General features: G+C 61.0%; 50 protein-coding genes (1 of these 50 running past the window's edge). 35 read left to right on the forward strand and 15 right to left on the reverse strand.

What is annotated here, in order from left to right; translation table 11 throughout:
• Window positions 1-145 precede the first annotated feature (145 nt).
• Complete coding sequence (gene argC / locus V6767_RS18845) at window positions 146-1,072, reverse strand: N-acetyl-gamma-glutamyl-phosphate reductase (protein WP_448474868.1); 927 nt, start codon at window positions 1,070-1,072, stop codon at window positions 146-148.
• 94 nt (window positions 1,073-1,166) lie between these two features.
• Complete coding sequence (locus V6767_RS18850) at window positions 1,167-2,423, reverse strand: AGE family epimerase/isomerase (RefSeq protein WP_448474869.1); 1,257 nt, start codon at window positions 2,421-2,423, stop codon at window positions 1,167-1,169.
• A gap of 262 nt (window positions 2,424-2,685) precedes the next feature.
• Between V6767_RS18850 and metH the strand changes: the two genes are divergently transcribed.
• The gene (gene metH, locus V6767_RS18855; RefSeq protein ID WP_448474870.1) at window positions 2,686-6,456 is read left to right on the forward strand and encodes a methionine synthase; all 3,771 of its coding nucleotides are present in this window, start codon (window positions 2,686-2,688) and stop codon (window positions 6,454-6,456) included.
• 28 nt (window positions 6,457-6,484) lie between these two features.
• On the opposite strand, the gene V6767_RS18860 is transcribed toward metH, so the two are convergent.
• The 5 genes from V6767_RS18860 to V6767_RS18880 all read right to left on the reverse strand — a co-directional run bounded on the left by V6767_RS18860 (window position 6,485) and on the right by V6767_RS18880 (window position 11,930).
• Window positions 6,485-7,102 (reverse strand): glutathione S-transferase family protein, encoded by a 618-nt coding sequence (locus V6767_RS18860; RefSeq protein WP_448474912.1) that lies wholly within the window; start codon window positions 7,100-7,102, stop codon window positions 6,485-6,487.
• A gap of 123 nt (window positions 7,103-7,225) precedes the next feature.
• Window positions 7,226-7,660 (reverse strand): DUF779 domain-containing protein, encoded by a 435-nt coding sequence (locus tag V6767_RS18865; RefSeq protein WP_448474871.1) that lies wholly within the window; start codon window positions 7,658-7,660, stop codon window positions 7,226-7,228.
• Window positions 7,661-7,737: 77 nt separating this feature from the next.
• Window positions 7,738-9,249 carry an aldehyde dehydrogenase gene (gene adh, locus V6767_RS18870; RefSeq protein ID WP_448474913.1) on the reverse strand — a complete coding sequence of 504 codons (1,512 nt, stop codon included), beginning with the start codon at window positions 9,247-9,249 and terminating at the stop codon, window positions 7,738-7,740.
• 209 nt (window positions 9,250-9,458) lie between these two features.
• The gene (locus V6767_RS18875) at window positions 9,459-10,472 is read right to left on the reverse strand and encodes a GAF domain-containing protein (RefSeq protein ID WP_448474872.1); all 1,014 of its coding nucleotides are present in this window, start codon (window positions 10,470-10,472) and stop codon (window positions 9,459-9,461) included.
• Between the two features lie 243 nt (window positions 10,473-10,715).
• Window positions 10,716-11,930: an NADP-dependent isocitrate dehydrogenase gene (locus V6767_RS18880; protein WP_448428374.1), complete on the reverse strand. Its 1,215-nt coding sequence runs from the start codon at window positions 11,928-11,930 to the stop codon at window positions 10,716-10,718.
• Between the two features lie 233 nt (window positions 11,931-12,163).
• Here V6767_RS18880 and V6767_RS18885 point away from each other — a divergent pair, with 233 nt between their 5' ends.
• From V6767_RS18885 to V6767_RS18995, 23 genes are all read left to right on the forward strand, one after another.
• A complete protein-coding gene (locus tag V6767_RS18885; RefSeq protein WP_448474873.1) occupies window positions 12,164-13,294 on the forward strand; it encodes a carbohydrate kinase in 1,131 nt (376 codons plus the stop codon).
• Window positions 13,287-14,210, forward strand: a complete 924-nt coding sequence (locus V6767_RS18890; RefSeq protein WP_448474874.1) for a pseudouridine-5'-phosphate glycosidase — start codon at window positions 13,287-13,289, stop codon at window positions 14,208-14,210. Before V6767_RS18885 ends, V6767_RS18890 begins: the two co-directional genes overlap by 8 nt.
• Before the next feature lie 69 nt (window positions 14,211-14,279).
• Window positions 14,280-15,272, forward strand: coding sequence for an MDR family oxidoreductase (locus tag V6767_RS18895; RefSeq protein WP_448474875.1), 993 nt, complete (start codon window positions 14,280-14,282; stop codon window positions 15,270-15,272).
• An 808-nt stretch (window positions 15,273-16,080) separates the two neighbouring features.
• Window positions 16,081-16,356 (forward strand): hypothetical protein, encoded by a 276-nt coding sequence (locus tag V6767_RS18900; RefSeq protein ID WP_448474876.1) that lies wholly within the window; start codon window positions 16,081-16,083, stop codon window positions 16,354-16,356.
• A gap of 25 nt (window positions 16,357-16,381) precedes the next feature.
• A complete protein-coding gene (locus V6767_RS18905; protein WP_448474877.1) occupies window positions 16,382-18,619 on the forward strand; it encodes a hypothetical protein in 2,238 nt (745 codons plus the stop codon).
• Window positions 18,620-18,631: 12 nt separating this feature from the next.
• Window positions 18,632-20,824, forward strand: a complete 2,193-nt coding sequence (locus tag V6767_RS18910) for a glycosyl transferase family protein (RefSeq protein WP_448474878.1) — start codon at window positions 18,632-18,634, stop codon at window positions 20,822-20,824.
• Window positions 20,821-23,733 carry an NfrA family protein gene (locus tag V6767_RS18915; RefSeq protein ID WP_448474879.1) on the forward strand — a complete coding sequence of 971 codons (2,913 nt, stop codon included), beginning with the start codon at window positions 20,821-20,823 and terminating at the stop codon, window positions 23,731-23,733. The genes V6767_RS18910 and V6767_RS18915 overlap by 4 nt, the downstream gene beginning before the upstream one ends.
• A gap of 35 nt (window positions 23,734-23,768) precedes the next feature.
• Window positions 23,769-24,626, forward strand: a complete 858-nt coding sequence (locus V6767_RS18920) for a hypothetical protein (RefSeq protein WP_448474880.1) — start codon at window positions 23,769-23,771, stop codon at window positions 24,624-24,626.
• A 360-nt stretch (window positions 24,627-24,986) separates the two neighbouring features.
• Window positions 24,987-25,346: a MarR family EPS-associated transcriptional regulator gene (locus V6767_RS18925; RefSeq protein WP_448474881.1), complete on the forward strand. Its 360-nt coding sequence runs from the start codon at window positions 24,987-24,989 to the stop codon at window positions 25,344-25,346.
• Window positions 25,347-25,467: 121 nt separating this feature from the next.
• Window positions 25,468-26,595 (forward strand): non-hydrolyzing UDP-N-acetylglucosamine 2-epimerase, encoded by a 1,128-nt coding sequence (wecB, locus tag V6767_RS18930; protein WP_448474914.1) that lies wholly within the window; start codon window positions 25,468-25,470, stop codon window positions 26,593-26,595.
• On the forward strand, window positions 26,595-27,857 hold the full coding sequence (gene wecC, locus V6767_RS18935; RefSeq protein WP_448474882.1) for a UDP-N-acetyl-D-mannosamine dehydrogenase: 1,263 nt from the start codon (window positions 26,595-26,597) through the stop codon (window positions 27,855-27,857). The genes wecB and wecC overlap by 1 nt, the downstream gene beginning before the upstream one ends.
• 123 nt (window positions 27,858-27,980) lie before the next feature.
• Window positions 27,981-29,174, forward strand: coding sequence for a lipopolysaccharide biosynthesis protein (locus tag V6767_RS18940; protein WP_448474883.1), 1,194 nt, complete (start codon window positions 27,981-27,983; stop codon window positions 29,172-29,174).
• Window position 29,175: 1 nt separating this feature from the next.
• The gene (locus V6767_RS18945) at window positions 29,176-29,700 is read left to right on the forward strand and encodes an acyltransferase (RefSeq protein ID WP_448474884.1); all 525 of its coding nucleotides are present in this window, start codon (window positions 29,176-29,178) and stop codon (window positions 29,698-29,700) included.
• Window positions 29,697-30,851, forward strand: a complete 1,155-nt coding sequence (locus tag V6767_RS18950; RefSeq protein ID WP_448474885.1) for a polysaccharide pyruvyl transferase family protein — start codon at window positions 29,697-29,699, stop codon at window positions 30,849-30,851. The genes V6767_RS18945 and V6767_RS18950 overlap by 4 nt, the downstream gene beginning before the upstream one ends.
• The gene (locus V6767_RS18955) at window positions 30,848-31,786 is read left to right on the forward strand and encodes a glycosyltransferase (protein ID WP_448474886.1); all 939 of its coding nucleotides are present in this window, start codon (window positions 30,848-30,850) and stop codon (window positions 31,784-31,786) included. Before V6767_RS18950 ends, V6767_RS18955 begins: the two co-directional genes overlap by 4 nt.
• Entirely contained in the window at window positions 31,786-33,234 is a 1,449-nt protein-coding gene (locus tag V6767_RS18960) for a hypothetical protein (protein ID WP_448474887.1), read from the forward strand. Before V6767_RS18955 ends, V6767_RS18960 begins: the two co-directional genes overlap by 1 nt.
• A gap of 95 nt (window positions 33,235-33,329) precedes the next feature.
• Window positions 33,330-34,394: a hypothetical protein gene (locus V6767_RS18965; RefSeq protein WP_448474888.1), complete on the forward strand. Its 1,065-nt coding sequence runs from the start codon at window positions 33,330-33,332 to the stop codon at window positions 34,392-34,394.
• A gap of 127 nt (window positions 34,395-34,521) precedes the next feature.
• Window positions 34,522-36,642, forward strand: coding sequence for a bi-domain-containing oxidoreductase (locus V6767_RS18970; RefSeq protein WP_448474889.1), 2,121 nt, complete (start codon window positions 34,522-34,524; stop codon window positions 36,640-36,642).
• Entirely contained in the window at window positions 36,639-38,444 is a 1,806-nt protein-coding gene (locus V6767_RS18975; protein ID WP_448474890.1) for an alginate lyase family protein, read from the forward strand. Before V6767_RS18970 ends, V6767_RS18975 begins: the two co-directional genes overlap by 4 nt.
• 1 nt (window position 38,445) lies before the next feature.
• Window positions 38,446-39,666 carry a glycosyltransferase family 4 protein gene (locus tag V6767_RS18980; protein WP_448474891.1) on the forward strand — a complete coding sequence of 407 codons (1,221 nt, stop codon included), beginning with the start codon at window positions 38,446-38,448 and terminating at the stop codon, window positions 39,664-39,666.
• Between the two features lie 116 nt (window positions 39,667-39,782).
• Window positions 39,783-40,376: a sugar transferase gene (locus V6767_RS18985; RefSeq protein ID WP_448474892.1), complete on the forward strand. Its 594-nt coding sequence runs from the start codon at window positions 39,783-39,785 to the stop codon at window positions 40,374-40,376.
• Window positions 40,373-40,999, forward strand: a complete 627-nt coding sequence (locus tag V6767_RS18990) for an acetyltransferase (RefSeq protein ID WP_448474893.1) — start codon at window positions 40,373-40,375, stop codon at window positions 40,997-40,999. Before V6767_RS18985 ends, V6767_RS18990 begins: the two co-directional genes overlap by 4 nt.
• 29 nt (window positions 41,000-41,028) lie before the next feature.
• Window positions 41,029-42,129, forward strand: a complete 1,101-nt coding sequence (locus V6767_RS18995; RefSeq protein ID WP_448474915.1) for a DegT/DnrJ/EryC1/StrS family aminotransferase — start codon at window positions 41,029-41,031, stop codon at window positions 42,127-42,129.
• Window positions 42,130-42,299: 170 nt separating this feature from the next.
• Here V6767_RS18995 and rpmG read toward each other — a convergent pair whose 3' ends face one another.
• A complete protein-coding gene (gene rpmG / locus V6767_RS19000; protein ID WP_018066542.1) occupies window positions 42,300-42,467 on the reverse strand; it encodes a 50S ribosomal protein L33 in 168 nt (55 codons plus the stop codon).
• A gap of 297 nt (window positions 42,468-42,764) precedes the next feature.
• Between rpmG and V6767_RS19005 the strand changes: the two genes are divergently transcribed.
• Entirely contained in the window at window positions 42,765-43,442 is a 678-nt protein-coding gene (locus V6767_RS19005; protein WP_448474894.1) for a spermidine synthase, read from the forward strand.
• Window positions 43,443-43,544: 102 nt separating this feature from the next.
• Window positions 43,545-44,462, forward strand: a complete 918-nt coding sequence (locus V6767_RS19010) for a sensor domain-containing diguanylate cyclase (RefSeq protein ID WP_448474895.1) — start codon at window positions 43,545-43,547, stop codon at window positions 44,460-44,462.
• Window positions 44,463-44,498: 36 nt separating this feature from the next.
• Here V6767_RS19010 and V6767_RS19015 read toward each other — a convergent pair whose 3' ends face one another.
• The 4 genes from V6767_RS19015 to fabI form a co-directional block, all read right to left on the reverse strand.
• Window positions 44,499-44,924, reverse strand: coding sequence for a DUF983 domain-containing protein (locus tag V6767_RS19015; RefSeq protein WP_448429513.1), 426 nt, complete (start codon window positions 44,922-44,924; stop codon window positions 44,499-44,501).
• 57 nt (window positions 44,925-44,981) lie between these two features.
• The gene (gene aroC, locus V6767_RS19020; RefSeq protein WP_448474896.1) at window positions 44,982-46,079 is read right to left on the reverse strand and encodes a chorismate synthase; all 1,098 of its coding nucleotides are present in this window, start codon (window positions 46,077-46,079) and stop codon (window positions 44,982-44,984) included.
• Window positions 46,080-46,154: 75 nt separating this feature from the next.
• The gene (locus tag V6767_RS19025) at window positions 46,155-46,748 is read right to left on the reverse strand and encodes a histidine phosphatase family protein (protein WP_448474897.1); all 594 of its coding nucleotides are present in this window, start codon (window positions 46,746-46,748) and stop codon (window positions 46,155-46,157) included.
• 170 nt (window positions 46,749-46,918) lie between these two features.
• Window positions 46,919-47,737 carry an enoyl-ACP reductase FabI gene (gene fabI / locus V6767_RS19030; protein ID WP_230718819.1) on the reverse strand — a complete coding sequence of 273 codons (819 nt, stop codon included), beginning with the start codon at window positions 47,735-47,737 and terminating at the stop codon, window positions 46,919-46,921.
• A gap of 238 nt (window positions 47,738-47,975) precedes the next feature.
• Between fabI and pdxH the strand changes: the two genes are divergently transcribed.
• Together pdxH and V6767_RS19040 are read left to right on the forward strand one after the other, a co-directional pair.
• Window positions 47,976-48,593 (forward strand): pyridoxamine 5'-phosphate oxidase, encoded by a 618-nt coding sequence (gene pdxH / locus V6767_RS19035; protein ID WP_448470781.1) that lies wholly within the window; start codon window positions 47,976-47,978, stop codon window positions 48,591-48,593.
• Window positions 48,594-48,604: 11 nt separating this feature from the next.
• On the forward strand, window positions 48,605-49,075 hold the full coding sequence (locus V6767_RS19040) for a heme-degrading domain-containing protein (protein WP_448474898.1): 471 nt from the start codon (window positions 48,605-48,607) through the stop codon (window positions 49,073-49,075).
• 20 nt (window positions 49,076-49,095) lie between these two features.
• Here the strand turns inward: V6767_RS19040 and V6767_RS19045 are convergent, their stop codons facing one another.
• The 3 genes from V6767_RS19045 to V6767_RS19055 form a co-directional block, all read right to left on the reverse strand.
• Window positions 49,096-49,536 (reverse strand): GNAT family N-acetyltransferase, encoded by a 441-nt coding sequence (locus tag V6767_RS19045; RefSeq protein WP_448474899.1) that lies wholly within the window; start codon window positions 49,534-49,536, stop codon window positions 49,096-49,098.
• Between the two features lie 125 nt (window positions 49,537-49,661).
• Entirely contained in the window at window positions 49,662-51,080 is a 1,419-nt protein-coding gene (gene tldD, locus V6767_RS19050; RefSeq protein ID WP_448474900.1) for a metalloprotease TldD, read from the reverse strand.
• 60 nt (window positions 51,081-51,140) lie between these two features.
• Window positions 51,141-51,761, reverse strand: coding sequence for an invasion associated locus B family protein (locus tag V6767_RS19055; RefSeq protein WP_448474901.1), 621 nt, complete (start codon window positions 51,759-51,761; stop codon window positions 51,141-51,143).
• A gap of 362 nt (window positions 51,762-52,123) precedes the next feature.
• Here V6767_RS19055 and coxB point away from each other — a divergent pair, with 362 nt between their 5' ends.
• The 7 genes from coxB to V6767_RS19090 form a co-directional block, all read left to right on the forward strand.
• Window positions 52,124-53,017 carry a cytochrome c oxidase subunit II gene (coxB, locus tag V6767_RS19060; protein ID WP_448429494.1) on the forward strand — a complete coding sequence of 298 codons (894 nt, stop codon included), beginning with the start codon at window positions 52,124-52,126 and terminating at the stop codon, window positions 53,015-53,017.
• A 10-nt stretch (window positions 53,018-53,027) separates the two neighbouring features.
• Window positions 53,028-54,677, forward strand: coding sequence for a cytochrome c oxidase subunit I (gene ctaD, locus V6767_RS19065; RefSeq protein ID WP_448474902.1), 1,650 nt, complete (start codon window positions 53,028-53,030; stop codon window positions 54,675-54,677).
• Window positions 54,678-54,749: 72 nt separating this feature from the next.
• Entirely contained in the window at window positions 54,750-55,676 is a 927-nt protein-coding gene (locus V6767_RS19070; protein ID WP_448474903.1) for a heme o synthase, read from the forward strand.
• A gap of 4 nt (window positions 55,677-55,680) precedes the next feature.
• Window positions 55,681-55,815, forward strand: a complete 135-nt coding sequence (locus tag V6767_RS19075; RefSeq protein WP_018066523.1) for a hypothetical protein — start codon at window positions 55,681-55,683, stop codon at window positions 55,813-55,815.
• A 9-nt stretch (window positions 55,816-55,824) separates the two neighbouring features.
• Window positions 55,825-56,409 carry a cytochrome c oxidase assembly protein gene (locus V6767_RS19080; RefSeq protein WP_448429488.1) on the forward strand — a complete coding sequence of 195 codons (585 nt, stop codon included), beginning with the start codon at window positions 55,825-55,827 and terminating at the stop codon, window positions 56,407-56,409.
• A 185-nt stretch (window positions 56,410-56,594) separates the two neighbouring features.
• Window positions 56,595-57,479 carry a cytochrome c oxidase subunit 3 gene (locus V6767_RS19085; protein ID WP_448429486.1) on the forward strand — a complete coding sequence of 295 codons (885 nt, stop codon included), beginning with the start codon at window positions 56,595-56,597 and terminating at the stop codon, window positions 57,477-57,479.
• 60 nt (window positions 57,480-57,539) lie between these two features.
• Window positions 57,540-57,671, forward strand: the start of a protein-coding gene (locus V6767_RS19090; RefSeq protein ID WP_448474904.1) for a GNAT family N-acetyltransferase. The gene runs 150 nt beyond the window's last position; only the first 132 of its 282 coding nucleotides appear in the window; the start codon lies at window positions 57,540-57,542; the stop codon falls past the right edge of the window.

Below are 57,671 nucleotides of genomic sequence, written 5' to 3' on the forward strand. Positions count from 1 at the left end.
ATCGATTTGCGTCAAATATTCAATAGCTTAAAAGCCATACGCGATTCCCCTGCCCTCAAGGGGGGAGATTGTGGGCTGAGAGCTCGGTGGACGTCGTTAGGCGGAACGCGGCTGCCCGCTATCAAGCCAAAGCGGCTCCGCAACCTCACGCCGACAGCATCAGATCCATGTTCTGCACCGCAGCACCCGACGCGCCCTTGCCGAGATTGTCGAGCTGGGCCACCAGGTTGACGTGATCGCTGCTGCCGAAGACATAAAGCTTCATGATGTCCTGGCCGGCGAGTTCTTCGGCGTTGACGCGGGCAAGCGCGCCGCTCTTGTCGAGCGGCACGACCTGCACGATGTCCTGGCCGGCGTAGTATTCGGCAAGCGTCGCGTGGATGCTTTCCGACGTCTGGCTGCCTTCGAGGTCTTCCAGATAGAGCGGCACCTGGACCAGCATGCCCTGCGCGAAGCGGCCGACGGAGGGGGAGAAGATCGGCGGGCGGGCCAGCAGACCGTGGGTCGTCATCTCCGGCACGTGCTTGTGCTTGAGGCTGAGCCCGTAGAGGAAATACGGCGCGTCGATATGGTCGTCGCGGCTCGCATCCTCCATCTGCGCGATCATGTTCTTGCCGCCGCCGGTATAGCCGGAGACCGCGTTGATCGTGACCGGGTAGCTGTCGGGCAGAATGCCGGCGGCCCTCAGCGGGCGGATCAGGCCGATCGCGCCGGTCGGATAGCAGCCGGGGTTTGCCACATGGCGGGCGGCGCGGATGCGCTCGGCCTGCGCCTTGTCCATCTCGGCAAAGCCATAGGCCCAGTCGGGATCGGTGCGGTAGGCGGTGGAGGTGTCGATAACGCGCACCTTGTTGTTTCCCGAAAGCATGGCGACGGCCTCCCGCGAGGCGTCATCCGGCAGGCACAGGATCGCGATATCGGCGCTGTTCAACATATCCTCGCGCATGGCGGCATTGCGCCGTTCCTCATGCGGGATCGACAGCATTTCGACATCGCGGCGGCTTTCCATGCGGCTGCGGATTTGCAGGCCGGTGGTTCCGTGTTCGCCGTCGATGAAGATTTTCGCTGCCATGGTCTCGTCCTTCGATGGGATTTATGCAGCGTTATATAGAGCGGGCCGGCCAGACCCGCAATCATTCTGTCCCGCAATCATTCAGATGACGATGTCAGGGCTGCTTGACGTCGCGGAAGATCATCTCCGGCAGGCTGCCGACGGCGGGGTAGAGCGGGATCAGGCAGGCCTGAAGGGCGTGATAGATGTCGCTCTTGCCGGGAAACAGCGTTGCCTGCGGCACCAGGTCTTCCGACAGTTCCTCATGCCAGCCGCCGTTTTCGTGGTCGAGCAGGTGGTTGGCGATGAAGCTCCACTGCTTGCGATAGGCATACATGTGCATGTCCTCGCCGAAATGGGCGGTGAGGAAGTGGGTGGCGCCGATGCCCTCGGCATGCGGCCACCACAGCTTCGCCCGGTTCTTCGGCTGGTTGTTCCAGTCTAGCGTGTAGAACATGCCGCGCTTTTCGAAGTCCCAGCCGAACTTGAAGGCGGAGACGAACAGCTCGCGCGCCGCTTTCGGCATCCACTCGTGCGAGCGGCCGGTGAGCGTGTAAAGCTGGAGCAGAAGGCGGGTCCATTCCAGCCAGTGGCCGGGCGTGGTGCCGGAGGGGCGGAACATCTCGTTGCCGGAATAATTGTAATCGACCTTCCAGTCCTCGGTGAAATGCTCGGCGACGCGATATTCGCACGCGGTCGCATGCTTCTTGATGATCAGCTCGGCGATGCGCTTGGCCTTGGTGAGGTATTCGACGTCGCCGGTCACCTCATAGGCTTCCATCAGCGCCTCGGTCATGTGCATGTTGCAGTTCTGACCACGATAGCCGGGCACCGGCGTCCAGTCGGTCTCGAATTCCTCGGCGACTGCGCCGTGTTTTTCTTCCCAGAAGCGGGTGTTGATCACCTCGGTCACGTCCGCGATCATGGCGTCGGCCAGCGGATGGCCGGCGAATTTGGCGGAGGAGGCGGCCAGCAGCACGAAGGCGTGGCCATAGGCCTGCTTGGTGGGTTCGCCGCGCGGGCCGTCATTGTCGACCTGCCAGAAATAGCCGCCATGCTTCTTGTCGCGATGGTGCTCCCACAGGTAGTTCATGCCGTGGTCCATCAGGTCGTCGCAGCCGGGCCGGCCGAGAAGATGGCCGATCGCCATGCAGTGGACCATGCGCGTGGTGGTGTGGATGCCGCGCACCGGATTGTCGCCGCCCGTCGGCTTGCCGTGCTTGTCGAATTCGTAGAAGCCGCCCTTGGGGTTGACCGAGCGATACTGGAAATAATCGAAGAGGTTGTTTGCCTGCTGCATCAGCCATTCGCGGTGATAGGGCCTCTTGATCCAGCGCGGCGGTGCAACCAGCGTGTTGATCTTCGGCTTCATGGCAAATCCTCCAATTTGTGCGGCCGGAGCCGGCCATGCTATGCGGATGCGCCGGAAAATGCGGCGTGGGTCGATTGATTAAGGTATATCGCGCTCAGGCCATCATCACAATTCTGATTTGCATCGTCCTTGATCATGCGCAAACAATGAAGCACATAGGTGACAGCTGCGGCGCGCGCTGAAAGACTCGAATTCGGCCGCTATATATTGACATAAAGATATCTTTATGTGATCTCGCAGCTTCAAATTCTGGAGATGAGTGATGTTTGACGACCTGTTCGGGGAAGAAGCGCCCAAACGCGACGGCAAGGAAATCCGGGCCGCGCTGGAAAAGGCCGCGCGCGAGCGCATTCTGGTTCTCGACGGCGCCATGGGCACGCAGATCCAGGGGCTGGGTTTCGACGAGGACCACTTCCGCGGCGACCGCTTCATCGGCTGCGCCTGTCACCAGAAGGGCAATAACGACCTTCTGATCCTGTCCCAGCCCAAGGCGGTGGAGGATATCCACTTCGCCTATGCCATGGCCGGCGCGGATATCATCGAGACCAACACGTTTTCTGGCACGCGGATCGCCCAGGCCGACTACCAAATGGAAAACATTGTCTACGACCTGAACCGGGATGGCGCGCGGGTTGCCCGCCGCGCCGCGATCCGCGCCGAGAAGGAAGATGGCCGCCGCCGTTTCGTGGCCGGCGCCGTCGGCCCCACCAACCGCACGGCCTCGATCTCGCCGGACGTGAACAATCCCGGTTATCGCGCTGTTTCCTTTGATCAATTGAAGGATGCTTACCGCGAGCAGATCAACGGGTTGATCGATGGCGGTTCCGACCTGATCCTGATCGAGACGATCTTCGACACGCTGAACGCCAAGGCCGCCGTGTTTGCCGCCCGCCAGGCTTTCCGCGAAAAGGGCATCGCGCTGCCGCTTATGATTTCCGGCACGATCACCGATCTTTCCGGTCGCACGCTTTCCGGCCAGACGCCGACGGCGTTCTGGAATTCGCTGTCGCATGCCGATGCCTTCACCATCGGACTCAACTGTGCCTTGGGCGCGGATGCCATGCTGCCGCATCTGCAGGAACTGTCCGGCGTCGCCGACACCTTCATCTGCGCCTATCCCAATGCCGGTCTTCCCAATGAGTTCGGCCAGTATGATCAGGACCCCGACGAGATGGCGGCGCTGATCCGGCCGTTTGCCGAGCAGGGGCTGGTGAACGTCATCGGCGGCTGCTGCGGCTCCACGCCGGAGCATATTTCGAAGATCCGCGACACGGTTTCCGCATTCGCCCCGCGCGAAGTGCCGGAGCATCGCGCGATCATGTCGCTGTCGGGCCTCGAGCCGTTCACGCTGACCAAGGACATTCCCTTCGTCAATGTCGGCGAGCGCACCAATGTCACCGGCTCGGCCAAGTTCCGCAAGCTGATCACCAATGCCGATTACGCCGCCGCCCTCGATGTGGCGCGCGATCAGGTGGAAGCCGGCGCGCAGATCATCGACATCAACATGGATGAGGGCCTGATCGACTCGCAGAAGGCGATGGTCGAGTACCTGAACCTGATTGCCGCCGAGCCGGATATCGCCCGCGTGCCGCTGATGATCGACTCCTCGAAATGGGAGATCATCGAGGCCGGGCTGAAATGCGCGCAGGGCAAGTCGCTGGTGAACTCGATCTCGCTGAAGGAAGGCGAGGAGCAGTTCATCGAGAAGGCCCAGCTGATCCGCGATTATGGCGCGGCGACCGTGGTGATGGCCTTCGACGAGACCGGCCAGGCGGACACCTATGAGCGCAAGGTCGAGATCTGCACGCGCGCCTATAATATCCTGACGCAGAAGGTTGGTTTCCCGCCGGAAGATATTGTTTTCGATCCGAATATCTTTGCCGTTGCCACCGGCATCGAGGAGCATGACAATTACGGCGTCGACTTTCTGGAGGCGACGAAGACCATCCGCGAAACGCTGCCGGGCGCACATATTTCCGGCGGGGTTTCGAACCTTTCCTTCTCCTTCCGCGGCAACGAGCCGGTGCGGCAGGCGATGCATGCCGTGTTCCTCTACCACGCCATCCAGGCGGGCATGGATATGGGCATCGTCAATGCCGGCCAGTTGATCGTCTATGAGAGCATCGATCCGGAATTGCGCGAGGCCTGCGAGGACGTGGTGCTGAACCGCCGTTCCGATGCGACCGAGCGTTTGCTCGATATCGCCGAGCGTTTCCGGGGCTCGGGCAAGACCGAGGAGCGCAAGCAGGACCTCGCCTGGCGCGATTGGCCTGTGGAAAAGCGGCTCGAACACGCGCTGGTCAACGGCATCACCGAATATATCGAGGCCGATGTCGAGGAAGCCCGGCAGGCCGCAGAGCGACCGCTGCACGTGATCGAGGGGCCGCTGATGGCCGGCATGAATGTCGTCGGCGACTTGTTCGGCGCCGGCAAGATGTTCCTGCCGCAGGTGGTGAAATCCGCCCGCGTGATGAAGCAGGGCGTGGCCGTGCTGCTGCCTTACATGGAGGAGGAAAAGCGCCAGAACGGCGGCGAAGAGGGGCAGTCCGCCGGCAAGGTGATCATGGCGACGGTCAAGGGCGACGTCCATGACATCGGCAAGAACATCGTCGGCGTCGTGCTCGCCTGCAACAATTACGAGATCATCGATCTCGGCGTGATGGTGCCGTCGGAGAAGATCCTCGCCGCCGCCAAGGAGCACAAGGCGGACATCATCGGACTTTCCGGCCTGATCACGCCCTCGCTGGACGAGATGGTGCATGTCGCCGCCGAAATGGAGCGGCAGGGTTTTGACATTCCGCTCTTGATCGGCGGCGCGACGACCAGCCGGGTTCATACGGCAGTGAAGATCCACCCTGCCTATGAGAAGGGCCAGGCGATCTATGTGACCGACGCCAGCCGCGCCGTCGGCGTGGTCTCCTCGCTGCTGACGCCGGAGGCGCGCGACGGCTATATTGGCAATATCCGCGCGGAATACGCCAAGGTCGCCGATGCCCACCGCAAGGCCGAGGCCGCCAAGAACCGTCTGCCGCTGCCGGCCGCCCGCGCCAATGCGGTCAAGATCGACTGGAACGCCTACGAGCCGACGCGGCCGTCCTTCCTCGGCACCAAGACCTTCGAGGATTACGACCTCGAGACGCTGGCGCGTTATATCGACTGGACGCCGTTCTTCCAGACCTGGGAGCTGAAGGGCCGCTATCCCGATATCCTCAAGGACGAGAAGCAGGGCGAAACCGCGCGTCAACTGTTTGACGATGCTCAGGCGATGCTGAAGAAGATCATCGACGAGAAGTGGTTCCGACCGCGCGCCGTGATCGGCTTCTGGCCGGCCAATGCCGTCGGCGACGATATCCGCCTCTACAAGGATGAAGGCCGCACGGAAGAGCTTGCCACCTTCTTCACGCTCCGCCAGCAGCTTTCCAAGCGCGGCGATCGCCCGAATGTTGCGATGTCCGATTTCGTGGCACCGGAGACAAGCGGCAAGCAGGACTATGTCGGCGGTTTCGTGGTCACGGCGGGCTTTGAGGAAATCGCGATCGCCGAGCGCTTCGAACGCGCCAATGACGATTATTCCTCGATCATGGTCAAGGCGCTCGCCGACCGCTTCGCCGAGGCCTTCGCCGAATGCATGCATGAGCAGGTGCGCCGGGAATACTGGGGCTACGCGCCGGATGAAGCGCTTTCGAACGCCGAGCTGATTGGCGAAGGCTATGGCGGCATCCGGCCTGCGCCCGGCTACCCGGCCCAGCCGGACCACACCGAGAAGAAGACGCTTTTCAATCTTCTTGACGCTACCAACGCCACCGGCGTGGAACTGACGGAAAGCTATGCGATGTGGCCGGGCTCTTCGGTCTCCGGCATCTATATCGGCCATCCCGACAGCTATTATTTCGGCGTCGCCAAGGTCGAGCGCGATCAGGTGGAAGACTACGCGAAGCGCAAAGGCATGAGCATCGAGGAGACCGAACGCTGGCTCTCCCCGATCCTCAACTACATTCCGGCCGACGCCAAGCCGGTGGATGACGCCGCCTGACGGGCGGCGTCATTTCTCTTCAGCGCGATCAGCCTGCTGCCGCAGCCTCGTCATCCAGCTTGCTGGCGCGAATGAAGGCCGGGCGGGCGGCAATGCGTTCGGCATAGGCCGCAAACGAATCCCGCTTGTCGATCGTGCCGAATTGAAGGCCCCAGCCGACCTGAGCGCCGACATAGACATCGGCGGCGGTGAACTTGTCGCCGGCAACGAAGCGATTTTCCGACAGCAATTTGTCGAGCGTATCCATGATATGCTCGAAGTTGCCGTAGCCGACCGAGCGTTCCCGTTCCGCCGGAACGACAAAGCCGAAACTGTTGTTGACGATGGCTGCTTCGAACGGGCCTGCGGCGAAGAACAGCCAGCGGTAGTAGGAAGCGCGCTCGGAAGGCGGCGGCGCAAGCCCGGCTTCCGGAAAGGCGTCGGCGAGATAGGCGCAGATCGCCGCGCATTCCGTCACCACATTGCCATCATGGACAATCGCCGGCACCTTGCCCATCGGGTTGATGGCCAGATATGCCGGTTCCTTCATCGTGCCGTTATAGGTCAGGATGCGGGGCTCATAATCGGCCCCGACCTCCTCCAGCATCCAGCGGGCGATCCGCGCGCGCGATAGCGGGTTTGTGTAGAATGTGATCTTGCTCATCAGTCCCCCTTGATGTTCTCTTTATGTTCTATATGGGTGGTGGCGGAAAATCAAGACCTAAATGATGAGCGGCCGCTCGGGCAAAGCGGAGCTTGGCCGAGCTTCGGCTCGGACGTCGGTACAGCGTCAGGAGCCGCTCCTGCCGCCGGCCTCTCCCAGTGCCGCCTGCTCGTCGTCACTCAGAACCCGCGAGCGGGTCAGAAACCGCTTTTCCCGGCCGTTATCAAGGCTGAACATGCCGCCGCGACCGGGCACCACATCGAGGATCAACTGGGTGTGCTTCCAGGCGGCAAATTGCGGGCCGGATATCCAGACTTCCGCTCCTTCCACTTCGCCAAGCAGGACATCGCTGGTGCCGAGGTGAAACTCGGCTTTGGGGTAGCACATCGGTGACGAGCCATCGCAGCAGCCGCCGGACTGATGGAACATGATCTCGCCGTGGTCGTCCTTGATCTCGCGGATGAGCTCCCGCGCGGCAAGCGTCGCGGTTACGCGGCTGCCTTTTTCGGCGCCCGCCGGCAGGTCGGCATCGGTGACGCAGTGGATGTCAGGCTTTTCCATATCCGTCTCCCTGTTGAACCGAAAGCGAACGGGCGAAGCCGAAGCTCCGCCCGCCACCTGGGAGGATTCCCCTGGCCTCAGAAGAAGCCGACTTTTTCAGTGCTGTAGCTGACCAGCAGGTTCTTGGTCTGCTGATAGTGGTCGAGCATCATCTTGTGGGTCTCGCGCCCGATGCCCGACTGCTTGTAGCCGCCAAAGGCCGCGTGCGCCGGATAGGCGTGGTAGTTGTTGACCCAGACGCGTCCGGCCTGAATGTGGCGGCCGAAGCGGTAGCAGGTGTTGGCATCGCGCGACCACACGCCGGCGCCAAGGCCGTAAAGCGTGTCGTTGGCGATCTCCAGCGCTTCCGCCTCATCCTTGAAGGTGGTGACGGAAACGACCGGCCCGAAGATTTCCTCCTGGAACACCCGCATCTTGTTGTGTCCCTTCAGGATCGTCGGCTCGATATAGTAGCCGCCCGAAAGCTCGCCGCCGAGATCGGCCGCCTTGCCGCCCAGCAGAACCTCCGCGCCTTCCTGGCGGCCGATATCGAAATAGCTCAGAATCTTCTCCTTCTGCTCGCTCGATGCCTGCGCGCCGATCATGGTGTTGTCGGCCCGAGGGTCTCCCTGGATGATCGCTTCGGTGCGGGCAATCGCCTTTTCCATGAAGGCGTCATAGATATCCTCCTGGATCAGCGCGCGGGACGGGCAGGTGCAGACCTCGCCCTGGTTGAGCGCGAAGAACACGAAGCCTTCGACCGCCTTGTCGAGGAAGCCGTCATCCTCGCGCATAACATCCTTGAAGAAGATGTTGGGCGATTTGCCGCCAAGCTCCAGCGTCACCGGAATGAGGTTTTCGGTGGCATATTGCATGATCAGCCGGCCGGTCGTGGTCTCGCCGGTAAACGCGATCTTGGAGATGCGCGGGCTCTGCGCCAGCGGCTTGCCGGCTTCAAGGCCGAAGCCGTTGACGATGTTGAGCACGCCGGGCGGCAGGATGTCGGCGATCAGCTCCGCCAGCACCAGGATCGAGGCGGGCGTCTGCTCGGCGGGCTTCAGCACCACGCAATTGCCGGCGGCAATCGCCGGGGCCAGCTTCCAGGCCGCCATCAGGATCGGGAAGTTCCAGGGAATGATCTGGCCGACCACGCCGAGCGGCTCGTGGAAGTGATAGGCGACGGTGTCGTCGTCGATCTCGCTCATCGTGCCTTCCTGGGCGCGCAGCGCGGAGGCGAAATAGCGGAAATGGTCGGCTGCGAGCGGAATATCGGCATTCATCGTCTCGCGGATCGGCTTGCCATTGTCCCAGGTCTCGCAGGTGGCGATCAGGGCCAGGTTGGCCTCGATCACATCCGCGATCTTCAGCAGCGCGCGGGCGCGTTCGGCCGGTGCCGTCGCACCCCATTTCGCCTTGGCCGCGTGGGCCGCATCCAGCGCCAGCTCGATATCGGCGGCGTCGGAACGGGCGATCTCGTTGATCGCGGCCCCGGTGATCGGCGTGGTATTGGTGAAATAGCGACCGTTTTTCGGCGGTACGAACTTACCGCCGATGAAGTTGTCGTAGCGGTCCTTGAAGGGGGATTTCAGAAGCCCTTCGGGTTTGCTCATCTCGTTCATAACAGTTCCTCCCAGAAATCATGCTGAACTTTGGTGATGAGCCAGTTTCGATCGGTGATCGTTGTTTGTCATCGGTCGCAAACCGGCAGAGACCGGACTCTGTCTCGCAATTGAGACAGTTTTCCGCGCCAAAGATGTCGATCTGGTGAGGAGATTGCGACGAAACGGAACGAGCGCGGCCGAAGCCGCGTCGCATTCGGCTAGTTCTGGTCGAATCGCGATTGCAGGCCGAGGCGCTTCATGCGGCGATAGAGCGTGGCGCGGCCGATGCCCAGATCCTCCGCGGCCCGACTTGCATTGCCGTGCCGGCGCGCGAGCGCCTTCAGGATGGCGGAGCGTTCCGCCGAGGCGAGGCCGTTCTCCGGAGCCCCTTTCGCCAGCAAGTCGTCAGCCGGAACCGGGGAGAACCGGCCCGCGGGCACAAGGCCCAGCGCCAGCCGCGCAGCGCGGGTTGCGCCGATCACGAGGTCGTTCTCATCGACGGCGACAAGCGCAGCGGCATCGCCGCCGGTGGATTCCCTGTCATCGTCATCATCCACGAGAATGATTCTTTGACCGCTATGGTCGTGGCGGAAGCAGTCCGCCTCGATCTGCCGCGCCGCCTGGCGAACGAGCGCGGCGATGAGCTGGTTGGCGGAAGCGGTCTGGTCGCTGCGGGCCGAGGAAATGTCGAGCGCGCCGATCAGCCCACCGTCCGCGCCGTAAATCGGCGCGTCGATGCAGCTCATGGCGATGTTGCGGTCGAGAAAATGCTCGTCGCGATGAATTATGAGCGGCCGTTCCTCCGCAAGGCAGGTGCCGATGCCGTTCGTGCCGACAGCGGACTCCGACCAGCTTCGGCCCGGCCGCAGGCCCCAGCTTTCAAAGCTCGACTGGTCGCCGCTGCGCCAGCGGGCGTCGAGAACCACGCCATCGGCATCGCTCAGGAAAACGCCGCAGGCAGACAGCGAGACGCATTTGTAGAGATGGTCGAGCCGAGCGCGGGCGACATGCATCAGAAGGTCGGATTTCTCGATCCGCTGCCGCAGTTCCAGCTCGGACAGCGTCTCGGCGCGGCGCGTTCTGGCGCTGGCCGGATCGAGCCCGTGCTGAACGAGCGAGCGCCACCATGATGCGGCGACGGGCGAGCGCGCCGGCCCGTTGGCCGACAGCGCCGTCGCGGTCACAATGTCGGCATGCGCACGGCTTGCCGCCGGCCTTGGCATATAAGCCATCGCTCTCTCCTCCCGCTTACGGCGCGCACAACTGCGGTGCTGCTTCCGGTCTCCTCGGCGGTTTAGACGGATATTGTGATCCAAAATGAAGCGAGAGTGAAGGAATTTCGGCGCGAACGCATATCAGACTTTGGTGAAGCGGCGGGTTTTCCGCCACCGGCCCGCGGGTGAAGCGCCCCGTCTGGCAAGCAAAAACCCGGCGCGAGGGCCGGGTTTTCGGTCATTATCGCAAAGGCGTCGGCCTCAGGCGGCCATGGCCTTCTGGAGGTTTTCGTCGATCTTGTCGAGGAAAGCGGTGGTGGAGAGCCAGGGCTGGTCGGGGCCGATCAGGAGCGCCAGGTCCTTGGTCATGTGGCCGCTTTCGACGGTGTCGACGCAGACCTTTTCCAGCGTTTCGGCAAAGTGGATCAGGTCCTGGTTATCGTCCAGCTTGCCGCGATGGGCGAGACCGCGCGTCCAGGCGAAGATCGAGGCGATCGAGTTGGTCGAGGTCTCCTGGCCCTTCTGGTGCTGGCGGTAGTGGCGGGTCACCGTGCCGTGGGCGGCTTCGGCTTCAACTGTCTTGCCATCCGGCGTCATCAGAACCGAGGTCATCAGGCCGAGCGAGCCGAAGCCCTGGGCGACGATGTCGGACTGAACGTCGCCGTCATAGTTCTTGCAGGCCCAGACGTAACCGCCGGACCACTTCAGGGCGGCCGCGACCATGTCGTCGATCAGGCGGTGCTCGTACCAGATCTTCTTCTTTTCGTATTCGGCCTTGAACTCGTTCTCATAGACTTCCTGGAACAGGTCCTTGAAGCGGCCGTCATAGGCCTTGAGGATGGTGTTCTTGGTCGAGAGGTAGCAGGGCACGCCGCGCATCAGGGCGTAGTTCAGCGAGGCGCGGGCGAAGTCGCGGATCGAATCGTCGAGGTTGTACATCGCCATGGCAACACCGGAGGAGGGGGCGTCGAACACTTCGTGCTCGATTTCCTTGCCGTCCTCGCCGACGAACTTGATCGAAAGCTTGCCCTTGCCCGGGAACTTGAAGTCGGTCGCGCGGTACTGGTCGCCGAAGGCGTGACGGCCGACGATGATCGGCTGGGTCCAGCCCGGCACCAGACGCGGCACGTTCTGCATGATGATCGGCTCGCGGAAGATCACGCCGCCGAGAATGTTGCGGATCGTGCCATTGGGCGAACGCCACATCTTCTTCAGGCCGAATTCCTCGACGCGGGCTTCATCGGGCGTGATGGTCGCGCATTTGATGCCGACGCCGTGCTTCTTGATGGCGTTGGCGGCATCGACGGTGACCTGATCGTCGGTGGCATCGCGGTTCTGGACCGACAGGTCGTAATATTCGATCGGCAGGTCGAGATAGGGCAGGATCAGCTTGTCCTTGATGAACTGCCAGATGATGCGCGTCATTTCATCGCCGTCGAGATCGACAACCGGGTTAGCCACCTTGATCTTCGTCATGCTTCTTCCTCGTCTGCGGGGCCTGAAGGCCCGTGTTTTAACGTTTCCCGAGGGCTATAGCATTGCGGTCGCGGGGAAAAAAGGCATGGCGCGTCGAAACTTTGCGAAAAGTGCGTATGGGCAGGCTCCGCCTCTGGATTGGCGTAGTAACAAGTGTTATATATGTAACTATTGTTATGGGGACTCTTTCGCGCGATGAAGCGCCCCGCATTCCTGCAGCAAGGGAAGGTGACATGTCCGATCTGAACGAAGCCGAGCAGGCGCTGCTTGCGCTGATCCGGGAGAACCCGTTTGCCGGTCAGCAGCAGATGGCCGACCAGCTCGGCCTGTCGCGTTCCGCCGTGGCAGCCCATGTCGTGCGGCTTACCGAAAAGGGTCATATTCTCGGGCGGGGCTATCTGCTGCCGCAAGAGGGGCGGGTGGCCGTTGTCGGCGGGGCGGTGATCGACCGCAAATACCTCGCCAGCGCGCCGCTGATCGCCGGCACCTCCAATCCGGTCGAGGGCATGCGCAGCTTTGGCGGCGTGGCGCGCAATGTCGCCGAAAACCTGGCCGCGCTCGGTGCCGGCGTCAGCTTCGTCTCTGCCGTCGGCGCGGATGAAAGCGGGCGCGATCTCGCCCGGCATCTCGGCGCCCGCGGCATCGATGTCGCCAATCTCTTTCAGTTGCCCGATGAACGGACGGCGGAATATGCGGCCATTCTGGAGCCCGGCGGCGACCTTGCCTATGGCATTGCCGACATGGCGATCTTCGACCGCATGACGCCGGCGCTTCTCGCCAACGCCGCGCCATCGCTTGCCGCCGCAAGGCTCGTCTTCGCCGATTGCAACCTGCCGGCGGCAACCCTTGCCGCGCTGATCGAGCAGAGGCACGCCGGACGGTTTGAACTCGCGATCGACGCGGTGTCGACGCCGAAAGTGATGAAGCTGCCGAGGGACCTTTCCGGCGTCGACCTGCTGTTTTTAAATCTGGACGAGGCTTCCGCCTATCTTGGATCAACTTATTCCAAAGATATCAATGGTATGGAGAAGGCTGCGAAAGCACTGATCGAAGCCGGTGCGTCCGCGGTCATCTTGACGTCCGGCGCGCGCGGCGCGGTGGTTGCCAATGGCGACGGGGTGAATCTCGTCCCGGTGGTCGAAGCCCGGCCCGTCGATATGACCGGGGCCGGCGATGCGATGATTGCCGGAACCCTGCATCATTACCTGCACAGCGGCGCGCTGCACGAGGCCGTGCGGCGCGGTGCGTTGATCGCGGCGCTGACAACCGAGAGCGCCGCGAGCGTCCATCCGCAAATGTCCCCACACTTTGTCGAGGCCAATCTTCATCGCCTCGCACCAATCCAAGGAGAAGCACGTGTCTGACATCGAAATCATACTCGGCACGGAGGTCAAGGAAGCGCTGGCACAGGGCAAACCCGTCGTGGCGCTGGAATCCACCATCATCACCCATGGCATGCCCTATCCCGCCAACCTCGAAACCGCGCTCGGCGTTGAAGCCGTGGTGCGCGAAAACGGCGCGGTGCCGGCGACCATCGCCGTGATCGACGGCAGGCTGCATGCCGGTCTCGACCGCGACGTCATCGAGCGGCTGGCGAAGGTCGAGGACGGCGTGGTCAAGGCGTCCGGCCGCGATCTCGCGGTGGCGATCGTCAAGCGCCAGACGGCGGGCACCACGGTTTCCGCGACCATGAAGATCGCCGAACTGGCCGGCATCCCGATCTTCGCCACCGGCGGCGTCGGCGGCGTGCATCGCGGCGCGGAGCAGACTTTCGATATCTCCGCCGATCTGACCGAGCTCGGCCGCACGCCGGTGACGGTGATCTGCGCCGGTGTGAAGTCGATCCTCGATATTCCCAAGACGCTGGAATATCTGGAAACCCAGCGCGTGCCGGTGATCGCCTATCGCAGCGATGACTTCCCGGCTTTCTTCACCCGCTCCAGCGGCCACAAGGCCGACCATCGGCTGTATAGCGCCGAGGAGATCGCCGCCGCCATGATCGCCCATGACGGGCTCTCCACCGGAACCGGCATGCTGATCGCCAATCCGGTGCCGGAAGCCGATGCGCTGACGCCGGAATTCATCGACGGCACCATCGACGATGCGGTTCGCGAGGCCGATGAGCGGGGCATTGCCCGCAAGGAACTGACACCCTTCCTGCTGGCACGGATTAACGTGCTGTCGGAAGGCCGCAGCCTGAAGGCCAACATCGCGCTGGTAAAGAACAACGCCGCGCTCGCTGCGCGGATCGCGGTGGCACGGGTTGCTGCGCTCGCCTGAAGGCGGATTGCGTTTCGCGCGGGCCTCGTTACTCTCCGGTGCAAAATCGCAGAACCCGAGGAGACCGCGATGACCGAGACCTTTCCCGCGCTGTTGATCCGCGACAAGGACCATCCCGCCGCCGTGCCGACGGAACTGACCCGCGACGACCTGCCCGATCTGCCGGTGCTGGTGCGGGTCGATTATTCCAGCCTGAACTACAAGGACGGGCTTGCGGTCACGGGCAAGGGGCGGATCGCGCGGCGCTTTCCTATGGTGCCGGGCATCGATATCGCCGGCACGGTGGTCGAATCGGCGAGCGATTCGTTTCAGCCCGGCGACCGCGTGATCGCCACCGGCTCCGGTCTGTCGGAGACCGAGTGGGGGGCTTTCTCGGCCTATCAGCGGCTGAAGCCGGAATGGCTGATGAAGCAGCCGGACGGCTTCGACCAGCGTCAGGCAATGGCGATCGGCACGGCGGGCGTCACGGCGGCGCTCTGCGTCAACCAGCTTCTCGCCTGGGGCAATCTTTCAGAAAATGGCGGCAGCGTGCTGGTCACGGGGGCGGCCGGCGGCGTCGGCTCCTATGCGGTGGCGCTGCTTTCAGCGCTCGGTTTTCACGTGACCGCCTCCACAGGCCGGCCGGAAACCCACGACTATCTCCGCCGGCTCGGCGCGAGGGACTTCATCGACCGCAAGACACTTTCGGAAGCCGGCAGGCCGTTGCAGGAGGAGCGCTGGATGGGCGCCGTCGACAGCGTCGGCTCGACCACGCTCGCCAATGTTCTGGCGCAGACGGTGCGCGACGGCGCGGTGGCCGCCTGCGGCCTTGCCGGCGGGCCCGATCTTCCCGCAACCGTGATGCCGCATATCCTGCGCGCGGTCACGCTGATCGGCGTCGATTCCGTGTTCGCGCCGCCAAAGCGCCGCGAGGCCGCATGGCGGCTGTTGCAGAACAATCTGACGCCGGAGCACATCGACCTCGTCACCGCCGGCGAAATCGATCTCCAGGGCCTGCCCCAGGCCGCCGAAGACATTCTGGCCGGCAAGGTGCGCGGACGGCTGATCGTGAAGGTGGCTTAGCGCCGCCGTGCATTGCCGCAGCTCCATTGGTCACGTTCCTGTCAGGCAAAGATTGCAAGCCAGCAAGCCTGGCGCTTTCGGCTGGATAAAATGGGGTTCTGCCGACATGCAACTGAGCAATAAGGTTGATGTCTATAGCTTGTCACACCCGGATTTCGGACATTGGAACTCGGTGGAAAGGGTAGGCGATATTTTGCTATAGAGCTTTGTCGGCGCTGCTGACATTGACGCTGTTGAATCACTTAAAGTGAACTGTGAGGTCGTTAACGAAATTTCATAGTGTGTCAGGTTTAAGTCATTGTATTTATATAGAAAATGCATTTCTACAGGGTGCGTTAAGCTTCATGACAGCGTAGAAGTCGTGACTGCGCACCCCTTGGGTACGGCTTCGGCAAGGTTGCGACGAGAGCAGCTTTGCGGGGGGGGCTGTGGTGACGTGATGGCCTGAGGCCATTTTTCGCGGGTGGCCTGAAAGCTCGAAATATCGCTCCGATGCACTGCTACCCTCGCACGGCTATCGTGATCTCAACGGTTTCGATTTTTCAGTGGCCAGTTCGACGAGGCGCTTCTCCAGCGCATTGCATCTTTGCGTGTTCCTCGGCGTTGCCAACGGCCATGAATGGAAGCTTCCGCAATTATGCTTCCGTAACCGATAATTAACCATGTCCAACTAAACATTTTTCACACGGTCAATACTCGGAATGTCTGTATTGGCCGCTCTCGATCTGGCTGCAGGTCATGCGGATCGGCAGCGTGGGATAGCAATTCGCCGGTTCTCGGGCGTGCACGTTTGGGAAGGAAAGTTGGTTTGAGCGTTCTTTCCGTGTTCGGCAAAAAGACGGTGGCGATAATGATGGCGCCGGTTGTGAACCCAGCGGTAAGCGAAAGCGTTATCGACGCCTTCATCCGTGTCTCCGATCGGCATTTGGAAATGCTGGGTCAGGCTCTCGATGTCTTCGGTAGTGTTCCGGATTACGACCTGTCCGGCATGGTCCCGAACGCGTCCCGACGCGTTGCCGACACGCTCGCCTGGCGAAAGGCCGCCGCCTTCGACCCGAACCTGGAAACGCTGCAGCGAGGTTGATGCCCTCCGCCGGAAAGATAATGATATGAATGCGCCAAGATACGTTTCCGTCAGAAAGAAAACGCTCTGCGTCACGGTTTCGGCCCTCGTCTTAGTCGGCCTTCAGGCGGCCCATGCAGGAGAGGTATCCGATGCGCTGACGTCGCTGGCTGAGGATGATATCGTGACGCGTTCTGTTTCGCTTTCCGATATCGGCATCACGGCACCCCTGGCATTTTCGTCTTCGTTCGTCACGCGCGATATCTATTTTCCCGTGCCCGCGGGCGTTCCGCTTATCCAGCCGAGCCTCGCTTTCGACGCAACCTATCTGCGCGGCGATGGCGGCACGACGACCTACGTCCTGTCGCTTGATGGCTACGCCGTTGCCGCCCGCTCCCCTGAGGCCGAAAGGGGCGAGATCGGTTTGGATATCGGCGTCGACGGCGCGCCGCGCGACAACGGCTTCGTGCGCCTCGGCATTGAGTGGCAAGCTTCGGTCGGGAAGTTCTATTGTTACGATACCGTTCCGAACGGCAATCAGCTGATCGTCCATACCGATACCGCACTTGAATACAGCTACGATGCTGCGGATATCATCACCGTTGCCAGCGCCTTTTCCGCACTGCCTCAGGATGTGACGCTCCTGGTGGCCGGCGGATGGCTCGACGCGGAAAGCTACGATGCCGCCTGGCGACTCGGGGTCGCGCTGAGGCGGGCGGGCAAGACGGTTCATCTGCGGGCGCTGCCAGCCAAAGGCGATACCGTCGATGCCTCCGCGATCGAGGTGCCTGAAGCGCTGCGGCCGATCCCGGCCTTTGCAGCGCTTGCGAATGGCGGAACGGCCACACTGGAAAACGACGCTCAAGCCGGCGCCTACCTACTTCTCGGCGCAGCGCAAGCGGATGTCGCGGTTGCCGGCGACAGTCTTCGCGCTTCCATCAACGCCGCAATCCGGGCGCTCGCGCAGGAAATCACGGCCGCCGAAGCCGAGGCGCAAGGGGCCCTGCAGGCGCTTGCGGACAAACAGTTCACGCTTGGCAGGCCGGCCGAGGCCAGTTCCTTCAGCGTGCGCCTTCTGGGCGGCAAACCCGTAATCGCGGTGCAGCCGGAAGGCGGAAAGGAGGCCGCCGGGCTGTTCAGCGCGCTATGGCGCCGTTCGGCCGTCTCCGGCGATATGATCGTGCATACGGCAAAGCCGCCGGCGCCAGATATCAATGCCGTTCCGCTGTTGCCGCTGGGCGCGCCCGCCGGCACGCTCGATGTGCTGGCGCTTGGCGAATGGTCGACGACATCCGATCTCGGCAGCGACATTCCGCCCGGCAGAGTGCCAACGAGCATTCATGTCAGCGTTGCGGCAGCACCTGGCGCCACGCCCACCCGGCCGGTGGCTTCGCTCTTCCTCAACGACATGCTGCTGGGCGCAAAGCAGCTTGAAGCCAATGGCGCGCCGGAGACGATTTCGGCGGATGTGCCGGCCTATATGCTGTTGCCGAGCAACCGCATCGTGGTGCGCTTCCAGCGTCAGCCGGCCTCCGACGCCTGCCGCGAACAACCGCAGGCCTTCCCCGTTTCGGTTCTTCCAGACAGCTATCTTCAGCTCGGCCCAGCACCGCGGACAGAGGATTTCGCCTCGGTGACCGCCAGCCTCAGCGGCGATAGTCTCGTCGCCGTCAATTCAGGCTGGCTGGAACATCCGCTTGCAACCCTGCCGAATGTGATCGCCCTGGCGTATGCAAGCGGGATTTCGCCCGATCGCGCTGACTTCCGGCCTGCCGATCGTCCCGCCATGCCTGAGCCTTCAAGACCCTTCCTGTTTCTCGGCGTCGCCGTTGAGGGCGAGAGCCAGCGCGCCTCGGTCTCCGGCAGCACGGTCTCGATCACCACCACAAGCGGAACGACCTTGTTCGATGCCTCCGGCCTTTCGGGCGTCGCTCTGTTGCAGGCCGAGACCGATGGCCAGCAGCCGGGTCTATCCTATCTGGCCGATGGCGCAGGGCCGCTGATCGAAGAGCCGCTCATGCTCCGTCATGGCGATGTCGCGGTCATTGGCAGCGCCGGCGTTCTCGCGCAGGTCAGAACCAGCGGCAAACCGCTGGCGGAAAATGGCGTGCCCGATCGTCTGACGGAAAAAGGGGTTGGCTTTACCCTGCGCCGGCTCGCCGACACCGATTTCTGGTTCCGCCAGGTGCCGGTAACGCTGACTGTCTCCATTCTTGGCGGCTTCGCCCTGCTTATCCTGCTTGCCCGCCTCGCAAAGCGGCGCAAACGCGACGACAAGAGTTGACCGGGGCGGACCATGGAGCTCTACTGGCCCTACCTCCTCGCCGACTACTACCGTTTTCTGGAATATCTGACGGCGGCGGTCGCGGTCATCATCCTCGTCTCCAGCATCGATGACCTTTTTATCGACGCGGTGTTCTACGCCCGCTCCATTGTGCGGCGGCTTACCGTAGAGCGCCGCTACAAGCCGCTGACGCCGGACCAGCTTCACGGCCGGCCAGAGCAGCATATCGCCATCATGGTGCCGGCATGGCTGGAAAGCGATGTAATCGCGGCGATGATCGAGGGCATGGTCGGCACGCTCGACTATCGCAACTATACGGTTTTCGTCGGCACCTATCGCAATGACGCGGCGACCATCAACGAGGTCGAACGCATGCGCCGGCGCTATCGCCAACTGGTGCGCGTCGAGGTGCCGCATGACGGGCCGACCTGCAAGGCCGACTGCCTGAACTGGGTCGTCCAGGCCATCTTCGCCCATGAAGAGCGGCACAATATCAACTTTGCCGGCACAATCCTGCATGACAGCGAGGATGTGCTGCATCCCCTGGAGCTGCGCTTCTTCAACTATCTCCTGCCGCGCATCGATCTGATCCAGATCCCGGTCAACTCGCTCGAGCGAAACTGGTACGACCTCGTCGCCGGCGTCTATATGGATGAATTCGCCGAGTGGCACGGCAAGGACATCGTCGTGCGCGAGACGCTGTCCGGCATGGTGCCGTCTGCCGGCGTCGGCACCTGTTTTTCGCGCAAGGCGCTGCTGACGCTCTCGGCCGAAAGCAGCAATCAGGCCTTCAATACCCAGACTCTGACCGAAGATTACGACATCGGCATGCGGCTTGCCGAGCACGGGATGCGCTCCATCCTCGCGCGCTTTCCGGTGGACTACAAGGTCAAGCGCAAGACCTGGTTCGGTTTCGGCCCCGAAAAGGAAAAGACGCTGCGGATGGCGCTTTGCGTGCAGGAATATTTTCCCAACACCTTCCGAACCTCCTATCGCCAGAAAGCCCGCTGGTCGCTTGGCATCTGCTTTCAGGGTTGGGCCTATTTCGGCTGGCATGGTTCCTTGATCGACCGCTACTTCATGCTGCGCGACCGCAAAGGCGTGGTCACCGTCTACGTGACCATGTTCGCCTATGTACTGGCGCTGCAATATATTCTTTTCCAGCTCGGATTTTCGCTGGGCCTTCTTCCGGGCGGTTATCCGCCATTGCTGTCCGTCCAGGGCTGGATTGGCGACGTGCTGATCCTGAACGCTGTGGCCCTTCTGCTGCGCGTGATCCAGCGCTTCTATTTCACCGCGCGCACATTCGGCTGGGAGCATGGTCTTCTCGCCATCCCCCGGATGATCATCGGCAATTTCGTGAACTTCATGGCCATGTCGCGGGCATGGAACCAGTATCTCAATCACCTTTTCACCGGAAAACGGTTGGTCTGGGACAAGACCATGCATGACTTTCCCACCGGCGACGGACTGGTGGACCGGCAGACGAAACTCGGTGAACTTCTGCTCTCCTGGCATGCCATCAACGCCACCCAGCTGGAGTCGTCTCTCGATGCACAAAAGGCACGGCGCGTGCCGCTCGGCCGCATCATGCTGGATGAAGGCTGGCTTGAAGAGGATGTGCTCGCCGAGGCCGTCGCCTATCAGTCGGGTCTCGATCTGATCTCGGTGACGGAGGAAGACCTGGTTGCCGCGCGTGACCGGTTCAGGCCGGATTTCTGCTTCGCCTATCGGGTTCTGCCACTCGTTGACAAGGAAGACGCCGATCGGCTGGCGCTGGCCTCGTCCCTTCCGCTGTCGGAGGCGGAGCTTGATGCCGTTACGGCGCGGCTCGGCTACCAGCCGCAGCGTTTCATCGTGCGCGACCGGGAGCTTTCCGGCGGCCTGCGTTTGCTTGCGGCAAGAGGACGGTCTGCCGAGCCATTCGGACCGGAGGCCTTTGAGGCCCATATTCCTCTACTGGGCGATATCCTGGTCGAGAACGGCGCGATCTCGAATGAAGCGCTGCAGAAGGCGCTTGTCCATTACGAGCCGGAGCGGGACGGCCTGATCGGCGCCTATCTGATAAGCCACGACCTCGTTTTCAGGGACGCCATTGAAAGCGCCCTTGAAGAGCAGCGGGCGCGGATCGCAAGGGCGCGCGGAACTGACGATGAAAGTCAAAATCAGGACGACGCGCCAAACGAACGGGAGGCCGATGCATGAGGCCGTTCCGCCGCACAACCCTGCTTGCTGCAACTGCGATATTTCTGCAGGCCGTGGCGCCGGCCGCAGCCTATGACATGGCCAGAGATGCCGCCGCGGTCCGCATCGAATATCTGCCGCTCTCCGGTCCGCCGCTTCGCCTGTACCAGAACGCCAAAAAGGCGCTTGCCGCCGGCAATCCGCAAAAGGCGATCACGGATCTCAACGAGGCGATTCGGCAAAGACCCGATTCCGGCGAGCTCAGGACAGCGCTCGTGGAAGCGCTTCAGGCCGCCGGCCGCAACGATGAGGCGCAAAGGATCGCACGCGCGGCCGCAAACGACATGCGCATCGACGCTGCGACCCGGCGCTGGCTTGCGGCCAAGTCTGTTTCCGGGAACATCGCTGACAGGGAGGTCGCGGAGACGAGGAAGGCCTCAAAGCCGCCGGCTGCCACAAAGACGAACAGCAACGGCGAAGAGGCTCCGGCCGCACAGGCAAAAGACGAAGGGCTTGACGATGATGCCCTCAGCCGACTTTCCGCACTTGCCGACAGGATCCGGCGGGAACGCGCCGACGAGGCTGCCGCCGAAGGCGCGGCAAAGCCGAGCGTTGCCGCAAAACCCGATAGCGAAACCTTAGAGGATCCAGCCGGAAAAGCGGAAGAAGCCGCGCTTGACGACGACGCCATCCGCCGGCTTTCCGAGCTCGCTGCGAGGCTCCGGCAAGAGGGCGCGGAAAAGGCCGACAGCGGCGAAAGCGCGGAAGAGCCCGGGAAACCGGAAACCGCGCCCCTGACGACGAATGACCCGGCCTACAAGGCTGCCGACGCGGCTTATCGCGCCTATGAACGCGGCGATTATGAAAAGGCGGTTGCGGATGCCGAGGAGGCGGTGAGGAAAGCGCCGGATAACGGCGACTATCAAAAGCTTCTCGACAATGCCCGGGCTGCGCTCGTCCAAGCGTCGGGCAAGGATATGGCCCGGCAGAGTGGTCAGGCTTCGACGAGCGGCACTGGGCTTGACGATGAAACCCGCCGCCTGCTCTCGGAGCGCGCCGCCGCGATAAGGCAGGAGCAGGCCGCTGAAAGCGAAGCCAAAAAACTGCCCACAACGGTGCCGGCCACCGATGACCCGGCTTACAAGGCCGCCGACGCCGCCTATCGTGCCTATGAACGCGGCGCCTATTGGCAAGCCGTTGCCGATGCGAAAGAGGCCGTCCGGCTTGCGCCGGCCCATAGCGATTATCAGGCGCTGCTGGAAAACGCCGAAAAGGCGCTTGCGCAAACCAATGCGAAACCGGCTGTTTCCTCGCCCGCGGCAACGGCTGCTCAGGAGGCCTATACGGCGCTAAGGCGTAACGATGGCGAGTCTGCCCTGCGTTATGCACGGGAGGCCGCGCGCAATGCGCCCGATAACCAGACCTACCAGGTTCTGCTGATCGATGTTCTCAACCGCAATGATATGCTCGAGGACGCGCTGCGCGTCGCCGACGCGGCAATCGCGCGGTTCGGCCCGGACCGTACCCTGCTCGGTCAGCGCGGCGTCATCCGGCAGCAACTTGGCGACCAGGCGGGGGCCAGGTCGGATTTCGAACAGGCGCTGGCTATGCCGGGACCGGCGGGCGATGACGCAAAGCTCAGGCTCAATCTTGCCGCCGCCGCGATGGCGACGGAGGCGCCCGAACTTGCCTATGAGGCGCTGCAGCCGCTTGGCGACAGCGATGATGCCGAAGTGTGGCTGGCGCGTACAAAGGCGCTGACGGCCATGGAAGCATACACGGCCGCCGCGACGGCGCTCGCACAGGCCGAGGCAAAGGCCGCCACGGACCGCCAAAAGGCCGGTATCACCGTTGCCGGGCTGGACCTTCTCATGGCCCGAGATGGCGGCCGGAGCGCCCGTTCCGCCCTGCAAAGCGCGCAAGCGGAAGGCCTGCTCGCGCCGCTCGGCGCGACCGAGACGGCCTATCTCGCGGCCCGCCTCGGTGACCGACCACTTGCCTATGATGCCTTCAGCGAGGCCTATGCCGCTGGCGCGATCGAAGGCAGGCAACTGATCGATGCGGCTTATGCCGCCCGGCGCGACTACCACAATGACGATGCCGTCTTCTGGCTGAAGCGCGCGATCGACGAGGCGGATGCAGGTGAACTTGCCCTTTCTCCGGAAGAGCTTTTCGCCCTCAGGCGTCAGGTCTCCGACATTTCGCGGCGCTGGGGCGCCAATATCGGCCTCTATTATGGCAGCAGCGGTATTTCCGACGCCTATATCACGCCCTCGGCCGCAGCCGGCCAAAGCATGCAGCTCGGTTCCGAGTTTTTCTGGCGGCCGCCCGTTCTCGGCTATCGCGACGGCCGCACGGTCGACTTTTTCATCCGACAATTTACGACGGTCTACGATTCGCTCGGCGGCGCAGTCGGCGCGTCGACCACGCAAGGGGCGGCCGGCGTGCGCGTCAAGCCGTTCACGAATCTCAACCTGACGCTGGAAGCCGCGCGTTACTTCAAGATCGGGCGCTACAGCCGCGACGACTATCTGTTGCGGGCGGCGATTTCGGACGGCTTCAACACCGACCTGATGCCTGGGTCCAGCGCGTGGTGGACGGGCCGGTACTACGGCGAGGCCGGCCGCTATCTCGAAAGCAACGAGGCATTTGCTCTGGCCAATGCAAGCCTTGGCCGCAGTTTTCGCTTTGGGGATGACGGCAACTTCATCATCACCCCCTTCATCGGCATTTCGGCGGACTACAACAACACCTACGCAACGGAGTTCGCGCTAGGCGCGGGGCCGGGGCTCAACTTGCGCTACTGGTTCCGCGAGACAAAATATGAGGCGCCCATGTCGTATATCGATATCAACGGTCAGTATCGGGCAAGGCTCGGCGGTGACGATAGGGCGCAAGGATGGTTCGCTTCCCTCAATCTGATGATCTGAACCGTCGCCGTTTTCTGCGGACGCTTTCGGAGTCGTTGTCGCTGGCAGCCGTGTGGGCGGCGGGACAATTTTTTATCCTGCCGCCCGCGCCCGGCGAACCGTCGGCCCACGGGCCCGTCACCGGTATCGTCTGGCAGGTCGACGCGGCGACGGCGCAACCCAGGGGGAACTGGCAGCGTCTCGGTGCGGACCATCTCCTCATTCAGTGGATCGTGGTCGACGGCATCGGCTTCGCACCGGGTCTTGGCACGAAAAAGCCGCCACGCTTGCCGGACTGGCACCGCATCGGCGCCGAGCCCTGGGCCGATCACGTCATACTCGGACTGGAGGGTGACTTTTCGGAAAACAACGCCCGTGCGAATGTCCTTCGGCTTGCCGAAGGGTCGGCCGCGGCCGCGAGGGAGAGGTTGCCCCTCAATATCGAAGGTTACTATTTTCCGGTCGAGGTGGACCCGACATGGCGCCAGGCGCCGGACGTCATGCCCGAAGCGCTTGCCATGCTGCCGCGTCCCTTGTGGATCAGCGTTTATGATAGCGCCAATATCGGCGGTGGCCCGCTTGCCGACTGGCTTGCGACTTGGCTGCCGGACGATGTCGGCGTGTTCTTTCAGGATGGCGTCGGCGTCGAGGCGCGATCGCCGGAGACCGCGCGCGCCTATGCCGATGCGCTCGCCGCCCGTCTCGGCAAGGCTCGGCTCCGCATCATCACGGAAGCTTTCCGTCCGCGCGAGGGCGGCGGCTTCCGCGCGGCCACCGCGGAGGAACTCGCCTCGCAAATCAACGCGATGCGCGACTATGTTCTCTACCTTTTCGACGGTCCACATTATATCGACGACGCACTCATTACGAGAATTTCAGGCATTCTTGCGGATGTTCATTCGGAGCCTCGGTGAGCGCTGAAGCGCGGTAGCTTCTGTTTCCTCGGTCTGCCTCCACTGAACTGCCTGCAAAAAAATCGGCTGCGCGGGAGGCAAGGTGCGACCACCTCCAGGCGGCAGAGGTTTCGTCCAGCGCGGCCGTCCGAGAAATGGACGGCGTCGTTTTTTCAGGTCAGTCAGCAGATGGACATCCGCCGCATCATTTTGAGGCGCGCCCCGGTAAATTGCCGTCATGACCGTTTGCAGCTTGCGAGCGGGCGCAGCCTTTGATATCGTTCGAAACTGATCAATATCTATGCTTCCTATCATAGCGCTTTTCGCGAAACACGATGGTCTGTGGGTCTTCCTTGTCAGGCAAGCCGAGAAAATCCCAAAATGACAAGCAACCGCAACAAACTTCAGGAAGACACGCATTTTCGCGTGCTTCGCCTTCTGCAAGAGAACCCCGAGATGTCTCAGCGTGAGCTGGCAGAGGCTGTGGGGGTCAGCGTTGGCGGAATGCATTATGTGCTGAGTGCGCTGATCGACAAAGGCCTCGTGAAACTGGGGAATTTTACAGCGGCGGAGGATAAGAGGCGATATGCGTATATTCTGACCCCGAAAGGGATCGCGCGGAAAGCAGCTTTGACTCGTGCCTTTCTGGCAAGAAAAATGGAGGAATACGAGGCGTTGAGGGAGGAAATCGAGGCGCTTAAACTCGATATGGATGTCTATGCCGCGAAGAAGTCATCCTGAATTTTTTGCGATTTTGCCGTGCTCGACCGTTTTTCAAACGGCGAACTGCTGCACGTGCCAGGTTTAATCATTGTCTTTGCCTAAAGATTTTTAAAATTGCGAGGGTCAATTGAAGAAAATATTGCTGGTATTTGGAACGCGACCGGAAGCCATCAAGATGGCGCCGGTTTATGAGGTTCTCAAACAGAGCCGGGAGCTCGATGTCCGCGTGGCGGTCACCGCGCAGCACCGTGAAATGCTCGACCAGGTGCTTCGCCTGTTCGGCATTGAGCCGGATTATGATCTGAACGTGATGAAGCCCGGGCAGGGGCTTACCGAGATCACCGCGGCGGTCCTGGCCGGACTTAAACCGGTGCTCGAAGAATTTTCGCCGGACCTGCTGCTGGTGCACGGCGATACGACGACAACGCTTTCCGCCTCGCTCGCGGCGTATTACCAGCAGATACCGGTCGGCCATGTCGAGGCTGGCCTGCGCACGGGCAATATCTATTCGCCCTGGCCGGAAGAGATCAATCGCAAGGTCACCGGCGCCATCGCCCAGCTCCATTTCGCGCCGACGGAAAAGGCCGCCTTGAACCTGAAGGCCGAGGCCGTGCCCGCCGAGCGGATTTCGATCACCGGCAATACTGTCATCGACGCTCTCCTCGACGTGGTTGAACGGCTGGAGAACGATCCGCAACAAAGCGCGGCGTTTGACGCGGAATTCGGGATCGACCCCTCCAGGCGCATGATCCTGGTGACGGGCCATCGGCGGGAAAGCTTCGGCGGCGGCTTCGAGCGCATCTGCTCTGCCCTGGCAACCATTGCCAAGCGGGAGGATGTCCAAATCATCTATCCGGTTCACCTGAACCCGAACGTGAAGGGCCCTGTCGAGACCAGTCTCGGCGCTCTTGAGCGTGTGCGGCTGATCGCGCCGCAGGACTACCTGCCCTTTGTCCATCTGATGCGACGGTCGGCCATCATCCTCACCGATTCCGGCGGCGTGCAGGAAGAGGCGCCGTCGCTCGGCAAGCCGGTCCTGGTGATGCGCGACACCACCGAACGGCCCGAAGCGGTGGATGCCGGCACGGTGAAGCTGGTTGGCACCGACGCCGACCTGATCGTTCGCGAAACCGATGCGCTGCTTAATAGCGCTGACGCCTACGAGAAAATGGCGCGCGCGCACAATCCCTATGGCGATGGCAAGGCGTCGGAGAGAATTCGCGATGCGATTCTGGATTTCTTCAATCCCGAAAAGGCTGAAAACTGATGACCGCCCGCGCTTTCAAACGTGTTTCCGTTATCGGCCTGGGCTATATCGGCTTGCCGACCGCCGCGATGTTCGCCTCGCGCAGGATCGAAGTCATCGGCGTTGATATCAGCGAGCGCGCCGTCAACACGATCAATCGCGGCGAAATCCATATCGTCGAGCCGGATCTCGACATGGTGGTGCGCGCCGCGGTCAGCGAAGGCCACTTGCGGGCCACCATGACCGCGGAGCCGGCCGAAGCCTTCCTCATCGCCGTTCCGACGCCGTTCAAGGGCGAAAACCACGAGCCCGACCTGTCCTACATCCAGTCGGCCGCGAAGCTGATCGCGCCGGTGCTCGAAAGCGGCAATCTGGTGATCCTCGAAAGCACATCGCCGGTGGGCGCCACCGAGGCGATGGCCGAATGGCTGGCGGAAGCAAGGCCCGACCTGACCTTCCCGCAGAGCCACGGCGAGGATTCCGATATCCGCATCGCCCACTGCCCGGAGCGGGTGCTGCCCGGCAAGGTGATGCAGGAACTGATCACCAATGACCGGGTGATCGGCGGCATGACGCCGGCATGTTCCGCGCGCGCGGTCGCGCTCTACAAGACCTTCGTCGCCGGGGAATGCGTGGTGGCCACCGGCCCGCGCGTGGCGGAGATGGCGAAGCTCACGGAAAACAGCTTCCGCGACGTCAATATCGCCTTCGCGAACGAGCTGTCGCTGATCTGCGACGCGCTCGACATGGATGTGTGGGAGCTGATCGCGCTCGCCAATCGCCATCCGCGCGTGAACATCCTCCAGCCCGGCCCGGGCGTGGGCGGACATTGCATTGCCGTCGATCCCTGGTTTATCGTCTCATCCGCGCCGGACTACGCGCGCCTGATCAGGACGGCGCGCGAGGTCAATGACAGCAAGCCGGAATGGGTGGTCGAGAAGGTGCGCGCCGCCGTGGGAGCCTATCTGATGGAAAACCCGGGAAAGACGGCCGCGGACGTGACGCTCGCGATCTACGGCCTCGCCTTCAAGCCGGATATCGACGACCTGCGCGAAAGCCCGGCCCTGTCGATCGCCCGTGAAATCGCCGGGGGACACAAGGGGCCGATCATGGTCGTCGAGCCGAACATCGAAGACTTGCCCAAGGGCCTGGGCGACAGTCGCCTGGTATCCCTCGAAGAGGCCAGGGCCGACGTCCACGTCATGCTGGTCGATCACAAGCGCTTCAAACAAGCCCCCCGCCCGGAAGGTCTTTTACTCGATATGCGCGGCGTGTGGCGTTAGGGGGCGGTGCAGGAACCGGTTTGTACCCCCGGCGCACGAGACAATTGACCTTCGTTATAGGTTTCAGCTGGGCCAAGTGTGCTGCACAATCTTGGGCACACTTCGTCAAACAAGCGAGTCCGCATGATCAGACAAATCATTGGCGTTACAGGAGGACGGGCCGCTTCGGCTGGGCTCAACCTTTTGGTTTCGGTCATCCTACTCACGCTCCTGACAAAAGATGATTACGGTATCTACTATTTCTATTACACGGTTATTGTCACCGCGGCACTTCTGCCCAGTATCGCGATCAACAACGGCTTTGTCTTACAATATCAGAATTCGCACCATCGCTCGGCACTGTTGTCCGGCTACCTCTTTTTTGAGCTCTCGGCTTTAGCTTTGATCGCAGCGGTGACAGTAGCGCTATGGTTGACAAGCACTGTGTCCGGGCTCATGGCGTTGGCGATTGTCAGCGGCATGTTGTTAGCGTTTTTCGATATCACGTTGAACGTGTCGCGCGCCGAACAGAACTTTACCCTATTCTCTACTCTGCAACCCCTGCGTAACATCGCCACCTTGGCCGCGATCGGCGTTGCCTATGTCATGGTCCAGCCATTGAACGTTGATTCCGTGATCTGGGCCTATCTGGCGGCCAGCCTAGTGCTCGCGGTCTTTGGGGGCGTTCAGTTGAGCGCCAAGGTCCACGCTCCCCCCACGCGGGCGGCAACGATCGAATTACTGAAAGGGTCGCGCCGGTTCTTCGTCTTTGAAATCAGCGCCTTGGTCCTGACACGGGTCGAGGTTTGGATGCTGCAGTATTTTTCGGCCAACGGAACGTTGAGCCAAGCGGATATCGCAGAATACGGCGCCGGTTTCACCCTGGCTTTTGTGTTTCCCATCATCTCGTCGTCTGTCGTGTCGGTTCTAGTCACCAAAGTCGCGCCGGGTAAAACCATTGGCAAGGCCGGCGTGCGCAAGCTTCTGGTCGCCATCGGGTTCGCCTTGCTGCTCGCGATGATCTACGCACTGTTCGCCTACCAGGTATCCAAACTGGTTGTCTCGGACGACTTCACCCAATTGCACTGGATCATTCCCTCCGTTGTGCTTGGGATGTGGATGAGCTTCTGCACCAATATCGCACGTGTCGGGCTGCTGTCGCATGACGCCGACAAATTCGCGAATCTGGTTTACACCGTTCAGATGCTCGGCGGTATCGCTGTGTCATTCGTGCTTACCGGGTCGCTTGGCCTAGAAGGTGCCGTGATCGGTTTTGTGCTGATCCGGTTTTTCGCGCTTCTTCTCATCGTGGCTCGTTTCATCCAGGAGAACAGGTAAGATGTATCAGCGTCTGAAGAAGAAACTCGAGCTGAGGTTGTTTCGCCGAAAACTCTTTAAGCAAAATAAAAGCGTGATTAAGGGCGGTGAGTTTGCCATGCTCAACAAGATTAAGATTGGTCGCTACTGCTACGTGGGGCCTGGAGCCGTTTGGAACGCCATAGGAGGAATAACGCTGGAGGACGGAGTGATCATTGGACCACGCTCGTTCCTATGGACCGAAAATCACAATCACCGAAACCGCGACACCGTTCCCTATGGTGGAGCAAACCTGCCGGGGCCGGTCCACATTGGAAAGGCAGTTTGGATCGGGGCCGATGTCCGGATTACGCCCGGCGTGACCATAGGTCAGGCTGCGGTTGTCGCCCTCGGCGCGGTTGTGGTGAGCGACGTTGAACCCTTTACGGTGGTCGGCGGCAATCCAGCCAAGAAGATCGGAATCCGCGAAGATATCGAGCACTTACAACACCTAATCGAAGGGGAGTGCTATTATATGAAAAGCAAGCTGGAAGCAGCAGGCTCATGAAAAGCATACTGCTGTTCGGATATTACGGCCAAGGGAATTTCGGCGATGACCTGATCCTCGAAACCCTCGCGGAAACACTGGCGCAGCCATACCGCGTCAGCGCAATAGCGTTTTCCGATCGGCAGAGCCATAAAACTCAGGAGTTGGTCGGGCTGCGGAAACTAAATCTGGTGCTGAAGAGGGTTATCCGGCGACGCTTCTTGTCGAAATTCAACGCGCTGTATCAAGCCATTCAGGTTGTGCGTGAGGGTCGGCATCATGACGCACTGGTATTCGGAGGCGGCACCCAAATCTTCGAGACCGTCAAAAACGGGTTTCTTCCGCTGCTGACGCAGACATTGTTCACAACCGTATTGCGGCGCTTCTACGGCAAGACAATCGGTCATCTTTTCGTTGGCATCAATAAACCCGAGACCCGTGTGGGGGCCTACCTAGTCCGCCGCATTCTCGCAGTCAGCGATTTCATTGTGCTTCGCGACCAGCGATCCTATGACGTGTGCCTTGCGCTGGGGACACCGGCTGAAAAACTCTTCCTTGCCGCCGACACGGCCTATTTACGGACTGTGACAGACCGAATTGCAACGGTCGATGGCCCCAAAAAAATCGGTGTTTCACTGTTTCCCTATTTCGCTAGGGTGGCACGGAATCCTGCAAAGGACGAGGCCTTTCTGGCCCGTGCCATCGCCGCCGTCTCTGCCGAGACCGCGAACACACCACGCGGAACAGAGCTGATATTCTTCGGCTCGCAGCCGGGTTCCGCACTCGATGATATAAAATATTTGCGCGGTGTTGCCGATAAATTCATCGCCGAGACCGGATGCCGAGCCGCCAAATTCGTGGATTATGAACGCGACACCAACGCGATGTTCGACGCCCTCGGCCAAATGGATTGCGTGGTTGCGATGCGGCTTCACATTCTTATTTCGTCCGCGATCGCGGGGGTTCCAAAGATTCTAGCTTTGCCCTATCAGACAAAGGTTTTCGAGGAAGCGAAGGCGCTGGGCCTGCCGATTATCCAGAACGACACGCCGGCAGTCACGCCCGACGCAACTGGGTCCGCGCTGGCGCACCGCAAGGAGCAATGTGAACAGGCCTTGACTTGGATGGCCGCCATGCTCGCCGACGAGCAGGACGGAACGGATTCAAAATGAAAACTGCTTTGATCACGACCGTTTTCAACGAAGGCGACAATATTGAGGCTTTCCTCACTTCGATCCGCGATCAGAGCGAGCTGCCCAATGAAGTCGTCGTTGTAGATGGTGGCTCTCGAGATGAAACGATAGAAAAGGCCCGAGCGTTTGAGACAGCATTCAGGCAAGCGGGCGTCACTTTCCGACTAATCGAAAGCAATTGCAATATTGCCGAGGGGCGCAATATTGCAGTTTCGGTGACCGACGCGGACATCATTTTTTCGACCGATGCCGGTTGTAAGGTCGACCACAACTGGTTTCGCGAGATGAAGCGTCCGTTTCAAGGGGATACCAACGTAGATGTGGTAGGGGGGAATTTTAAGATAGGCGGACCCGGATATTTTCAACGCGCTTTTGCAGTTGTTGGGCACAAGAACAAAGCACGCAACAATCCGTCGAGCCGGTCCTTTGCATTCCGTCGGAAAGCTTGGGAGGCCTACCCCTATCCCGAGAGTCTGGTTGTCCATGAAGACACAAAACTGTGTAATGAATGGAGGGCACTCGGGTTTCAGTTTGCTTATGCTCCAAATGCCCTCGTGACTTGGTTCGCGGAACCCACGATGGGGAGGTTGTTTCGGAAATTCGCCAGGTATGCGGAATGGGGCGCACGTGCGCGAGATCCAATCGACCCTTTGCGCGGATTGCAAATCCTGACCTATGTTCTGGCCATCACTGCACTTTTCGTATCCGTCTGGCTCGCGGGCTTCATCGTAGGTGCCTCGATCATTGCGCGCCTTTCCCGCCAATACTTGCGGGTTCGCCGTCAAGACCGGGCGATCGCTCCTCTAGCACTGATTCCTGGAGCAGTAGCGGTTCAGGCGACGCTCGATGCAGCGGTTATTGCTGGGACGCTGCGGGGGTTTGTACGTCGCAACGGTTCGGATAGCGCGCGCTGATGGCTATTCGTGAAGCTCTCCTTTTCCTGATCTTCCCGTTCGCGCTTGTGATCTATTATTTTTCGCACATTTCGCCGAACGCGACCTTTCATTATGCCCTTACTGCCGGCCTCGTGGGTTTCTCGTTTTTTGGTTTGCGGCGGGCAGCGATGCTGTTTGTGATCTTCATGATCTTGATCGACGACTTTCCGAAAAATTACGGCGAGGAAGCTATTGAGGCTGCGGGATTTCTGAGCCTCTACACACTCAGCATTGCTGGCCAGACCTTGTATTTGGTGCTTGCGATCTATTTCACCTTTGCCAACCTGATGGCCATGATAGCCGAGGACAGCATCAACAACCGGGGAAAGCTAATACTGACCGGCTTCTCGCCAGAGATGAAAGTGGTGCTGCTCCTCGGGGTCGTATCCGCGCTCATCGGTCTTCCAAATATTTTGGATGCGTTCCGGATTTACATTTCCGACTCGGGATTCTTCGTAAACATTCTGCTGGGTTACATGATCGTCCGGTCCATCTCGGATTCTACTGAGCGAATGGAATTTTTCTTTCGCGCTGTTATCTTCGCAATCGGAGCCAAGGTTTTCATCGTGCTGTTCGACGTCATGACTTGGTCAAGCGGGCTCGGTCTGGTTACAATTAAACCAGGCACGGACTCTTATCTGGCGATTGCAGTGATCATTTTTGCCGGACTGTCGGCGCAGGAATGGGCCGCACGGCGGCCTATCCGTCTTCTCGGCGTGATCCTCACGATCTCCGGCACGCTAGCTTACTATGTACTGACCGCTGCGAGGGGACGAATTGTGATCGGCATCTTGGCTCTTGCTGCCTATATGATAACGGTCAAGGCCCGGTGGTGGCTTGCCTATGCCATCCTGCTCACATTTGCCGCCATTGCCATCTTACGCGTCATTCCAGAACAATTCATCTTCTATCTGTCTTGGAAACTAAGCTCGTTTGGCGCCTCGGCCGAAGCCGGCGAATCGTCACTGGTGCGCCTTGTAAGTCTGCAGAACATTATCGCGCAACAATTCGCAACCGTGTACCAGTTGTTCCTAGGAACTGGCCTCGGCGGGTATTTCACCAGCAAGTATGTTCCGTTCCCGATTGCCCTGACCGACGCAGCCTTCCCGTTTTCCTGGATCATTGAGGACAAGTTCTACAGGCCGCATGGGTCGCTCATGTTCATGCTGCTCAAGACTGGAATGGCGGGGTTTATCCTATTTTACGGCACGATCGCCTGGCAGAATGCCCGCCTCCTTTTTCGCCTGCGTTCGTTAAAGGCGACACCATTTGCACTGCGACGCCTGTTGCTGGTCTGCGCACCGCTTATACTGCCGCTGATGATAGTAAATTTTTCGTCGAAACTGCAGCTGCTGACCGGTGTCATGCTGGGTTTCACCTATTTTGGTTGGCGCTCACTTCGCGCGAGGAAGGCCGCAACACCCTGACGATACGCATCTCGCTTCTTCCGCCCACCCTTCGAGCAAATCGGTGCGCAGGGCAAAGCTGCAATTCCCATGAAATCAGGATTACGATAGACAAAATGGCCTCAGAGATAAACAAAGCCGCCCTTCTGTTCGTGTCCAGTAACGACGGCTCGGACATGCGAATCACCAAGGAGGTACAAACTCTTTCAAGAGCATTCGACGTCCATTTCCTCGGGATCGGCGACAACAGTGACAGGTCTTTTGCACGAAGCTATTCCACCAGCTTCGTGCTGATCCCAGGATCAGCACGATCATCGAAAACCATCGCCAAGTTGATCGCGAATGTGATCCGCGCTCGGAGGAAGCTTTCACCGGTGAGCATTCACGTGATCAATGAGCAGCTTCTCACGGCTACATGGCCGGCCTATCTTGGTCAGCGCGTGGTATTAGATGTTTTCGATTCCGTATTTTTGCGGTTGAACAAACCAGGCAACTCTTGGTGGTTCATTAAGTGGATTTTGTATTCTCACGCTTCGCGAGTGATTGTGACGGATGAATACAGGAAGGACTTGCTCGCCTCTTTTGTCAAACCCCGAGCGGTGGTCATTCCCAATGTTCCGTTTAAAACCCAGGCCTCAACGATCATGAAACGGCGGAATGGAACGCTGACCCTGGCCTATTTCGGTTCGCTGGCTGAGAATCGGGGCACGGCTTTCGTCCGCAACCTGCTCAAGTTCAATCCTGGTTTCCGTGTGCTGTGTGCAGGCTGGCCTGCCGATGAAAGCTCGCGCCAACTCATGGAACTGCCAGCTGTTACCAATCTTGGCGTTATGACACAGGCGGAGGCCAATGAGATAATTGCTCGCGAGGTTGACTACATCGTCTCAATCTATCCGCGCGGCAACCTGAACAACTATTATGCCAGCCCCAACAAGCTTTATGACGCGATCCACACCCGAACGCCGCTAATCATCGGCGATAACGTCAAGGTTAGTGAATTCGTAGCGGAAAATGGTTTGGGTATAGTGGTCAACGAAACTCAGCTTGCCGATCCGGCGACGCTTGGCTCCTTGCTGCTTGAGAAGCGGGAGGACTTCAACATAACCTCGGAGTTGAGCGACCGCTTTTGCTGGGAGAACTTCGAAGACACGTTAATCGATGTTCATCGACGGAACCTGTGACCGAGAGCAATTTATGCCGTCCGCTGCAAAACCTCGTTTGACGATGCTCATTTAGGCAACAGCACAAAAGGCAAACAAGGCTTTCTAAAATATTTGGCAAACAACCGATCATCCGTATGGAACCGCAATGAAACAAATCCTCCAGAACCTTTCCACCGGCCAGTCCGAGCTTGTCGAAGCGCCCGTGCCGCAGGCGCGGCGGGGGGGCCTTTTGATTGACACCACCGTCTCGTTGATCTCCACCGGGACCGAGCGGATGCTGGTCGATTTCGGCAGGTCCGGTCTGATCGCCAAGGCCCGCAGCCAGCCCGACAAGGTGCGCCAGGTGCTCGACAAGGTGGCGACGGACGGGCTGATGACCACCGTCGATGCCGTGCGCTCGAAACTGGGGCAGCCGATCCCGCTTGGCTATTGCAATGTCGGCGTCGTGCGCGACGCCGGCGCGGAAGGGTTCCGCGCGGGTGACCGCGTCGTCTCGAACGGTCCGCATGCCGATGTCGTCAGCGTGGCGAGGAACCTCTGCGCGCGGATCCCCGACAATGTCAGCGACGAGGCCGCCAGTTTCACCGTCGTCGCCAGCATCGGCCTTCAGGGCATACGCCTGGCGCAGCCGACCTTGGGCGAGGCTTTCGTCGTCACCGGCGTCGGCCTGATCGGTCTTTTGACGGTGCAGATGCTGCGCGCGCAGGGTTGCCGGGTTCTGGCAATCGATTTCGATGCGGCCAAGCTGGAGCTCGCCCGCGCCTTCGGCGCCGAGACATGCAACCCGGCCGCGGGAGAAGATCCGGTCGCCGCCGGTCTTGCCTTCAGCCGCGGCCACGGCGTGGACGGCGTGATCGTCACCGCCTCCACCAAGTCGACCGACCCGATCACGCAAGCCGCACGCATGAGCCGCAAGCGCGGACGCATCGTGCTGGTGGGCGTAACGGGCCTCGAGCTGAACCGCGCCGATTTCTACGAAAAGGAGCTGAGCTTCCAGGTGTCGTGTTCCTACGGGCCGGGACGCTATGATCCCGCCTATGAAGACCACGGGCAGGACTATCCCCTCGGCTTCGTGCGCTGGACCGAGCAGCGCAATTTCGAGGCCGTGCTGGACATGCTCGCCTCGGGCGCGCTGGATGTCGCGCCGCTGATCAGTCACCGGGTGGCGTTCACCGAGGCCCCGCGCGCCTACGAGCTTCTGTCGACCGACAAGGCGGCGCTCGGCATTTTGCTGACTTACGATCATGACGCCGAAGAGCGCCATCAGCAAAGCGTCAAGCTGACGGACGCATCCGTCAGCGGATCGGGCAAGGCCGTGATCGGCTTTGTCGGGGCGGGAAATTACGCCTCGCGCATGCTGATTCCGGCTTTCAAGGCGGCAGGGGCCACGCTGCACAGCATCGCCTCCGCGGGTGGAACGAACGCCGTGGTGCACGGCAAGCGCACCGGTTTTGCCGAGGCAACGTCCGATACGGACGGCTTGATCGCAAACCCCGTCATCAACGCCGTGGCCATCGTGACCCGCCACAACAGCCACGCCCGCCTCACCGCCCAGGCGCTGCGTATGGGCAAGCATGTCTTCGTCGAAAAGCCGCTGGCCCTGACACATGAGGAACTCGACGATGTCAAAGCCGCCCATTCGGAAAGCGGCAGGCACCTGATGGTCGGGTTCAATCGCCGATTTTCGCCGCAGGTACAGACGATGAAGCGGCTGCTTGGCGCGGTGAATGCGCCGAAATGCTTCGTCATGGTGATGAATGCAGGCAAGATTCCGGCAGACCACTGGACACAGGATCCAGCCGTCGGCGGCGGACGGATCATCGGCGAGGCCTGCCACTACATCGACCTCATGCGCTTTCTCGCCGGCGCCCCGATCGTGTCGGTTGAGGCGCGCCGCATGGGCGATACCGACGCCGAGCCGGTGACCGAGGACAAGGCGTCGATTACCCTTGGCTTCGAGGACGGCTCCTTCGGCACTATCCACTACCTGGCCAATGGCGGGGCTTCCTTTGCCAAGGAGCGGGTGGAGGTCTTCACGGCCGGGCGCACATTGCAGCTGGACAATTTCCTGAAGCTGAGGGGGTTCAACTGGCCGGGTTTCAAGAAGCAGAACCTTTGGCGACAGGACAAGGGACAGACCGCTTGCGCCGCGGCCTTCGTCAAAGCGATCGAAGAGGGAGGCCCGGCTCCGATTTCTGCCGATGAACTCTTCGAGGTGGCCGAGAGGACAATCGAAGCCGCCCAGATCCTGCGCGCGCAACAATGAACCGCCTGACCAAACTGCGCGCCTATGCCGCGCTTGGCCCAGACAACATCGCGCGGGTTGCCGCTTATCGCCTGGGCCTGAAAAGCGGCTGGCATCCGGTGCAGCGCCTGAGCGCGCCGGTTGCAAGACCTCCTTTCTTTCGTGCGTCCGAACGGAAGGGCGATCTCCCCGCGCCGAATACGGCCTGGGACGATGATCTTTGGTGGTTCGGCTGGCACCGCGCGCCGCTGTCCGAGGGCCCGCCCGACTGGTTCGCCAACCCGTTCTCGCAAGCGCCTCAGCCGGGCAACACGCAGGACTGGTGGCGCATTCCTGATTTCGGCGCGGGTGATATCAAGGGGCTGTGGGAATTATCGCGGCTCGACTGGGCCGTGGCCTGGGCCACGAAATCAGCCGGTGGAGATACGGAAGCGCTGGCGCGGCTGAACCTCTGGTTGGCCGATTGGGCACAGAAGAACCCGCCCTACAAGGGACCAAACTGGAAATGCGGCCAAGAGGCCTCGATCAGGGTCATGCACCTTATCACGGCGGCCGTGGTGCTTGGGCAGGATGAAAGCCCGGAACAAGGCCTGATCGACCTTCTGATTGCGCATCTTCAGCGAATTTCGCCGACGATGTCATATGCGATCGGCCAGCAAAACAACCACGGCACTTCTGAAGCCGCCGCACTGTTCATTGGCGGCAGCTTTCTTGGGGGGCACGACCCCCGCGCTGCAAAATGGGCGCGCAAGGGCAGGCATTGGCTGGAAGAACGCTCGCAGGCGCTGATCGCACCCGATGGCAGCTTCAGTCAATATTCAGTGAATTATCATCGCGTCCTCCTCGACACATACAGCTTGGCTGAAGCGTGGCGACGGCATCGTGACCTCGAGCCATTCTCTCCTAACCTTTTCAACAGGTTGGCCGCTGCCACGCGCTGGCTTGACGTCATGGTTGACAGGCAATCCGGCGATGCACCCATAGTGGGGGCAAATGACGGCGCGCGCCTGATTCCCCTGACTGACAGCAACTACCGCGATTATCGACCCTGCGTTCAATTGGCCGCAGCCCTGTTTGAAAGCAGGGATGCGTTCGGTCACGGTCCCTGGAACGACGTGCTGCGGTGGCTGAACGTGCCCGACGGAAAAATGCATGCCGTGGAAGAGAGCGTCAGCCTGCCCTATGGCGGTTTTCATGTGCTGCGGGTGGGATCGGGCCGGGCAGTCATGCGCTTCCCACGCTTTCACTTTCGCCCGAGCCAGGCGGACGCCCTCCATGTTGACCTCTGGTATCGGGGTCAGAATCTATTGCGGGATGCGGGAACCTACAGCTACAACTCCGATTACAGTAACTGGTTTTCCTCCACCGAGGCCCACAATACTGTTGCGTTTGACGGTCGTGATCAGATGCCGCGCATAGGGCGGTTTCTATTTGGCGATTGGCTGAAGGCCGATATGGTAGATCATGTACAGAGTGACGGAACGTCTTGCATGGCAGCAGCGGCTTATACTGACGGAAAAGGTGCTCGCCATCACCGACGTCTAAAGCTAAGTTTGCAGGAGCTGGTTTGCGAGGACGCTGTCTCCGGTGATTTTCGGTCTGCGTGCTTGCGCTGGCGATTGCCTCCATATGACTGGCGACTTGAAGGCAACGTGGCATATGCGGATGGAGTGAGCATTGCTGTTTTCGTGGATGGCTCTCCGGTCACGCCAACGCTGGAGACCACCTTGGAATCGCGATATTACCTCAAGCGCCGAGAAATTCCCGTGTTGGTGACAAGTGTAGATCATCCAACCACTTTCGTGACAAAAGTAAATTTTTGAGATGCATATCCTCTATTTTCACCAGCACTTTTCAACGCCACAGGGAGCGGCAGGAACGCGCTCCTACGAAATGGCGCAGGCGCTGCTGCGCGCCGGACACAGCGTGACAATGGTATGTGGAAGCTACACGCAGGGGAAAACCGGACTTGATCAGCCCTATCTGAACGGAAGGCGTCGCGGCGATGTCGACGGCATTGACGTTATCGAGTTTCAACTCAACTACGGCAATGATATGGGGTTTTTACAGAGGCTCATGGTATTTCTGAAGTTTGCCGTTGGATCGATAGGCGTAGCGCTCAAGGAACCGGCCGATATCGTTTTTGCGACCACAACGCCGCTGACGGCGGGAATACCGGGGATAGCGGCCCGCTGGTTCAGACGAAAGCCCTTCGTGTTCGAGGTACGAGACCTCTGGCCCGAGTTGCCCAAGGCGATGGGCGTCATCAAAAATCCTGTAGTGCTGACACTGATGTCCGCCCTTGAATGGGTGTCTTACAGAACGGCGGATCGCCTGATCGCTCTTTCGCCGGGGATTAGCCAGGGGATTGCTGCCCGGGGCGTGGACGCGGAGCGTATAACGGTCGTGCCGAACGGCTGCGACCTTCAACTGTTTTCCAATCAGGCCGAGCCCTGGCGACCCGAAGAAATCGGAAACGACGCATTGCTTGCCATTTTTGCGGGGACCCACGGGACGGCCAACGGCCTCGGGTCGGTACTGGACGCGGCAGCCGTTCTAAAAGAGCGCGGTCGGAAAGACATATCCATCGTGCTGGTCGGACAGGGCGGGGAAAAGCAAGCCTTGAAGGCGCGCGCCGCGGAGGAGAAACTCGACAACGTCTTGTTTCTCGACCCCGTGCCGAAGTTGAAACTCGCCGGTCTGTTGGCTGGCGCGGACGTCGGTCTTCAAGTCCTGCGAAATGTTCCAGCCTTTTACTATGGCACGTCACCAAATAAATTTTTCGACTATATTTCATCCGGTTTGCCGGTGATAAACAATTATCCCGGCTGGTTGGCCGACTTGATAGTGGAACATGATTGCGGCTATGCCGTTGCTCCGGATGAGCCCGAGGCCTTTGCGGAGGCTTTGATCAATGCATGCGAGCGAAGGAGCAGGCTGCGAAAACAGGGGGAAAACGCCCGCAAACTTGCTGAAGAGCAGTTTTCTCGTGAGCGGCTCGGCAGTCAGTGGGTCGAGTGGGTAACGGGGGCAGCCTCTCTTTAATGCTTTAAATCTTTACGATTTGAAGAAAATAAAAGCGAACGAAGCTAAAATAAAAAAAAATTATTATATGTCGAAATATAAATCATAACCAGTAAATAAAATGGCATTAAAGCGATATGAAGCGATTATTTGATATAGTATGCGCCGGAACAGCGCTTTTTATACTTTCGCCCGTGCTCGGCGTTCTCGCCCTGACCATCCGGCTCCAGATGGGATCGCCGGTCGTCTTCCGGCAGACACGCCCGGGACGTGATGCTGTTCCTTTTCAGATGATCAAGTTTCGCACCATGCTCGACGCGGTGGATTCCGACGGTAATCCGCTGCCTGATGCCGAGCGGATGTGTCGGCTCGGACAGTTTCTGAGATCGACTTCGCTGGACGAATTGCCGGAATTGTGGAATGTCCTGAAAGGAAACATGAGCCTGGTCGGTCCGCGTCCGCTTCTGATGGAATACCTTCCCCTTTATTCGGCAGAGCAACGGCGTCGCCACGAGGTCAGGCCTGGGATAACAGGCTGGGCGCAGGTCAACGGCCGCAACGCCATTTCCTGGGACGAGAAATTTCGCCTGGATGTATGGTATGTGGACAATCGCAGTTTCTGGCTCGACCTGAAAATTATTTGGATGACCATCGGCAAAGTGTTTAAACGTGACGGTATCGCAGCGGAGGGAAGCGCGACGATGGAGAAGTTCACGGGGCCGAAATCTTGACCGAGCTGATTGGCGTCTACGGCGCATCCGGCTGCGGGCGCGGGATCATGCCGCTGCTGCGCGCGCAGTACCCGGGCGCGAATCTGGTCTTCATTGATGACGGGCAGGCGCCGGGCCGCATCAACGGCCACGACATCATTTCCTGGTCCTCTTTCCTGGATCGCGAGAATGCCAAAAAATGCGTGTCCATCGCTATAGCCAACTCTGTCATCCGGCAGAAACTTGCCGACACATGCGCCAGTTCGGGAGTTGACCTCATTGAGGCGAGAGCTCAATCCGTGGTTCAGATGGACGATGTCGTAATCGGCGAAGGTGCTTGCCTGTCCCCCTTTGTAACGCTGACGTCCAACATCCGAATCGGGCGTTGCTTTCACGCCAATCTTTACGCGTATATCGAACATGACTGCGTCATAGGTGACTTCGTCACGTTGGCGCCCGGTGCCAAGGTCAACGGCAATATAACGATTGGCGATCACGTCTATATCGGTTCCGGTGCCGTCATCCGCCAAGGAACGACCATCGGCCCTGGTGCCACCATCGGAATGGGTGCGGTAGTACTTCGCGATGTGCCTCCTGGCGTCACGGTCGTCGGCAACCCGGCAAAAGCTTTGCTTAAGGAATAGCCATGCGAATTTATCTGTCTCGCCCTCACATGTCCGGTCGCGAGCTCGCTCTCGTCACCGAAGCTTTCGCTTCCAATTTCGTCGCCCCGCTCGGCCCCCAGCTTGACGCCTTCGAGGCGAAAACACGGGATTATCTCGGAGGGAACCTTCACTGCGTGGCTCTCTCTTCGGGATCTGCGGCATTGCATCTCGCCCTGCGCATCGCAGGCATCGGCCCGGGCGATGAGGTCTGGATTTCTTCGATGACATTTGCCGGCGGAATATTCCCCGTCAACTATCTCGGCGCGACGCCGCGGTTCTTCGATCTCGATCCTGCCAGTTGGACGATCGACGTCGGCCTCCTCGCTGAAGAACTGGCCAGGGCTGCGGCCGAGAACCGCCTGCCCAAGGCGCTGATCCCGACCGATCTTTACGGTCAACCGGTCGACATCGATGGCATCGAGGCGCTCGCGCAGCAATACGGCGTGCGACTGATAATGGACAGCGCCGAAAGCCTGGGCGCCATCTACAAGGGCAGCCGGAAAGCGGGTACGGGAGGCGACGCCGCCATCCTATCGTTCAACGGCAACAAGATCATTACCACGTCCGGCGGAGGAATGTTGGTTACGCGACACAAGGAATGGGCCGACCAGGCCCGTTTTCTCGCGACTCAGGCCCGCGATCCGGCGCCGCACTACGAGCATTCCACCTATGGCTATAACTACCGCCTCTCCAACATATGCGCGGCCATCGGTCTCGGGCAATTGGAGGTGCTGGATGACCGCGTCGCACGCCGGCGCGCGATCTTCGCACGTTACCGGGATAGCCTTACCCGTCCGGGCATCACGTTCATGCCCGAACCTGAAAGCGTGACATCGACCCGCTGGCTGACCGCCCTGACGATCGATCCCGAAGAGACCGGCATCAGTCGCGAGATGATTCGCCTTGCGCTTCTGGAACATCAGATCGAGTCCCGCCCCCTGTGGAAGCCGATGCATCTACAGCCGCTTTATACCGGCTCTCCCTATCATGGTCCCGGCTTCGACGAGAAGCTTTTCCAAAACGGACTTTGCCTGCCCTCCGGGAGCGACATGACGGACGATCAGCAAGACGAGGTTATCGGCCACATCATTGAACTGCTGAACAGATAGCTTGCACGAGCCGGTGGCGAAACGTCATGATTTATGGGCGACCTCAACTGGCTGACAGGCGCGCAATTGGCGCCTACGCAGCAATTGCGCGCCTCCCCACCTAGCCCACAAAAGAAAAACGCGCGGGCGAGAGCCCACGCGTTGAAAAAAATGCCGATGGAAAGCCGGGATTACTTGATCTTGGCTTCCTTGAATTCGACGTGCTTGCGCGCGATCGGATCGTATTTGGTCTTGACCATCTTTTCCGTCATCGTGCGGCTGTTCTTCTTGGTGACGTAGAAAAAGCCGGTGTCTGCCGTCGACAGCAGCTTGATCTTGATCGTTGTTGCCTTTGCCATTTTATTCCGCCTTCAAGAGCAATCCGCTCTCCCTGATGGAAAACGGAACCGGTACGCCCGGACTTTATTTGAAAATCAAGAAGCGCCCGCATCGGACGCCTCGCATGCTCGCCGGACCGGGGGCCACGGCAAAATCTGGCGGGACACTACGAATCCTGGCGTAAAAGTCAATACGGACCCGTTCCAAAAGCCGAACTTGTCGCATTTCTTCGTCGGTTGCGTTGCAGTGGGCGCGTTTTTGCGCGAGTTAGGAGGGGCAAATAAGCCTTACCCGTAAACCACCAGTCGACCGCAGCCATGATTCCCTGGATAGAACTTGATAGCGCCGCCATTCCCGGCGAGAAAGCCGCGCTGCGGCTCAAGCGCCGTGGTGACGAGTTCTCGATCATGCTCGGCGCGAACGAGTTGATGAACAGCCGGCTTTCCGGGTCCGAGGAGGCGCTGGCGGAGTTGTCCTGCGCGAAGCTGGCCGGGCGCAAGGCGCCGGTGGTGCTGATCGGCGGGCTCGGCATGGGGTTCACGCTGCGCGCCGCCCTTGCCGTTCTGCCGGACGATGCCAGGATCGTGGTGGCCGAACTGGTGCCGGCGGTGGTGAAATGGGCGCGCGGCGAGATGGCCGAAGTCTTCAAAGGCTCGCTCGATGATCCCCGTGTCGAAATTCATACCGGCGATGTCTCAAGCCTGATCGAGAAATCGAAATCGGCATTCGACGCGATCCTGCTCGATGTCGATAACGGTCCGGACGGGCTGACGCGCGCCTCCAATGACCGGCTTTATGATGCCGGCGGGCTTGGGCGATCCGCAAAGGCGCTGCGGCCCGGCGGCGTTCTCGCGGTCTGGTCGTCCGGGCCGGATCCGCGCTTCACCGCCAGGATGGAGAAGGCCGGCTTTGCCACGGAGGTTCGGACCGTCCGCGCCAATGCCAAACGCCGCGGCGCCAAGCATGTCATCTGGCTGGGCGGCCGCCACGGATAAACTGAGAGTTGGTTTAGGGCGGATGCTTGTCCTGTGTCTCAACCGGCCCATATCTGAGATTAGTTTCGAAGTAGTGCGGGCCAAAACAACGATCGCGCCGATATGGAACGAAAACTGAGAAAAATTCTGCGTTTCGTCGAGACATCGGGTGTCATGTTCGCGGTTTTCGACGAAAACGATGTTCTGGTCTATGCCAATCGGCTGTACCGGGAGGCGTTCTTCCTCGCGGATGACGAGTATCCGTATTGGGGCGATATGATGCGGCGCAATTTCGAGGCGCGCCGCGGGACGATTATCGGCGAGGCCGATTTCGAACTCTGGCTGAAGGGCACGCTGTCGCGTCGCGGCAAGGTGCCGTTCCGCGCCTTCGAAACCGACGTCCACGATGGAAGCTGGCTGTGGATGACGGAAACCGTCGACGAGGACGGCTGGATGGTCTGCATCGCCAGCGACATCACCAAGCTGCTGGTGCAGGACAGCATGTTGCGCCGGGAGCGCGATATCGCGCTCAGGCGCTCGCTGACCGACGACCTGACGGGGATCGCCAACCGGCGCTTCGTGATGGAGCGGCTGAACGACATGATCACCCGGGACGGCGCGGCGGCCAGTGGTCGTCCCGGCTGTTTCGCCATTCTTGATCTCGATAATTTCAAACAGGTCAATGATCGTTTCGGCCACTTTGCCGGCGACCGGCTGCTGATCGATTTCGCCCGCGAGATCTCGCTGCAGGTGCGCAGGACCGATTGTTTCGGGCGTCTGGGCGGCGAGGAGTTCGGCCTGGTGCTGCCGGGCACGACCGGCGCCGAAGCGATCGTGATCATCAACCGTATGCTGGCGCAGATCAGTTCGCTGCGGCCGTTCCCGGATCACCCGGAATTTTCCTATTCGTGCTCGGCCGGCGTGGCCTCGGTCATTGCGGGCGAAGCGCAGAGCGAACTCTATGCCCGCGCCGACGAAGCGCTCTATCGCGCCAAGAGTGAGGGCAAGAACAGGGTCTGCGCGGCGGAAGTCGCTGCTTGAGAAAGACCACGATGCCGGTGGAAGACGGCCGGCGCGTCAGTATTCGGCCGGCTGGTCGTCGCCCTTGCCGTCAAAGCCGTGCATTTTCAGCGCCCATTGGAGGCCGACGACGGCGCCCTTGATGGGCTGGATGATCGCGAAGGCCGCGATTGCCGTGAGCGGCACCCAGATGGCGAGATGGACCCAGTCCGGCACATCCAGAAGTTCCGCGCCGGTCATGTAGCCGCCGACCATGAAATGGCCGAGGATCAGGATGACGAGATAGGCCGGCAGGTCGTCGGCGCGATGGTGATGGATTTCGGTGCCGCAGGCCGCGCAGGCATCGACGGTCTTCAGGTAGCGGGAAAACAGCTTGCCCTCGCCACAGGCGGGGCAACGGCATTTCAGCCCGTTGATGATCGCGGGCATCCGCTGGCGGTCGCTTTTCTCGCCATAGCGATGATGATTGGCTTGGTCGGCCATGATCGTCTCCGTGAAGCGTCCGACTGTTTCAGAATGGCGCGCCAAAGGCAATTGCCGTCAGTCGAGCCGGCCGGTCTGGCCGCGATCCAGCAGGTAGTGATCGGCGATCGTGCATGCAAGCATGGCCTCGCCGATCGGCACGGCGCGAATGCCGACACAGGGGTCGTGACGGCCCTTGGTGCGCAGGTCGACTTCCTTGCCGTCCTTGTCGATCGTCTGGCGCGTGGTCAAGATCGAGGAGGTCGGCTTCACGGCGAAGCGGGCGACGATCGGCTCCCCGGTCGAAATCCCGCCGAGAATGCCGCCGGCATGGTTGGAGAGAAACCGCGGACGCCCGTCATTGCCGATCCGCATTTCGTCGGCATTTTCCTCGCCGGTCAGTTCGGCGGCGTTGAAGCCTTCGCCGATCTCGACGCCCTTGACCGCGTTGATCGACATCAGGCCGGCGGCGATCTCCTGGTCGAGCTTGGCGTAGATCGGCGCGCCGAGGCCCGCCGGCACGCCTTCGGCGACCACTTCCACCACAGCGCCGACGGAGGAGCCGGCCTTGCGGATTTCATCGAGATAGCCTTCCCAGACCGGCACCATTTCGGGGTCGGGGCAGAAGAAATCGTTGTTGCCGATCTCGTTCCAGTCCCAGTTGTCGCGGTTGATCCTGTGCTTGCCGATCTGCACCAGCGCGCCGCGATAGGTCACATCGGGCAGCACCTTGCGGGCGATCGCGCCGGCGGCGACGCGGGCCGCGGTCTCACGCGCCGATGAGCGCCCGCCGCCGCGATAATCGCGCAGGCCGTATTTGACGTCATAGGTGTAATCGGCGTGGCCGGGGCGGTACTGGCGGGCGATCTCGCCGTAGTCCTTGGAGCGCTGGTCGGTGTTCTCGATCATCAGCGAGATCGGCGTGCCGGTGGTGATGTAGGTGACGCCATCCTCCTGCGGCAGGACGCCGGAAAGCACCTTCACCTCATCGGCCTCGCGGCGCTGGGTGACGAAGCGCGACTGGCCGGGCTTGCGGCGGTCTAGATAGGTCTGGATGTCGGAAAGCGTAAACGCGATGCCGGGCGGGCAGCCATCGACGACGCAGCCAAGCGCCGGCCCGTGGCTCTCGCCCCAGGTGGTGACGCGGAACATGTGCCCGAATGTGTTGTGCGACATCAAAAACCTCCTGCGACCGGCCATTTCTCAAGGCTCGGCTCTATAGCAATTGGTCGAGGAGGAAAAGGCTCGTCGCTACACAATCCAGCCGATCACGCCGGTCTCAGGGTCGAGACGCAGGATATTGTCCTGCGGGATCGCAAGTTCGGCGGCCTCTGCCGTGCTGGCGCCGCCGACGATCCGGAACAGCGAGCGGATGACGCCGCCATGGGCAACGCAGACCGTCGGCCCCACAACGTCCTTCAGCCACGCGCCGACCCGCCATGACAGGATTTCATAGCTCTCGGCATCGTCGCCGGGCGGCACGAAGGACCATTTGTCCTTTTCGCGCTCCTCGAGAAGCGCCGGGCTGACCGTCGAGAGTTCCTTGAGCGTGCGGCCCTCCCAGTCGCCGAAGGAGAGTTCCTTCAGCCGGTCGTCGGTGCGGTAGAGTTCCGGCGTCAGCCCCATGGCGGCGCGCACGCGCTCCATCGTCTCGCGGGTTCTGGAAAGCGGGCTTGCGACGAAGTCGAAGCGATGGGCGTCGGCGCCGAGAATATCGGCGAGTTCACTGCCATTGCCATTGGCCTGGCTGCGGCCCGTATCGTTAAGCGGTATGTCCTGCTGGCCCTGAAGCCGGTACTCGGCGTTCCAGTCCGTCTGGCCGTGGCGGATGACATAAATCTGCAATTTCAGCGTCCCGTGGTTGCTGGTGCGCCGCCCGATCAACTTTCATTACAGGCGGATGCGAAAATTCAAAAGGAGGAGGGGGTTTTGCACACTTTTCGGCGGACCGACAAGGCGTTGAAGACACCTGAAAGAAAAAGGCGCGGGATGGTCCGCGCCCTCTCAGGTGCCGCTCAGTCCTTGACCACCGAGATGTCCGGCGCGTCTACGGCTTTCATGCCGACCACGTGATAGCCCGAATCGGCATGAAGCACCTCGCCGGTGACCGAGGTGGACAGGTCCGAGAGCAGGAACAGCGCGGTGTTGCCGACTTCGTCGATCGTGCAGTTGCGCTTCAGCGGCGAATTATATTCGTTCCACTTCAGAATGTAGCGGAAATCGCCGATCGCCGAGCCGGCGAGCGTCTTGATCGGGCCTGCGGAGATGGCGTTGACGCGGATGCCGCGACCGCCGACATCGACGGCCATGTAGCGCACGCTCGCCTCAAGCGCGGCCTTGGCGACGCCCATGACATTGTAATGCGGCATCACCTTTTCAGCGCCGTAATAGGTCAGCGTGAGCATGGAGCCGCCGTCATTCATCATCTTCTCGGCGCGGCGCGCAATCGCGGTGAAGGAATAAACCGAGATATCCATCGACTTCGCGAAATTCTCGCGCGAGGTGTCGATATAGCGACCGGTAAGCTCTTCCTTGTCGGAGAACGCAATGGCGTGAACGACGAAGTCGATCTTGCCCCATTCCTGCTCGAGCGTGGCGAAAACCGCGTCGATGCTTGCAGGGTCCGTAACATCGCAATGGCCGGCCATCAGGGCGTTGAGCTCGTTTGCGAGCGGCTCGACGCGCTTCTTGAGGTTGTCGCCCTGCCAGGTCAGCGCGATCTCGGCTCCGGCGTCATGACATGCTTTGGCAATGCCCCATGCAATCGAACGGTTATTGGCGACACCGAGAATAATGCCGCGTTTGCCTTTCATGAGGCCGGTTGCTTCCGCCATGTGTCGATGCTCCTTGAAACTCATCTGGTTTCTGCCTATGGCATAGGCGGCTAATCGGTTCAAGCTGACCTTTCCGCGTCGATGGCGCTTTCGCCGGCGAAACGCCGCTTGCAAGGCGCCGCGGTTTGGTCTTCTCTCATATCCATTCTCTCGCTTGCCGGGACGGACGTCCGGCGCGATTTTTCCGCGATTTGATTGCGACCGTGCGGCAGGCGAAACATGATCGGGAGTGACGACGATGGCTGACGACGGCGGCAAGGCTGATTTCACCGAGGAGAACGACCCCTTCGAACTGTTCGCCAAATGGCTCAAGGATGCCGAGGCGAGCGAGCCCAATGATCCGAACGCGGTGGCGGTCGCGACCGTCGACGAGGACGGCCTGCCGAATGTGCGCATGGTGCTGATGAAGGAATTCGACGCCAACGGCTTCGTGTTCTACACCAATTTCGAAAGCCAGAAGGGCAGGGAGCTTCTCGGCCAGCCCAAGGCGGCGATGTGTTTTCACTGGAAGTCGCTGCGCCGCCAGATCCGGTTGCGCGGCCCCGTGGAAGTGGTGACCGACGCGGAGGCCGATGCCTATTTTCAGTCGCGCCCGCGCGGCAGCCGCATCGGCGCCTGGGCCTCGAAACAGTCGCGAACGCTGGAAAGTCGGTTCGCGCTCGAAAGGGCGGTTGCCAAGACCACGGCGAAATACGGCGTCAGCGAGATACCGCGCCCGGCGCACTGGTCGGGCTTCCGGCTGAAGCCGGTCTCGATCGAGTTCTGGCATGACGGCAAGTTCCGCCTGCACGACCGCATCGAATTCCGCCGCAATGCCGCCGAGGGCGGCTGGCACAAGGTTCGCATGTATCCGTGAGGGAGTTATCGATGGCAAACGAACTTGAAGATCAGGTCGCCGGCCAGGAGAAGAAGCTGGTTCTCGCCCGTTTCGACGAGACCGATGCCTGGGATCTCGGCCAGCGGTTGGTGGACCGCGCGCTGGCGCTCGACGCGCCGGTGGTGATCGATATCCGCACGCCGAGCCGCACGCTGTTTCACGCGGCGCTTCCGGGTTCCGCCCCCGACAATGACATGTGGGCGCGGCGCAAATCGAATGTCGTGTTCCACTTCCACCGTTCGTCTTATGCGATCGAGCTGGAACACCGCCGCAAGGGCCGCACCATCGGCCCCGAACTCGGCCTGAACCTTACCGACTACGCCGATCACGGCGGCAGCTTTCCCGTCCGCATCCGCCATGTCGGCGTCGTCGCGGCGATCACGGTCTCGGGCCTTGCCAGCAAGGACGATCACGGGTTGATCGTCGACGTGCTGACGGAGTTTGTGAAGGAGCAGGGCTGACGGAGAACACTTGGCGCCCGTCAGTTGCGGGCGGCCCCGATCTCGGATCGCTGCCACGTCGTCGGCACCGGCTTCTGCATCATGATCAACGGGAAGGGCAGGCCGTTGTCGTCGGTCTGCCGCCGCTTGATGCCGCAGAAGCCGTGGCGGCGGTAGAAGGCCAGCGCGCGGGTGTTGGCGGCGTAGACTTCCAGCAGCAGGTGGCCCTTCAGACGGAAGGCGTGGTCGAGCAGCGCTGAACCGATGCCGCCGCCCTGGCAATCCGGCGAGACGAAAAGGCCGCCGATGAAGCTGTCGATCAGGCCGATGAATCCGACGGGCGTCTCGCCATTCACAGCCACCCAGGTCTCGGTTTCCGGCAGATATTTTTCCGACACCAGCTTTTTTTGCGCGACGAGCAGTTCGGCCGGCAGAAAATCATGGGCAACGGACGAGGCCCGATGCCAGATGTCGACAAGCACAGCGTTGTCCTCTGCCCGATAGGGGCGGATGTCGGGTCCGGCAGAGGCCATGGCGGCGGAAGATGGGGTTACGCAATACATGGGCGCATTGAGCCCGAAAGGCGTAAACAATCCGCTAAGGCAGCCTACGCCTTGGTGCCGCCGACGGTGATCTGGTCGAGTCTGAGATGCGGCTGGCCGACGCCGACGGGGACCCATTGGCCGGCCTTGCCGCAATTGCCGATGCCGTTGTCGAGCGCGAGATCGTTGCCGACCATGGAAACGCGCTTCATCGCGTCCGGCCCGTTTCCGATCAGCGTCGCGCCCTTGATCGGCGCGCCGATCTTGCCGTCTTCGATCAAATAGGCCTCGGTGCAGTCGAACACGAACTGGCCGGAGGTGATATCGACCTGGCCGCCGCCGAAGGTGACGGCGTAGATGCCCTTCTTGACCGAGCCAATGATCTCTTCCTTGGTCTTGTCGCCGGCCAGCATATAGGTGTTGGTCATGCGCGGCATCGGCAGGTCGGAATAGGACTGGCGGCGGCCGTTGCCGGTGGGGGCGACCCCCATCAGGCGCGCATTCATGCGGTCCTGCATATAGCCGGTCAGCCGGCCGTTCTCGATCAGCACGTTGTAGCCGGAGGGGGTGCCCTCGTCGTCGATCGAGATCGAGCCCCGACGGTTTTCGATCGTACCGTCATCGACGATGGTGACGCCGGGGGCCGCGACCATCTGGCCGACAAGGCCGGAAAAGGCGGAAAGCCCCTTGCGGTTGAAATCGCCCTCGAGCCCGTGGCCGACCGCTTCGTGGATCATCACGCCCGGCCAGCCGTTTCCGAGCACGACATCCATCGTGCCGGCGGGCGCGTCTATCGCCTCGAGATTGACGAAGGCCTTGCGCAGCGCTTCTTCCGCGCCCGACTGCCAGTCCTGGCGGGCGAACAGGTCGGCGAAGCTTTGCCTTCCGCCGATGCCGAAGGAGCCTGTCTCCTGCCGGTCGCCGTCGCCGACGACCACCGAGATGTTGAGCCGCGTCATTGGCCGCACATCGCTGACGCGATAGCCGTCGGCGCGCAGGATTTCGACGATCTGGTGGCTGGCGGCGAGCGAGGCCGAGACCTGGCGCACGCGCGGGTCGCGTTCTCTGAGATAGGCGTCGATCTCGCCGAGCATCGTGATCTTTTCTTCGAACGACGGCGCGCCGATCGGGTTGTCGTCGGAATAGAGCTTGGTATTGGTGCCGCGCGGCGGTTCGGCATAGGTGCCGTCATAGCCGTGGGTCACGGCCTTTGCGGTGGCCGCGGCCCGTTTCAGCGCTCCGAGCGACAATTCGCCGGCATGGGCAAAGCCGCTGGCATCGCCCGCCACTGCCCTGAGGCCGAAGCCGTGGCCGGTGTTGAACGCGCCGCCCTTCAGCCTGCCGTCGTCGAAGGACAGCGATTCGCTCTGCGAATATTCGACATAGAGCTCGCCGTCATCGGCGCCGTGCAGCGTGTCTTCGACAATGCCGCGTATCGTCGCTTCATCGGCATCGAAATGGCTGAGGAGGTCGCGGTCTGTCATGGTCGTTTCCGTCTTTTTATCCGTCATGGCGTCCCATATAGGAACGATCAGGCCGCGATGTCAGGGCAGGGCGTCATAGCCCTCGGCAAAGCCCGAGAGATCGACCGGAATGCCGATCGAGTTCTGGTCCACCGAGAAATTGAGGGTGAACACCGCCTGGGTTCCGGCGCGCAAGATCCGCATCAGGTCGTCGTCGATATCGACTTCGACATAGCAGCCGTCGAGATAGCAGCGCGAGAAATAGGCCTTGCCGATATCGACATTGTCGACGAACAGGTTCATGCCCTCGGGCAGGAAGACGCCGAGCGGCGTCAGAACCCGCAGCAGTTTCGCCTCGCGGTCGGCGGTCTTCAGCACCGCGATCGAAAGGCCGATTTCCGGGCGGTCGTCGGCGATCACGTTCTGCATCAGCGCGCATTGCTCGACGCTGGAGCCCGGCGGCTGATCGCAGACCATCGACCACGCGCCGTGATTCTCTCTGACCACGCTGTTATCCGCCGGCGGCTCGGGCGGCTGCGGGGCGGGGTCGGCGGCGGGCGTTGCGGCTTCCTGCGACGCTTCGGCAGCACTGTCGTCGGCGGCCTCCTGGGCGAGAGCGGGCAGGGCGACTGAAAACAGCAGGCAGGCGAGGCTCAACGCGCCGACCCTTCGAAGCGCATGATCTGCGGGAAATACGGGCATGGCGCGGGCTCCTCGGGTGAATTGATATCTCTCTTTTCCGATACCGGGCTTTGTGCCGCGTTCAAAAGAAATTTTCAACGGCTGAAGAAGGACTTGACCTGGGAAAGCGCGGCGAAATATCAGTGGGTGCGCATGCCGCGTGAGACAATTTGACGCTTCAAATTGGCAAATGCTATGGCATAATTGTGACTGAGGGAGAAAAACCGGTCGACGGTGTCGCCTGTTCGCCGGCCAAGGGGTGCGTCGGCGTCTTGAGATGCTATCATGGCGCTATCGCGCCGCGGGCGGTTTTGTTACTTCTGGCGCAAACGAACAGGATCCGGTTTGACCGAGGTCAAACAATGGTGGGAGAATTCAACGTGATGAATAAAACCAGAGCATGCATGACAGGTCTTCTCTGTCTTGCGGGCAGCGGGAGCGCCTTTGCCGCGCAGCCTGAGCCGTGGGAGATGACCCTGCAGCCGGCGGCATCGCCGATCATGCATCAGATTACTTGGTTCGAGCAGTATACGCTCTGGTTTATCGTGCCGATCGTGCTTCTGGTGCTGGCGCTTCTGATCCTGGTGATGGTGAAATTCCGGGAATCGAAGAACCCGACCGCATCGCGCACCAGCCACAACACCGCGATCGAGGTCGTGTGGACCGTCGCGCCCGTGCTGATTCTTCTGTTTCTCGCGGTGCCGTCCTTCAACCTGCTCACCAACCAGCTCACCATGCCGGAAGAGCCCGATCTGACGGTCAAGGCGACGGCCACCCAGTGGCTGTGGAGCTATGACTATCCCGAAATCGAGGATGGCGCGATTTCCTACGCTTCCTATCTGCTGACGGATGAGCAGCGCGCCGAATACGGCAAGGAGGACCGGGCGGTCTATCCGCGGCTTCTGGCCGTCGACAACGAGATGGTGGTTCCGGTCGGCGCGACCGTGCGTCTGCTCGTCACCGCAGCCCCCACCGACGTCATTCACTCCTTCGCGATGCCGGCATTCGGCATCAAGATCGACGCCATTCCCGGCCGCCTGAACGAAACCTGGTTCAAGGCCGAGGCCGAAGGCATCTATTACGGCCAGTGCTCGGAACTCTGCGGCAAGGATCACGCGTTCATGCCGATCGCGATCCGCGCGGTTTCGCCCGAGCAGTTCACCACATGGCAGGCCTCCGCCGCCACTGACGTCGAAGCCGCGAACCGCGCTTTGATGGCAAGCATCGACAATCAAGAGCAGGGCGAAAACGCCGTCATGCTCGCCGACAAGAATTGAGGAGAGCGATATGGCCGAAGCAGCGCACGCTCACGATCACGACCATAAGCCCGGCTTTGCCGCGCGATGGCTTTTCTCGACCAACCACAAGGATATCGGAACGCTCTACCTGATCTTCGCGATCTGTGCGGGCATTATCGGCGGGCTTCTGTCCGTCGCCATGCGCATGGAGCTGCAGGAGCCCGGCATCCAGATCTTCAACGGCCTGGCCGCGATGGTTTACGGCGATGCCGGTGCCGCCGCGATTGACCAGGGCAAGCATCTCTACAACGTCTTCACCACCGCCCACGGCCTGATCATGATCTTCTTCATGGTGATGCCGGCGATGATCGGCGGCTTCGCCAACTGGATGGTGCCGATCATGATTGGCGCGCCGGACATGGCGTTTCCGCGCCTGAACAACATTTCGTTCTGGCTGCTCGTGCCCGCCTTCCTGCTGCTTCTGCTTTCGATGTTCGTCGAGGGGCCGGCGGGTTCCAACGGCGTTGGCGGCGGCTGGACGCTTTATCCGCCGTTCTCCACCAGCGGCATGCCGGGACCGGCGGTCGATCTCGCGATCTTCGCGCTGCACGTGGCCGGCGTGTCCTCGATCCTCGGCGCGATCAACTTCATCACCACCATCCTGAACATGCGCGCGCCGGGCATGACCCTGCACAAGATGCCGCTGTTCGCCTGGTCGGTGCTGATCACCGCCTTCCTTCTGCTGCTGTCGCTGCCGGTTCTGGCGGGCGGCATCACCATGTTGCTGACGGACCGCAATTTCGGCACGACCTTCTTCTCGCCGGATGGCGGCGGCGACCCGATCCTGTTCCAGCATCTGTTCTGGTTCTTCGGTCACCCCGAGGTCTACATCCTGATCCTGCCCGGTTTCGGCATCATCAGCCACATCATCTCGACCTTCTCGAAGAAGCCGGTGTTCGGTTATCTCGGCATGGCCTATGCCATGGTCGCGATCGGCGCCGTCGGCTTCATCGTCTGGGCCCACCACATGTATACGGTCGGCCTGTCGCTCGACACCCAGCGCTACTTCGTGTTCGCCACCATGGTGATCGCGGTGCCGACGGGCGTGAAGATCTTCTCCTGGATCGCGACGATGTGGGGCGGGTCGATCTCTTTCCGCGCGCCGATGGTGTGGGCGATCGGCTTCATCTTCCTGTTCACCGTCGGCGGCGTCACCGGCGTGCAGCTTGCCAATGCCGGCCTCGACCGCTCGTTCCACGACACCTATTACGTGGTGGCCCACTTCCACTACGTGCTGTCGCTCGGCGCCGTGTTCGCGATCTTCGCCGGCTGGTACTACTGGTTCCCGAAGATCACCGGCTACATGTACAATGAGAAGGTTGCCCACATTCATTTCTGGGTGATGTTCGTCGGCGTGAACCTGGTGTTCTTCCCGCAGCACTTCCTGGGCCTGTCGGGCATGCCGCGCCGCTATATCGACTATCCGGATGCCTTTGCCGGCTGGAACGCGGTGTCGTCCTATGGCTCCTATATCTCGGCCATCGGCGTGCTGATCTTCCTGTTCGGCATCTTCGAGGCCTTCGCGAAGAAGCGGGTCGCCGGCAACAATCCGTGGGGCCCGGGCGCGACCACGCTCGAATGGCAGCTTTCCTCGCCGCCGCCCTACCACCAGTGGTCGGAACTGCCGCGCATCCGCTAAGGCGATGCGACAAACAACGAAGCTCGCGCGCCGACCGATGGCGCGCGGTCTTTTTTGAAATGAGAGCTGACAATGACAGTAATCGACAACGACCTTGGCGACGATCTCGCGCTTTCGGAAGCAACCGGGCGGGACTATTTCGCGCTGTTGAAGCCGCGGGTGATGTCGCTGGTGGTGTTTACCGCCTTTGCCGGCCTGTTCCTGGCGCCGGGCTCGATCAATCCGGTCATGGGCGCGATCGCGATCCTGTGCATCGCCATCGGCGCCGGCGCGGCTGGCGCGCTCAACATGTGGTATGACGCCGATATCGATGCCGTGATGTCGCGCACGGCGAATCGCCCCATCCCGGCCGGCCGGGTCCGCCGCGAAGAGGCGCTCGCCTTCGGTATAACGCTTGCCTGCTTCTCGGTGGCAACGCTCGGCCTCGCGATCAACTGGTTCGCCGCCGGTTTTCTGGCGTTTACGATCTTCTTTTACGCCGTGTTCTACACGATGTGGCTGAAGCGGGCGACGCCGCAGAACATCGTCATCGGCGGCGCGGCCGGCGCTTTCCCGCCCATGATCGGCTGGGCGGCGGTCACCGGCTCGATCTCGCTCGACAGTATCATTCTGTTTTCGATCACCTTCCTGTGGACCCCGCCGCATTTCTGGGCGCTGGCGCTCTTCAAGAAGGGCGATTACGACGATGTCGGCATCCCGATGATGCCGAATGTGGCCGGCGAGAAATCAACAAAGAACCAGATGGTCGTCTATGCGGTGCTGACCGCGATCGCAGGCGTCGCGCCGGCGCTGACGGGGCTTGCAAGCCCGTTCTACGCGGTGTTCGCGGCAGCGCTCGGCGGCCACTTCGTCTACCATTCGCTGAAGGTGCGGGCGATGGCCGAGGGCGACAGCAAAATGGTGCCGGCAAAGAAAATGTTCGCGTTTTCGCTCTTCTATCTGGCGGCGATCTTCGCCGGTCTGATGGTCGATCGCGCGGCCATGCTGGTTTTCGGGTGAAGCCATGATCGAGACAGTGAAATTGACCGACAAGCAGAAACGGGCCCGGCGCGCGCGCAATATCGCGCTCGGCTTCGTGCTGTTCGGCCTCGTGGTGCTGTTTTACATCATCACCATGGTCAAGTTCGGTGCGGCCTGAGGAGGCGAGATGACGCAAGCGAGCGGCAAACGCAATAACGGCGCCATCGTTCTGATGTGCCTTGTTTTCGTGTTCGGCATGACCGCGATGAGCTTTGCCGCCGTGCCGCTCTATCGCATATTCTGTCAGGTCACCGGCTATAACGGTACGGCCCAGCGGGTCGAGCAGTATTCCAACGTGGTGCTCGACAAGACGATCAAGGTGACCTTCGACGCCAATGTCGCGCCGGGTCTGGACTGGGAATTCAAGCCGGAGCAGAAATCGGTTTCGCCCAAGATCGGCGAGACGGTGCAGGTCATGTTCAACGCCCGCAACAAGAGCAGCGAGCCTATCCTCGGACAGGCGATCTTCAACGTCACGCCGCTTCAGGCCGGCGCCTATTTCAACAAGGTCGAGTGCTTCTGTTTCACCGAGACCGTGCTGCAGCCGGGCGAGACTCTGGAAATGCCGGTCGTCTTCTTCGTCGATCCGGCGATCGTTGAGGCGGAAGAGACCAAGGATATCAGGGTTCTGACGCTGTCCTATACGTTCTTTGAACACGAGAAGCCGGTCGCCGCCAAGGCGTCTGCCGCAAGCTCGGACGGTAGCTCCTGAACGAGCGCCGTCACCGCTCGCGGATTATCGTTCGCGGGGATTGATTAAAACGGCAAGTTCGGACCAAATGCTGATAAAGCAGCGGGTGATTTGCCAAAGACCGGAAACGGTGTAGATGCTAGTTTACTGAAACGGCGCCCGACGCGGGGCGCGGTTTTCAGGGAGAGAGGAAACGGGGACCAGGAATGGCAGACGCGCAGCACAAGAACCACGATTATCATATCATCGACCCAAGCCCCTGGCCGCTGGTCGCCGCCATCGGCGCTTTCCTGCTGTGCTTCGGCGGCGTCGGCTATATGCGCTACCTCAGCGGTGGTTCGTTCAATATTCTCGGCCTCGATCTGGCGCAGCCCTGGCTGCTGCTGATCGGTCTCGCGGTTACCATCTATGTGATGTTCGGCTGGTGGTCGGACACGATCAAGGAAGGGCGCGAGGGGCACCATACCCCGGTCGTTTCGCTGCATCTTCGCTACGGCATGATCATGTTCATCGCCTCGGAAGTGATGTTCTTCGTGGCGTGGTTCTGGGCGTTCTTCGATGCCAGCCTGTTCACCGGCGAGGCGATCCAGGCGGCGCGCGTGGAAGCGACCGGCGGAACCTGGCCGCCGGAAGGCATTGCCGTTGTCGATCCCTGGCATTTCCCGCTCTACAACACCATCATCCTGCTTCTGTCCGGCACCACGCTGACCTGGGCGCATCACGCCCTGATCCATGGCGACCGCAAGGGCCTGCTCCAGGGCCTGACACTCACCGTGTTGCTCGGCCTGCTGTTTACCGGCGTTCAGGCCTATGAGTATTACGAGGCGCCGTTTGCCTTCAAAAACTCCATTTATGGCGCCACCTTCTTCATGGCGACCGGTTTCCACGGCTTCCACGTGATCGTCGGCACGATCTTCCTGATCGTCTGCCTGATTCGCGCGGCACGAGGATCTTTCACGGCGGAGCGCCATTTCGGCCTCGAGGCCGCCGCATGGTACTGGCACTTCGTCGACGTGGTCTGGCTGTTCCTGTTCTTCACCATCTACATCTGGGGCGGATGGGGCGCGCCGCTGGCTGAAACCGGCCACTGAATTTGAAACCACCCTCCGCCGCCCATCGAGGCGGCGGTCGGCTTTTGGGAAGGGTGCATCATGACCGTACAGGAAGAAAAGACTGCCTCGGGCGGCCGCTACTACACGGTCGTTGACGGCCATGAGGCGGAGATGACCTATTCCCGCAGTTCCGATCGGCTGATCATCATCGATCACACCGGCGTGCCGGAT

Source organism: Martelella sp. FLE1502 (genome assembly GCF_053484255.1).

What these genes read in the sequence shown, in the direction of transcription:
- V6767_RS18960 (WP_448474887.1), top strand. Translation starts at nt 31,786, where the DNA reads ATGGCTATTCGTGAAGCTCTCCTTTTCCTGATCTTCCCGTTCGCGCTT.
- V6767_RS18895 (WP_448474875.1), top strand. Translation starts at nt 14,280, where the DNA reads ATGACCGAGACCTTTCCCGCGCTGTTGATCCGCGACAAGGACCATCCC.
- V6767_RS18905 (WP_448474877.1), top strand. Translation starts at nt 16,382, where the DNA reads ATGAATGCGCCAAGATACGTTTCCGTCAGAAAGAAAACGCTCTGCGTC.
- V6767_RS18940 (WP_448474883.1), top strand. Translation starts at nt 27,981, where the DNA reads ATGATCAGACAAATCATTGGCGTTACAGGAGGACGGGCCGCTTCGGCT.
- V6767_RS18985 (WP_448474892.1), top strand. Translation starts at nt 39,783, where the DNA reads ATGAAGCGATTATTTGATATAGTATGCGCCGGAACAGCGCTTTTTATA.
- V6767_RS18915 (WP_448474879.1), top strand. Translation starts at nt 20,821, where the DNA reads ATGAGGCCGTTCCGCCGCACAACCCTGCTTGCTGCAACTGCGATATTT.
- V6767_RS18970 (WP_448474889.1), top strand. Translation starts at nt 34,522, where the DNA reads ATGAAACAAATCCTCCAGAACCTTTCCACCGGCCAGTCCGAGCTTGTC.
- V6767_RS18865 (WP_448474871.1), bottom strand. Translation starts at nt 7,660, where the DNA reads ATGGAAAAGCCTGACATCCACTGCGTCACCGATGCCGACCTGCCGGCG.
- argC (WP_448474868.1), bottom strand. Translation starts at nt 1,072, where the DNA reads ATGGCAGCGAAAATCTTCATCGACGGCGAACACGGAACCACCGGCCTG.
- V6767_RS18885 (WP_448474873.1), top strand. Translation starts at nt 12,164, where the DNA reads ATGTCCGATCTGAACGAAGCCGAGCAGGCGCTGCTTGCGCTGATCCGG.
- V6767_RS19075 (WP_018066523.1), top strand. Translation starts at nt 55,681, where the DNA reads ATGATCGAGACAGTGAAATTGACCGACAAGCAGAAACGGGCCCGGCGC.
- V6767_RS18850 (WP_448474869.1), bottom strand. Translation starts at nt 2,423, where the DNA reads ATGAAGCCGAAGATCAACACGCTGGTTGCACCGCCGCGCTGGATCAAG.
- coxB (WP_448429494.1), top strand. Translation starts at nt 52,124, where the DNA reads ATGAATAAAACCAGAGCATGCATGACAGGTCTTCTCTGTCTTGCGGGC.
- V6767_RS18995 (WP_448474915.1), top strand. Translation starts at nt 41,029, where the DNA reads ATGTCCGGTCGCGAGCTCGCTCTCGTCACCGAAGCTTTCGCTTCCAAT.
- pdxH (WP_448470781.1), top strand. Translation starts at nt 47,976, where the DNA reads ATGGCTGACGACGGCGGCAAGGCTGATTTCACCGAGGAGAACGACCCC.
- V6767_RS18875 (WP_448474872.1), bottom strand. Translation starts at nt 10,472, where the DNA reads ATGGCTTATATGCCAAGGCCGGCGGCAAGCCGTGCGCATGCCGACATT.
- fabI (WP_230718819.1), bottom strand. Translation starts at nt 47,737, where the DNA reads ATGGCGGAAGCAACCGGCCTCATGAAAGGCAAACGCGGCATTATTCTC.
- V6767_RS18880 (WP_448428374.1), bottom strand. Translation starts at nt 11,930, where the DNA reads ATGACGAAGATCAAGGTGGCTAACCCGGTTGTCGATCTCGACGGCGAT.
- V6767_RS18955 (WP_448474886.1), top strand. Translation starts at nt 30,848, where the DNA reads ATGAAAACTGCTTTGATCACGACCGTTTTCAACGAAGGCGACAATATT.
- V6767_RS19005 (WP_448474894.1), top strand. Translation starts at nt 42,765, where the DNA reads ATGATTCCCTGGATAGAACTTGATAGCGCCGCCATTCCCGGCGAGAAA.
- adh (WP_448474913.1), bottom strand. Translation starts at nt 9,249, where the DNA reads ATGAGCAAACCCGAAGGGCTTCTGAAATCCCCCTTCAAGGACCGCTAC.
- V6767_RS19015 (WP_448429513.1), bottom strand. Translation starts at nt 44,924, where the DNA reads ATGGCCGACCAAGCCAATCATCATCGCTATGGCGAGAAAAGCGACCGC.
- rpmG (WP_018066542.1), bottom strand. Translation starts at nt 42,467, where the DNA reads ATGGCAAAGGCAACAACGATCAAGATCAAGCTGCTGTCGACGGCAGAC.
- V6767_RS18910 (WP_448474878.1), top strand. Translation starts at nt 18,632, where the DNA reads ATGGAGCTCTACTGGCCCTACCTCCTCGCCGACTACTACCGTTTTCTG.
- V6767_RS18965 (WP_448474888.1), top strand. Translation starts at nt 33,330, where the DNA reads ATGGCCTCAGAGATAAACAAAGCCGCCCTTCTGTTCGTGTCCAGTAAC.
- V6767_RS18950 (WP_448474885.1), top strand. Translation starts at nt 29,697, where the DNA reads ATGAAAAGCATACTGCTGTTCGGATATTACGGCCAAGGGAATTTCGGC.
- V6767_RS18925 (WP_448474881.1), top strand. Translation starts at nt 24,987, where the DNA reads ATGACAAGCAACCGCAACAAACTTCAGGAAGACACGCATTTTCGCGTG.
- aroC (WP_448474896.1), bottom strand. Translation starts at nt 46,079, where the DNA reads ATGTCGCACAACACATTCGGGCACATGTTCCGCGTCACCACCTGGGGC.
- V6767_RS19010 (WP_448474895.1), top strand. Translation starts at nt 43,545, where the DNA reads ATGGAACGAAAACTGAGAAAAATTCTGCGTTTCGTCGAGACATCGGGT.
- V6767_RS18945 (WP_448474884.1), top strand. Translation starts at nt 29,176, where the DNA reads ATGTATCAGCGTCTGAAGAAGAAACTCGAGCTGAGGTTGTTTCGCCGA.
- V6767_RS19085 (WP_448429486.1), top strand. Translation starts at nt 56,595, where the DNA reads ATGGCAGACGCGCAGCACAAGAACCACGATTATCATATCATCGACCCA.
- wecC (WP_448474882.1), top strand. Translation starts at nt 26,595, where the DNA reads ATGACCGCCCGCGCTTTCAAACGTGTTTCCGTTATCGGCCTGGGCTAT.
- V6767_RS19040 (WP_448474898.1), top strand. Translation starts at nt 48,605, where the DNA reads ATGGCAAACGAACTTGAAGATCAGGTCGCCGGCCAGGAGAAGAAGCTG.
- V6767_RS18980 (WP_448474891.1), top strand. Translation starts at nt 38,446, where the DNA reads ATGCATATCCTCTATTTTCACCAGCACTTTTCAACGCCACAGGGAGCG.
- V6767_RS19055 (WP_448474901.1), bottom strand. Translation starts at nt 51,761, where the DNA reads ATGCCCGTATTTCCCGCAGATCATGCGCTTCGAAGGGTCGGCGCGTTG.
- ctaD (WP_448474902.1), top strand. Translation starts at nt 53,028, where the DNA reads ATGGCCGAAGCAGCGCACGCTCACGATCACGACCATAAGCCCGGCTTT.
- V6767_RS19070 (WP_448474903.1), top strand. Translation starts at nt 54,750, where the DNA reads ATGACAGTAATCGACAACGACCTTGGCGACGATCTCGCGCTTTCGGAA.
- metH (WP_448474870.1), top strand. Translation starts at nt 2,686, where the DNA reads ATGTTTGACGACCTGTTCGGGGAAGAAGCGCCCAAACGCGACGGCAAG.
- tldD (WP_448474900.1), bottom strand. Translation starts at nt 51,080, where the DNA reads ATGACAGACCGCGACCTCCTCAGCCATTTCGATGCCGATGAAGCGACG.
- V6767_RS18975 (WP_448474890.1), top strand. Translation starts at nt 36,639, where the DNA reads ATGAACCGCCTGACCAAACTGCGCGCCTATGCCGCGCTTGGCCCAGAC.
- V6767_RS19080 (WP_448429488.1), top strand. Translation starts at nt 55,825, where the DNA reads ATGACGCAAGCGAGCGGCAAACGCAATAACGGCGCCATCGTTCTGATG.